We start from the raw sequence: 56,845 nt of genomic DNA, 5'->3' as shown, positions 1-56,845 counted from the left end.
TCCGGAAAGACAAAGCGCCGCCCCACCACCGTTCCCCCTTCCCACTTAGTGGGTAAGGAAGCAAGCGTGGGTGAGGCGGCGTTGTTTGTCTGCGACGGTTTTACTTATCGCGCAGAGTCTGGCCCAGCTCGTGGACCTGAATCATATTGGTGTTACCAGAGATTCCAGGAGGGGTACCGGCGATGACGACGATCATGTCGCCTTCCTTGTACTTATCCATTCCCAGCAGAGCCTCATCAATGGCGGCCATCATGTCATCGGTGGACTCGACCGAATCACTCAAGAAGGTCTCTGCACCCCAGGTCAACGCCAGCTGCGAGCGCACCGCCGGGTACGGGGTGAAGGCAAGGAGCGGCAGCGCGGAGTGCAAACGAGCCACGCGCTTCGCGGTATCACCGGAGGTGGTGAAGGCGACGATGGCCTTCGCATTCAGGCGCTCAGCAATATCGCGTGCGGAGTAAGACACAACACCGCGCTTGGTGCGCGGAACGTGCGACAGCGGAGGAACCTGGCCGCCCTGCTCAGCATTCGTCACGATGCGGGACATCGTGCGCACAACATTGTGCGGGTCGATGCCGACGGAGGTCTCACCGGAGAGCATGACGGCATCAGCACCATCGAGCACTGCGTTAGCCACGTCGGAGGCCTCCGCGCGAGTCGGGCGCAGGTTGGAGATCATGGAATCGAGCATCTGCGTTGCCACGATCACCGGCTTGGCATTCTCACGCGCGATCTGGATAGCGCGCTTCTGGAACAGCGGAACCTGCTCCAGCGGGACCTCGACGCCAAGGTCACCGCGCGCAATCATGATGGCATCGAAAGCCAAGACGATGGATTCAAGGGCATCGACCGCCTCCGGCTTCTCGAGCTTCGCAATAACCGGAACGCGGCGGCCTTCCTCATCCATGATTTCGTGGACCTTGTCCACATCGGCTGGGGAACGAACAAAGGACAGAGCGATCATGTCCACGCCGAGCTTCAATGCGAAGCGAAGGTCAGCAATGTCCTTCTCCGACAGCGCCGGCACAGAAATGTCCATGCCTGGGAGGGACACGCCCTTGTTATTGGAGACCGGTCCGCCCTCGGTGACCTCACAAACAACGTCATTGCCGTCGACTTCCTTGCAGACGACGGCGACCTTACCGTCGTCGATCAGCAGGCGGTCACCCGGCTTCGCGTCCTGCGCCAGGTTCTTGTAAGTGGTGGACACGCGGTCGTGCGTACCTTCTACGTCATCAACGGTGATGCGGACGATTTCGCCATCCTTCCACATCTCTTCACCGTTGACGAAGCGACCCAGACGAATCTTCGGTCCCTGGAGGTCCGCCAGGACGCCGACTGCCTGGCCGGTCTCATCGGTAGCCTCACGGACCCAGCGGTAGTTCGCCTCGTGGTCCGCATGCTCGCCGTGGGACATGTTTAGACGCGCCACGTTCATGCCTGCTTCAACGAGGCCAAGGATTCCTTCCTTGCTTGCTACAGCAGGACCCAACGTACAAACAATTTTGGTTCTTCTATCCAACATGGAGTGCCTTATTCACATCGGGAGTTTCTAACGGTTTCCAAACTACCCCGCTTTGCTGGTCTCGGCCACCACGAATGAAGCTCACACCATGTTTTGACCCTCGAATCAGGCTTCCCCGGTGGCTGTTGCAGCCCCTTCCGATTCGGCAACAACCGGGAATAACCGGGCACATCTGGGCATTTTGTGTCCATGCTCCCGAAACTCGAGACTCTCGGTCAAGGCGTCTTAAAACATTGTGTGATCCCGGCTACTTCCCGAAGTCTCAGCGCGTGAATCTGTCGCTAGGCGCTGCGACTGTCACCTTTGTGAGTCAGCGACTCCTGCACTGTCACCGACGTCGGCGGCACGGGCCGGGTCCACCTCTTCTGGTGTTTCCTGGCCGCGCGGCAGCCGGAAGTACACGATGAGCGCTACGACAAAGCAGACCACTGACACGATGACGTTGACACGCAGACCAAAGATCAGCGTGGCATCGTCAGCACGCATGTTTTCTACAACGAAGCGCCCCGCTGTGTATCCGGCGACGTACAGCGCAAACACACGACCATGGCCGAGCTTGAATGCCTTGTGGGCCCACAGCAGGAACACGCACACCGCCACGTTCCACAGCAGCTCATAGAGGAATGTCGGATGCACCGAGGCGATTACTTCCCCGGTCGAGCGCCCACTGATCGGCGCGTATTCACCGCTTTCATTCACACGATAATAAATGTCGAGAGCCCACGGGACGGTGGTCTCACGACCATAGAGTTCCTGGTTAAACCAATTTCCTAGGCGGCCAATAGCCTGCGCCAATATGAGTCCAGGCGCGACGGCATCCGCAAACGGCCCCACAGGGATGCCCTTGACTTTGAACATGAGCCACACCGCGACCGCGCCCAAGGCCACCGCTCCCCAAATACCTAGTCCACCGTTGGTGATTTTCAGCGCGTCGAGAGGATCACACGTGGAGCAGAAGTACTTATCATTATCCGTAATCACGTGATAGAGGCGGCCGCCAATGATGCCGGCTGGGATCACTACCAAGGCAGCATCCCAGACCACATCCGGGTTTCCACCCCGGGCGGTATAGCGGCGCAGAGTCATCCACAGCGCAACGAGGATGCCGGCGATAATGCACATGGCATACGCACGAATAGGGACTGGTCCGAGATGCCACACGCCTTGTGGCGGAGAGGGAATGTTGGCGAGGTAGTAAATCTGCACGGGAAATAGTGTGCCTGAAAAAGACGGCCACTACAACGCGCTTAGCTTCTGCGCGAAGGGCACGCCGGATGCTGGCCGGCGGCCACTAAGGAGCGGGCCAAAGCCATCGGGTCCTGGGCCGCCATAATGGACTCACCGACGAGGATGGCATCGGCTCCCTGCGAGGCATAGGACAACACGTTACGCGGACTATTAACGCCGCCCACCGCAATACGTGTGATGCTCTCAGGAAGACCCGGTGAAATAGTAGAAAAGGCCTCCCGATTAAGTGCATCGGAGGCCAAAGACCACGCATTGATGGCCACGACAGTACCCCCTGCTTTGATAACGCGATCCACCTCAGCGCACGTGCGCACTTCCAGGATGGCTGTCATTCCAAGGGACTCCACGCGGTCGAGGAGCGACTCGAGGCGAGCCTGATCAAGCAACTCCACCTGCAAAGGAATCGCATCCGCCCCATAACAGCGCGCTTCATGAATCTGATAAGGATCAACAATGGTGTCGCGGCACAGCATAGGAATGTCGATTGCAGCGCGGGCAACACGCATGTCCTCCAGGGAGCCATGAAAGCGGCGCCTGTCTGTCTGGCAGGCCATGACGTGCACGCCTGCTTCCTCCAGCTTTCGTGCCAGGGCCGCGACGGAGTGCGGTCCGTCTAGGTGGACGATCTCTCCACCATAAGGCACGGCGCGCTTGATTTCGGTGATGATAGAACATCCCGAACGCAATAGGGCCTGTGCGGTATCGCGCGGTGCGTCCATGTCTCGAGACCGCGCTTTAACTTCCTTGAAGGGGACGCGCGCCTCCCGTGCGGCTACATCAGCTAGTACGCCGGCCACAAGGTGATCGACGGCAATCGGGGTAGGCATGGAGCACCTCCCTTCCCCGAAGGAAACTCAAAGAAAGAAACAGGGGCGTTTGAGATCACACTTAGGCTAGCGCGCCCTTGCCTCTAACAAGAAATCCGGGGCACCCGATTCCGTGCTAGGACCACTACATGAAGCGGGACATGCAGCCACGGCTCACGCCGCTGCCATGCCTAGGTCGACCGGGGATCGGTGGGGTCAATATCGGCATCGAGGGCATCCCACATCACACGGCCGGAGTCCTGGGTGGTTTCGAGGTCTTCCTGGAGGCGTTCCTGGCGTACCGCCGGGGTTTCATATTTGGCGGAGCGGGGCTTATCCGCCCCCGGATTGCTCGCCACCATAACCGCACCGAAGAGGGCAAGCGCCGCACCGGCGATAGCAAGCACGGGGCCAGCGGTCGACGCATCAGCGGTGAGGACAGTGGCCCAATCCGAAATGGTTGCGGAATCCACGGAGGTATCGTTCGTTCCTCCCTGCAGTAGCTCTTGAGCACGCTCCGCCTCGGGGCCGGCAGTCAACAGCGCAACCGGGCGCCATCCGGCAGCCGCCGCGGCGAGTGCGGTGAGGACAGAGACAATTCGACGGCCCGTGCGCCGCAGCGCAAAGGCTGCCACACCGCCAGCGAGAACCACGACGCTGAGTGCAATGAGCTCGAGGGACCACAAGGAACCAGATAATTCCGCAACACTCGAACCGGCCTTATCGTCTTCGACCGCCGCCGTCACCCACGTCATGCGGGAAGACAGCCACAACAGGATGGCGCCGACGAACATCAGCACGGGTCCGATGCGTTTAGCTCCACTGTGCTTTGCTTCAGTGCGCTTTGCTTCAGTGCGCTTAGCCATTGTTCTCCTCTCCGAAGAGATCGCGTGCATCGAAGCACGTCCGGTCCCCGGTATGGCACGCGCCGCCGTGCTGACGAACGGTCAGTAAGACGGTGTCTCCATCGCAATCTAAGCGCGCACCCACCACCTCTTGGGTATTGCCGGACGTCAGACCCTTAATCCAATACTCACGGCGCGAGCGTGAATAGTAGGTTCCACGACGCGTCGCCAACGTATAGGCCAAGGCATGATCATCCATCCATGCCAGCATGAGCACTTCTCCGCGCTCCGATTGCACAATGGCCGGAACCAAACCCGCTTCGTTGCGCTTAAGCTGCTGAGCAATCTCTTCACTCAGCTCATAGTCCCCTACGGCCTCCGAATCGGTGCTTCTGTGCCCGCTGCTTTCATTGTGTACCTTCACTGGCGGACCTCCTTCCCTGCTGCCGCAAGTGCCTCTTTAACCTCAGAGATCTCTACCTCGCGGAAGTGGAAGATGCTGGCCGCGAGCACGGCATCTGCCCCGGCATCAACAGCCGGTGGGAAATGCTCGGCCCTACCCGCTCCGCCGGAGGCGATGATCGGCACGGACACCGCCGCACGCACCGCCTCGATCAATTCGATGTCGAAGCCCGCCTTGGTGCCGTCTCCATCCATGGAGTTCAGCAGAATCTCACCAACCCCTAGTTCCTCACCGCGCTTGGCCCACTCCACGGCGTCGAGGCCTGCCGAGCGCGTTCCACCATGTGTGGTGACCTCAAAGCCGCTGGGAAAATCTTTCGCGCGGCGAGCATCCACCGAAAGCACAATGCACTGGGAACCAAAGACATCCGCCAGTTCGCGCAGCAACTCCGGGCGCGCGATGGCAGAGGAGTTTACAGAGACCTTATCCGCGCCGGCACGAAGAAGCTCGCGGACATCGTCCACCGACCTGACGCCACCGCCAACGGTCAACGGGATGAAGACTTGATCGGCCGTACGGCGCACCACATCGAGCATGGTGCCGCGGCCATCCTTTGATGCGGAGACGTCGAGGAAGGTCAGCTCATCAGCGCCCATGTGGCCATAGCGGGCAGCCAACTCCACTGGGTCACCGGCATCACGCAGGTTTTCGAAGTTCACGCCTTTGACCACACGGCCATTATCAACGTCAAGACACGGGATCACGCGCACGGCAAGTGCCATGGTGACCATCCTCCTAAAACTAAAGGTCAGATGAGAGGCAGTCCGTATGGAAACTGCCGAATACTAAAAACTACGTCCGGCTTCAGCGCCCAAATCGCACGCTGAGGTTTAGTGTCGGAGCCTAGCGCTCCCCACGAGGATTTCGGGCGATGGCATCCAGAATTGTGGCATGAACCTGCGGGGTTCCTCCCACAAAGCCCTTCGAGTTGGCGGTCCACTCATTTCCTTCTGGATCGCTCACGCGGCCACCGGCGGCCTTGATCATGAGCGCACCCGCCGCGTTATCCCATGGGTGCGGCGAGAAATTCACCGCCCCATCAAACACGCCTTGGGCCACGAAGGCATTGTCCAGCCCCACCGACCCAGTCATGCGGGGACGCAACCCGGTCTCTCGGAGGTCCTTGAACAAATCGGTTGGCAGGTGTGAGGAACAGCCCACATGACCGCGGGCCTCGTCGAAGCCCTGAGCCTCCTCGCCGCCCCCGAAACCGGTCGAGGGGCCGCCGCTGGTGCGCAGTGGCATGCCTTGTGCCGCGACGACGCGACGGTTTAGCAAAGGAAAATCTGCGACTGCGACGACGGGCTTCGCTTCGTGCAAAAGCGTGACAAGAATTCCGCAGCACGGATTTCCCGCGGAATAGTTCGCGGTTCCATCCACTGGGTCCACGACCCAGATCGTCTCTTGGAGGTCTCCCCCGTATTCCTCGCCGAGCACCGGGATTCCGGTGAGCTGACTCAGCGTTTGACGCAACTGCTGCTCAATGACCAGATCTACCTCGGTGGCAAAGTCTCCCTCGCCCTTGAAACGCGCGGGTGCTGCGCCGAGGCCCCTGCGGAAGAGATCATCAACGTGATCCACCGCTGCCTCCGCAAAGGCAACAAGCTCGCGTGGGTCCGACTCCGAAGTTCCTGTCATCGGGGCCATCGGCCTACCTCTCCTCGATCGGGTCGATGTATTCCTCTCCCGGCAGCGGGGTAACCTCTGCAACGGCAGCGAGAGCTTCCTCCAGCGTGAAGCGCTCCTCATAGAGAGCCTTACCGATGATGGCGGAATCAATTCCCTCATTTTCGTAGAGGGCCAATTCACGCAGATCATCCAGGGTGGAAATTCCTCCGGAAGCAGTGACCTTGGCTTCTGTAGCGGCCGCGACCTCACGCAACAACTCAATGTTGGGGCCCTGCAGCGTACCGTCCTTGGACACGTCCGTTACTACGAAGCGAGTACAACCAGCCGCATCGAGGCGTTCGAGGACCTCCCAGAGGTCGCCGCCGTCAGATACCCAGCCGTTACCTCGCGTCCGCCACTCGCCATCCACCAGGCGGACCGCCAAGTCCACTGCGATGCGGTCACCGTGTTCTGCCAGAGCCTTGGCAATCCAGTCAGGGTTCTCCAAAGCCGCGGTACCAATATTGACGCGGCGCGCACCGGTGGCGAGAGCTCGGGCCAGAGATTCATCATCTCGAATCCCGCCGGTCAGCTCCACGTTCAGGTCCACGCTTGTGGTGATTTCGGCGAGCAGTTCATGGTTGGATCCGCGGCCAAAAGCCGCGTCCAAATCGACTGCATGCAGCCACTGCGCACCCTGAGCCTGCCACTTCAGGGCAGCCTCACGCGGCGAGCCATAGGATTTCTCGGTTCCGGCCTCTCCTTGATCAAGGCGAACTGCCTGACCATCAACGACATCAACCGCGGGCAACAGTGTAAAACTCATGGTGGGTAGTCTACCTTTCACGCGGACTCTTTAAAGCGTTCCTATCCAGTTCTTCAGCAGCTGCGAACCAACGTCACCAGATTTCTCCGGGTGAAATTGGGTGGCCCACAATGCACCATTGTCTACCGCAGCGACAAAACGGTCACCGCCATACTCCGACCACGCCACCTTCGGCGGCTCTGTAATCTCGGTCTCCAGCTCCCAGCTCCGTGCGGCATAGGAATGCACGAAATAAAAGCGATCCTCCGGGCTCACGCCTTCAAACATGCGGCTTCCGCTAGGAAGCTCCACGGTGTTCCATCCCATGTGCGGGAGGACGGGAGCCTGCAAACGGGTAACCTCCCCGGGCCACTCGCCGCAACCTTCGGTGTGCACGCCGTGTTCAGTGCCTGACTCAAAAAGAATCTGCATGCCTACGCAAATCCCCAAAACGGGGCGACCACCAGCCAATCGCTGACCAATGATTCGCGGCCCCTGTGCGGCGCGCAGGCCCTCCATGCAGGCAGCGAACGCCCCCACTCCGGGGACCAAAAGGCCATCGGCCTCTACCGCCTGTTTCGGGTCCGCGGTCACCGCGACGGTGGCACCGACCCTCTCCAGCGCGCGCACTGCCGACCGGACATTGCCAGCGCCATAATCCAGGACTACTACGTCGTGTGAGCTCATCGTGCTTCCTTTCCGGGTCTCCTCGGCCTTCTAATCATGCGCAGGCGGGTTTGGATGTCGTTCAGCTCGCTCACGCGGGTCTTGCCCAAGGCGAGGTCAGCCGCAGACATGAGCAGGCCCACCGCGATGATGGCGGCGCCAGCGGCGAACGCGCCATAATAACCAGACATAGCCACGACGGCGCCGAGCACCGTCGAGCCAAGGCCCGTGCCGCCGTCGTAGAAAATATTCCACACCGCAGAGCCCTCCGAGAGGCGCTCGCGCGGGAGACGGTCGAACATCGACAACAGCGCCTCATTTTGCACGATGCCGAAACCCGCACCGTAGATGACCGTGCCGAACACGAGCAGCCATACTGACCATTCTTGCCACAGCACGGCGGCGATAAGCCCCACGCCTAAGACTGAAAAAGCCTGAGCGGGAATCATCAGCGTGCCTGGCTGGCCTACTCGGTCCGCCACCACACCGGCCACATAGCGCGCGATCATGGCCGAACCACCAATCACCGATAGCATGAGGCCGCCCAAGACAGCGCCGCGCTCAGGATCCAACTCACGCACCGCCGGAGAAATGAAGTTAGATGCCACGCCATAGCTCACGGAAAAACTCATCAGCGCCAGTGCTGGGACGAGCACGAGCTTCCACATCGGGGCGCGCGGGGTGGTGTCTGAGGGGTCCGGCGACCCCACTGGAGCGGCTTTGATTTGCGGCACCAGAATGCACGTGAAGAATCCTAGTAAGCCAAGACCAGCAGCCAGAAGATACACCGTGTTGTAGTTAAAGGCTGAAGCCACCGCGAGGCCCACAGGCAAGAAGGCCATTTGGGCTGCACCGATGAATAGGCCGAAAATTCCCGTGGCCTTACCCAGCAGGCGCCGTGGCGTGATTTCCGCGATGAGTGCGTTCTCCGCCACTGTGAGCGCACCGAAGCCTATACCGCGCAGAGCGGAAAAGCCTAGGGCGATCGGGGCTGCATCGCCCAGCATGTGCCCCAACGCCGGCAGCCCCAGCAACAACGCCGCGGCCGCCATAATTGGGCGGTAGCCAAAGATGCGCAGCAGCATCGGTGTTGCCATTTGGGTAAGCACTGTGGCCAGCATGAACACGCCGGTCGTGGCACCAGCCAATGTCGCGGAACCGCCGGCATCCAGCACGGCCAGCGGCACCACAGGCAGCAAGACCGACCAAGCACCAAAAGCGGAAACCACCGCGATCATGGTTTCCTTAAAGCCAGCAACCTTCCATACGCTCTGAGGGGTCTTTTCTATCACTTCGCCGCCAATCCTGCTGAGAAGATGTCAAGGAACCAGACCAAGGCGGCAGTCACGGAGATCGCCGCGAGCGCACCCGCGACCACAGTCATCAGCACCGACCCGTTCTGGTATGCCGCCCACGCACCACCGACGAGCAACCCGGCGACCAGAAAGAGAACGAGAACCATTACATTCATAAGTCTTAGAGCGCTCCCTTCGTCGAAGGAACTCCGTTCACGCGCGGATCCCGCTCAGTAGCCTGGCGCAGAGCACGGGCCACTGCCTTGTACTCGGCCTCCGTGATGTGATGCGGATCGCGGCCGTAACGCACGTTGACGTGCAAGGTCGTCGCCGAGTGCGTGGCAAAGGTTTCAAAGAAGTGTCGGTTGATAACCGTGGCGTAATGCCCACCGATAATCTGCCACTCCATGTTCTCCGGCTCGCCATTCATCACGAAGTAGGGACGCCCTGAGATATCGACGACGGCCTCCACCAGCGTTTCATCCATGGGGAGGAGCTGGGAGCCGAAACGGCGGATCCCGGACTTATCCCCCACCGCCTCCAGAAAGGCACGGCCCAGCACGATAGCGGTGTCTTCGACCGTGTGGTGAGCATCGATGTCAATATCGCCCTCAGCGTGAACGCGAAGATCGAAGGAGCCGTGGGTGCACACAGCGTTAAGCATGTGGTCAAAGAACGGCAGCCCCGTCGAAATATCCGACTGGCCGGTGCCATCGAGGTTTATTTCTACAGAGATCTTTGTCTCCCCGGTGACGCGCTCTGCGCGGCCAATGCGGTCGCCATGGTTGTGACGTACAGCGTCGCCAGCACTCATTGCCCCACGCTCCTTCTTCAAGTCATGAGCCCACAATGTGGGCTCATTTCATCATCGTTTTTAGTTAGTCATCTCTACTGTATCTGCCAAGTCCGCCGCGGCCGAAAGGAAGGCATCATTCTCTTCAGGCAGACCAATCGTGGCGCGCAAGAGACCCGGTACACCGTTATCACGAATCAGGACATCGCGGTCCAGGAATCCTTGCCACACCGCGTGCTGATCGGCAAAGCGTCCGAAGGAGACGAAGTTGGATTCGCTGGGTACGACGTAGTATCCGAGCTCCTTAAGCCGTGCGACAACCCGGTCCCGCTCCGCCGATAGTTTGGCCACAGTTCCCAAGGTCTCTTCCTTATGCGCAAGGGCAACGGTGGCCGCGATCTGGGAGAGAACCGACAGGTGATAGGGCAAACGAACGAGCATGACGGCTTCCACGAACGCCGGATCTGCCACGAAGTAGCCCAAACGTCCGCCGGCGAAGTCGAAGGCCTTGGACATCGTGCGCGAGACCACGAGCTTGGTCGGATATTTCTCCAGCAGCGTGGTCGCAGAAGGCGAAGGCGAGAATTCCATATAGGCCTCGTCCACGATGACGATGCCCGGCGCGGCCTGCACGATCTTCTCCACCACATCAATCGGGGTGACATCACCGGTGGGATTGTTCGGTGTTGTGATGAAAACGACGTCGGGGCGGTGCTTGGCGACGGCCTCCAACGCCTCCTCCTCATCAATACGGAAATCCGCATCGCGTGGGCAGGAGATGAATTCGGTTTGGGTGCCCGCGCATAGAATGGGGTGCATCGAATAGCTCGGTGTAAATCCCAGCGCACTACGCCCCGGCCCGCCAAAGGCCTGCAGCAGCTGCTGCAGAACCTCATTGGAGCCGTTAGCTGCCCAGACGTTCTCCACGCTGACAGCCACCCCGGTCTGCTCACTGACGTACTCCGCCAGTGCCGTGCGCAGCTCCACGGCATCGCGCTCTGGGTAACGGTTGAGCTGACGCGCGTGCTTCTCGACGGCCGCCACCATGTCCTTCACCAGCGCCTCCGAGGGCGGATAGGGGTTCTCGTTGGTGTTGAGCTGGTTGGTCACCGTCAGCTGCGGGGCTCCATAGGCGCTGGAGCCGCGCAATTCTTCGCGAAGGGGAAGATCCTTCAACTCAGCCATTGCTTAAGCCTCTTCTTTCTGGGTATCGGTGTCATCAGCGAATCGTGCCGCAATTGCTTCACCATGGGCGGGCAAGTCTTCTGCAGTGGCGAAGGCAATGACATTCTGAGCTACCTCGCCGAGTGCCGCGCGGTCGTACTCGATGAGGTTGACCGGCCGTAGGAAGGTGTGCGTCGACAGCCCGGCGCTAAACCGCGCGGTTCCCGAGGTAGGCAAAACGTGGTTGGAACCGGCGGAATAATCACCGAGGGGTACGGGCGAGTATTCACCAACGAAGATCGCGCCGGCGTGGCGGATACGCTCCGCAACTGCCCGGGCATTCTTTGTGTGTACCTCCAAGTGCTCAGCGGCATAGGCGTCCGCGACAGCGATACCTGTCTCGAGGTCGTCGACCAGGACGATGCCGGACTGTTCTCCGCGCAATGCCTCAGCTGCGCGCTCGGCGTTGGCTGTGGCGGTATAGCGCTGAGCTACCTCCGCATTCACCGCAGCGGCAAAGTCCTCAGAATCGGTGATGAGCACGGAGGCAGCCATGGGATCGTGCTCCGCCTGGGAAATGAGGTCATAGGCCACGTAGACGGGGTTAGCGGTCTCATCGGCCAGGATGGCGATCTCGGTAGGACCAGCTTCTGCATCAATTCCCACCACTCCCTGCACCGCGCGCTTAGCGGCAGCAACAAAGACGTTGCCGGGGCCGGTGATGATATCGACAGGCTCCAGAGCTTCTTCACCCGTGGCGGGTTCATCATCGCCGTAGGCCAGAAGCGCGATGGCTTGCCCGCCGCCGACGGCCCAGACATCATCCACGCCCAGCATGTGGCACGTGGCCAGCACTGTCGGGTGTGGCAGCCCACCGAATTCCTTCTGCGGCGGAGAAGCCACGACCATCGCCGCAGCGCCCGCTTCTTGGGCGGGGACGGCATTCATAATGACGGAAGACGGATACACCGCCTTGCCGCCCGGGACGTAGAGCCCTACTCGCTCGATGGGCTGGAAGACCTCGGTGACCGTCGCGCCTGGTGCCAGTGTCGTCGTGTGCGAAGCCGGCTTCTGATCAGCGTGAACGGCGCGCACGCGCGCGATAGATTCTTCGATGGCTGCTCGCACACTCGGGTCCAGGTCCTCGGCAGCCTTCTTCATCTCCTCCTTAGGTACTCGCACTGCGGCGGGGCGGACTCCGTCGAATTTTTCGCCGAAATCGAGGGCCGCCGCCGCACCACCCTCGCGGACTTTCTCCACCATGGGGATGACGGTGCCCATCACTGAGGACACGTCCGTTCCCCCTCGCGGCAGGACTCGGCGCAGCCGGGAGGTGGTGAGTTCCTCTCCACGCAGGTCGATGGTTCGTAGCATGCTCAGACCCCTTTTATAATATGCAGCGGTTTCTATACCTTCCCATTACTATACCTGGACCGAAAAGCCAGCGAGCTGGCAGGTAGGGGTTATAGAATGTGCCACTAGTAACACATTCCGGGAGCCCGAATCGGTGAAGGGAGGCGGCGAGATGAGCAACGGCGCCGATGGCCTGGACAGCCAGCCTCCTTCCGACCTGCTTGCCCGTGTCGAAAACCTCGCAAACCGCGAAAGCTTCGATTGCATTCGGGTCACCGCACACGAGCTCCTCTTCCCTCACCCACCGCTTGGGGAAACCCGCGCTTTCATGGACACCGAGGGCGAACCAATCCTGCGTTTCTACACCACCCATCACGGCGTTCTAGGTTTCGGCGACATTCCTGCTCTCAGTGAATTCGTCAATGACTGGAACCATGACTGCCTCTCGCCACACCTCATCCTCAACTATTCGGCACCTACCGAGGTAAAGGTGTGGGGGCATTCCTTCCTCGTGGTTCACCAGAAACCTACAACGTCCCAGCTTTCCGCTTCGGTTCTGCCAGCACTCCACAACGCTGCGGCCTGCCTCGAAGAATTGGCCGATCACTTCCCCGTTCTCACGCTTCCCCGCCCAACGGCTCCGGAAGAAGAAACAGAACTCGACGGCCCCGTCGCCGACGTCGACACCGCTCGGCTTGGGGAACTCTTGCCAGCCCTCGGAATTACACGCTTCCAGGCGGATGCTGACGAGGCCATCTATGCCTGGATCAATGATGTCCTCTTTGCTTTCGCCATCGATTCCGGCCCCAGCCTCATCATCAAAGGCCATTGGGATCCCAACCTGCCGGGCAGCGAGTTCTCCAAAATCTTCCTCATTTGCAATGACTGGAACCGGACCAATCACTCAGCCTCCGCCTTCTGCCACTCAAACATTGATGGGTTGCAGGTACGCATCGATTACGCGGTTATGACGGGCGCCGGGCTTTCCGACGCCCAATTGATCACCGCCCTCGGCCGCGGCATCAAGCACGTTCTCCACGGCATCGATGACATCTCACGCGATGCGGTGGGCTCCTCCCCCGTCGCGTGGCCCTAGCGCGCCGTCGACCGGCACCTCATTTTCTTCCGAAACCCTCTCGCTCACAGCATCGCAAGGCGAATCGATGAATAGCGCGGACCAGTAGGCAAACATGGCCATAAACGGCCCTACCAGCCAGGCACTACCCGGCGAGAATTTCGGCACAAACTCTACATACTCTCCGGGATTCTCGGGAATATAAGTGGCGGTGGCTCCACCGAAGACATAAAACGATGCCGCGCCAGCCAGAGCAGCCAGAGCCACCCACAGCAGTACGCCGACGCCACGGTAGCGCTCACCTCGCACGTAGGCAGTAGCCCCCAGGGCCGCGCTAAGAACTCCGGTGATCAGTACGAAGGTGATATAGGAATCAAATTGCACGTCGGCAACGTTGCTCAAGGCGTAGCCGCCATCATCAACCCGGTGCCCCTTGAGAGCTGGACGCCACAGTCCCCACGCGGCGCCGGCTGCAGAGAATCCAAGGAGTGCTAACGCGAGCAACCCCGCGCCGAATCCAATGGCGCGGGGTATGCGAAGGCTAGGAGCACGCAGTCCAGGCACGATACTCTCTAGCCGCAGAAGGTCCAGTTACCGTTCTCACGCTTGAAGCGCATGGTGGAGCTATCCATGCCCTGGCTGGTGTTAACGTTCACAGTCGCGGAAGCATCGTCACCGTTAACCACAACATCGTTGATGGACTCAACACCGGTCTTGGACCAGTCAAAGCCATCCATCTGGGAGGTATCCTGGCCCGCTGCCGCCATCATGTCCTTGAGCTGGTTCATCGGAACATCCGGAACCTGGTTGTAATCAACCTGATCGAGGCCGGAGTTCGGATCGTTGCGGATAGCCGCGCAGGTGTGCTCCGGGAGGTACTTCACAAAGGAACGCATGGTCTGCTGCTCATACATACCGCGTACTAGGGTGTTAATACCGTCGATATCCTCCTGGCTGGCAGCTTCACCCTGAACCGGTTCGACCTTGGGCATGTTCTGGAAAGGATCAGCGCCTTCTTCGAAGGGGTTGGCCAGAGTCTGGTTAGCAGCCTCGGGGTTCTCCCCCTCCGGCTTGGCAGCTTCGTCCTTATTCTCTTCGCCGTCCTTCTTGTCCTCCCCCTCCTTCTTCTCCTCAGAAGTCTTCTCTTCCGTCTTCTTCTCAGACGTCTTTTCCTTAGACTTCGTAGTCGTGGTGGTCTTTGCCGCAGAGGACGCAGTGTCACCTGCATTCTCATCATCGGAACCACAAGCAGCCAAGGAAAGCGGCGCAACGAGTGCAACAGCAATGAGGGACTTCTTGGCAGGTGTCAGAAAAGACAAGGGAAAACTCCTAAATGTACATAGAGAGCGATAGGTTAAACCACGCGGGACGCAGTGTTTGCTCTTGGGCAACTCACATAACCTTAACAAGCGCTGTTTGAAGAATTCATATTCTACACCTTGAAGCTTCCTGTGAGCCTCACGAGGGTATTCTCTTGCCGCGTAGAGTTGGTCGTGTGCACCTTTCTCGCGACGCTATCGTTTCCACCGCCCTTGAGCTTTTGACCCAATACGGCCTTGCTGATGTCACTATGCGCCGAGTCGCCACCAACCTCGGAGTCGCACCCGGCGCGCTGTACTGGCACGTGGCCAACAAACAATCACTGATCGCCGCCATGACCGCAGAAATACTCGCTCCCGTCACCGGGGAAAGCACGGCGGAGCTGGTCAGCTCGCTGCACAATGAGCTGCAACGCTGGCGCGATGGAGCTGAAGTGGCCATCGCCGGAGCATCCTTCCCTGAGTCCTCAGCGAGCGCTGACGTGGAAAAGCTATTCACCAAGGCACTGCAGAAGGAGGCACCCGATGCCTCGCCGGAGGATAGAGCCGTCGCCGCCCGCACTCTGATCCACTACACGCTGGGCGCTACTTTCATGGAGCAATCCCGCGAACAGCTCAGTGGGGCAACTCCAGGCGGGACGTCGCCAAGCACAGCGTCTACAGCTTCCGAGACCACGCCGGTGGACGCCACCTCGGTGCGCGCAGCGGAGCTGATGGTCGCCGGCTTAAGATCACTGCGAAGCGATCACATGCATCAGAATTGACTAAGCTAAGCCTCATGACTGAGACCCGTGCTGACCTAACGCCATCTCGCCAGGTGTGGCCTGGTTCCCCCTCCCCGCTCGGCTCCACCTATGATGGAGCCGGTACTAATTTTGCTATCTTTTCCGAAATCGCCGAGAAGGTTGAGCTCTGCCTCATTGACCAGGACGGTAACGAAGAACGCATCGAATTAACTGAGATCACCGCACACGTCTGGCACGCCTACCTCCCGAACGTCAGCCCCGGGCAGCGCTATGGATACCGCATCCACGGCCCTTATGAGCCAGAAAATGGTCTGCGCTGCGATCCCTCAAAACTTCTTGTCGATCCTTATGCTCGCGCCTTCGACGGCGACTTTGACGGGGATCCCTCGCTGTACTCCTACGATATCTTCGCAGAGGAACCCGGCAGCGGCCGCAACCAGGATGACTCCTTGGGCCACACCATGCTCTCCGTGGTCATCAACCCGTTCTTCGAGTGGCACGGCGACAACCGCCCGCACACCCCGGATAACGAAACAATTATCTACGAAGCCCACGTCAAGGGCATGACTATGACGCACCCGGATGTGCCGGAGGAGCTGCGCGGTACCTACGCCGGTATGGCACACCCAGCGATCATTAACTACTTCAAGGACTTGGGAGTGACGGCCGTCGAGCTGCTGCCGGTTCACCAGTTCTTACAGGATGATCGCCTGCGCCAGCTGGGCCTGCGCAACTACTGGGGTTATAACACCTTCGGGTTCTTCGCCCCGCATGCTGACTATGCCTACGCCAAGAAGCCTGGCGAGGTGGTCGCTGAGTTCAAGGCCATGGTTCGTGCCTTCCATGAGGCCGGAATCGAGATCATCCTCGATGTGGTCTACAACCACACCGCCGAAGGCAACCACATGGGCCCCACCATCGCCTTCCGCGGCATTGATAACCACGCCTACTACCGCTTGGTTGATGACAACCCCGAGCACTACATGGACTACACCGGTACCGGTAACTCCCTGAATGTCCGTCACCCGCACTCCCTCCAGCTGATTATGGATTCGCTGCGTTACTGGGTGACGGAGATGCGCGTGGATGGCTTCCGGTTCGACCTCGCGTCCACTCTGGCGCGCGAACTCGATGATGTGGATAAGCTCGCCACTTTCTTCGATTTGGTCCAGCAGGACCCGGTGGTCTCCAAGGTCAAGCTCATCGCCGAGCCCTGGGACGTGGGCCATAACGGCTACCAAGTTGGCAACTTCCCGCCCATCTGGAGCGAATGGAACGGCAAGTACCGCGATACCGTCCGTGATTTCTGGCGCGGGGAGCCGGCGACAATGGGTGAGTTTGCCTCACGCCTGACTGGTTCCTCCGATCTCTATGCCAACAACGGCCGCCGCCCCACCGCGTCTATCAACTTCATCACCGCGCACGATGGCTTTACGCTTCGTGATTTGGTGTCCTATAACGAAAAGCACAATTCCGAGAACGGTGAAGACAATCGCGACGGTGAGTCCCACAACCGCTCGTGGAACCATGGCGTGGAAGGGCCGACTGACGACGAAGAGATTAAAAAGCTCCGACGCCGCCAGGTCCGTAATTTCCTCACTACCCTCCTGCTATCCCAGGGCACCCCGATGCTGTGCCATGGTGATGAGCTGGGCCGCACCCAAGACGGCAATAACAACGTGTATTGCCAGGACAACGAGATTTCCTGGATCGATTGGTCGATGTTGGAGCAGGAAAAGAACGTCGCCATGCACGGCTTTACCAAGCGCCTGATCAACATCCGCAAGAACCACCCGGTGTTCCGCCGCCAGCGTTTCTTGGCTGGTGGCCCCTTTGGCTCTGAGGTGAAAGATCGCGATATTGCCTGGCTCGTGCCCTCCGGCAAACTCATGACCCCGCAGGACTGGGATTTTGAGTTCGGCAAGGCCCTCATGGTCTATCTCAACGGTAACGCGATTACGGAAACCACTGCCCGCGGTGAACGCATTACGGATGATTCCTTCATCATGATTTTCAACGCTCACCACGAAGACATCGAGTTCACGCTGCCCAAGAAGGACCTGGGTGCTAGTTGGAGGCTCATCGTCGACACCTCTGATTCCGGTGGCTATCCGGACGAGGAGAAGCTCATCGCAGCCGAAGGTTCCATCGTGGTACAGCCGCGCACAACGCTGATCCTGCGCCAGACTGAGCCCCCAGTTTTCGACGACAGCGATGACTCTGCGCAATCCGCTGCCACGGCAGAAGAAAGCCGATAGCTAGACTGCACTCCACCGTCTGCTGTCCACCATTAACCCCGTCCTTGAAAGGAAACCGTGTCCTATACCGCCCACGGTGCTGTCATTGATGTCACCACCGATGCACTCACCGTCCAACGCTCCCAGCTAGCCGCTTCCCTTGGCGCCCCAGCCCGCGAGGCTCTCTCCTTAGCTGATGCCACGGGCGTGGAGTGCACGAAACCAACGGAGACAGGGTTTGGGCAGGTCATAGTGCGCAGCACGAGCGATTCTGCAGGGACCGTTGGGGACACGATCATCCGCTTCGCCCCCGGCCAAGACGCGGCCGCATTTGCCCGCGCGGTTGAGGCAGCGCTGCGCGGCGAAGCACCGGCTGCCAGCAGTGGTGTGCAGGGGCTCAACTTCACCGCCGTCGATGTGGAAACCGCCAACGATAACTGGGGCTCGGTCTGCCAGATCGGTGCGGTCCGCTTCCGCGATGGCGAAGAGACCGAGTCCCGCACGTGGCTGTGCACTCCCCCACCGGGGCTCGAGCACTTCGACGAGGTCAACATCAGCATCCATGGCATCACAGCGGAGGACGTCGCTGATACTTTACCTTTCGCTGATGCCGCCGCCGAGCTCTTCGAGTTCCTCGGCACAGACACGCTAGTAGCCCACAACGCGCAATTCGATTCCACGGCCCTGCGCAGTGGCCTCAAGAAGGCCGACGCGCCGGTGCCAGAACTTCGCTTAGCGTGTTCCCTGGCACTGGCCCGCGACGCCTCCCGTGCAGGCGTCATCGACGTGGCCAACCATAAACTTCCCACCGTTGCCTCCTACCTCGGTGCCGAGGATTTCCGCCATCACGAGGCCACAGCCGACGCCCGCGCGGCGGGCGAGATTGTCAGTGCCCTAGCGCAGCGCTTTGGTCACTCCGGAAGCATTGAAGACTTGTTCACCACCCGTGATTTTGCGCTGGGCACGTTGAGCGAGGACTCCGTCATCCCGGTCCTGCGCGCCAACACCGCTCCCCTCTCCGCTGCCGACTTGGGCGCTGGTACGGATTTCCGCGACAAGACGCGCATGGCGGGTACAGCCTCGGGCTCGAAGAAGAAGGGCTCCGCCGCTAAGGAGCGCCGTGGTGCAGCCCCGTGGCAATCCGTATCCACTCCGGACACCATCCCGGATCCCAATCCTGATGCGGATCCGGAAGGCGCGCTATTTGCTCAGAATGTCACTCTCACCGGTGACTTCGAGCCTTTCGACAAGGGCCTTTTGTGGTCCAAGATTGCTGAACGCGGCGGCCAGGTGGGCAAGAATGTCACGAAGAAGACCACCATCCTGGTTGTGGGCCAGTGGGCTACCAAGACCTCTAAAGAAAAACGCGCTGAGGAGCTGCAAGGCAAAGGCCAGGACATCGCGATCTGGCAGACGGACAAGCTGTTAGAGGAGCTGCAGCTTGATGAGGCTCCGCCGTTCTAACCTGCGTAGCTCTTGAGCACGGAGGCGCTAGAACATCAAGGCTCTAGCGCGTGGTGGGTTTTCTACGAACTAGTGGGAACCTGTGGGCATAAAGCCCAGTCCAATAAGGGCAAGGAATCTGCACTTGCCTACCTTTCGGAGTAAATCCACCATGACCATCGCGCTGCCCACCTCCCTCCGCATCGACCACCTGCTCCCCTCGCTCTGCCCGAGCGAGGAGCTCAACGGAATCAAGCTCTGTGATGATGGCTTCGGTGATTCACCTGCTAGCCTCCAGCTATCGCGGACGCTATCGATGTCCTTGGTCCACGGCACAGGCACCGAAGCCAAGCGCGTGAGCCAGCGCGCTGTGGACGATATGGGTTTGACCGTGCGCCAAGCTTGGGATGCTGCCGCGCTGAATCTGCAACGCCGCGCACTGACGCAGCAGGGGCTGCGCTTCTTTACCCGGCCTGCCGAACTCGGACTGGGTAGAACGGAAAAGGGCCTAGAGGTGCGGGTGCATCGCTGCGCTGTCTCGTCGTGGTTGGCTCACCCGCAGGCCTTCGTTATCCTGGACAATCATTTGCAGCGGCTTAGCCAGGCTCGGAGTATTACCTACCTCGTGCCTGATGCGCACACTCTCTACGCGCTGCTCAACATTTCCCCGCAGCGCGCCACGGAACTGGCCTACCGCGCGGCCGAATTGCGCCCGCGCCATCGACCACCGCTGAGCTTGCAACCACTAGTATTAGCTAACGGCTTTCCACTGGAGGTGTAGACACACCTCCATACTTCCTCCGCCGTGGCCGAAAGGAGTCACGTTCTTAAGATGGCTGAATCATCCATGTCCCGCCTGAGCAACCAGTACCATTCCTGGGTACACGCGCATCCTACCGCGGCGCAGGATTTCCGCGATGCCATCGAGGACTTGCTTAACGACGCCGGCATTATCTTTGACCGCGTAGCGACCCGCGTGAAGCTGTGGCCTTCTCTCAAGGCGAAAGCGAAGAAGCGCCGCGACAACGGCGAGCTGATGTACCCGAAGCCGTGGGAAGATATCCACGATGTTTTGGGGGTGCGAATTACCGTCTTCCACTCCACGGTTATCCCGGAAGCTCTAGAGGTTTTGGGAGAAACCTTTACCGTGCTGCGCTCGGTGGACAAGGCGGCGGAAACGCGGATTTCTGGTGGTTTTGGTTATGGCTCGCACCATTTGGTGCTGACGGTGTCCGAGGACAGCGCCGCCACGCTGGAGGAACTTGAGCCTTATATCGGCTGGACCTTCGAGATTCAAATCCGCACCGTGCTACAACACGCTTGGGCGGAATTTGAGCACGATATCCGGTACAAGCAGGGCCCGAACCCGCCTTCCCCGCAGGTGGATCGCCTCTTCACACTGGCTGCGGGCCTGATTGAGCTGGCGGACCAGCAATTCGATGAAATCGCCGCACTCAAAGCCCCCAGTTCTGAGGCAGGCGATGACGTGGAAATTACAGCCGAGACCCTCCCTGGTGTCCTCGCCATTATTCTGGGCAACCGCTTCCCTCGTTCACGCTCGGAGCATTATCGCTTCCTTGCCGAGTTGCTCGACAACAACGGCATCACACGCTTGAGCCAGCTCAAGCAGCTGCTCGACGATGACGCCATCGCCCACGTACACGATGCCATGCGCTACCGCTTCCGCCCGGGCCAGGTCAGGCTTATCGACGACTTGCTGCTCAACAAATTCGGTGCCCAGCACATCGAAGCCACGGCCGAGGCCGGTGACCGCAAAGACCGCAAGCGCCGCTTGAATGCTCGGCTGAAGGCCTTAAAGAACTTCCGAAATAATTAGCGGAATCCACCGCGGAATTTCTCCATCTGCCGGCGCTCCTTCTTCGTCGGGCGGCCAGCACCGCGCGGGCGGACCGGGACGGAGGGCATAAATTCCTTCGGCGGTGGCGGCGGGGCGTGGTCGATGTAGCAAGTGCGCGCAATCGGGGCGCCGACGCGCTTGGACACGGTGGCGAGCACCTCAAGGTCATGCTCGTGGTGGTTGCGCCACACGCGCACGCGGTCGCCAGGAACGACCTGCTGCGCGGGCTTAGTGGCGTTGCCGTTGAGTTTGACGTGCCCGGCGCGCACCGCCGTGGCGGCCTCCGAGCGGGTCTTGAACATGCGCACGGACCAAACCCAAGCATCAATGCGTACGGGCCGCCCGTCGGGCTGATTCACCATGGGCTTTTATAGGTTGTGGTTCTCGTTCACGATCTTCTGGATTTTGACCCAGTTGTACGCGCCACCCACCACGGCCACGATGAGACCAATCGCCATCCAGGTCCAGAATCCGGTGAGTGCCCAGCCTAGGAGGACACCGCCGGCGACGCCGCCCACGACGCAGATAGCGCCGTTGCGTGCGTGGGTGCGCACGGCTTGCTTGCGTTGCTCAATGGGGTTGTTGGGGCGTCGCTGCATAGTCATGGGGCTTATTCTACATGGCCAAAAACTCGCGGCCTTCTCGCGGCCTTAAAGCTCCACCCAGGCAGTTCCAGCTTCCTTCGGCTCTACCCCACCCTGGGTCAGCGCGGCGAGCGTCGCCGCAAGCTCCTCCTCACCGCCGGGTTCCACAGACACGGTGAAAGTCACCGCTTGGGCGTAGGCGGTATCCACCATGTCCACACCCCGGTTGCGTAGCTCTGCCTCTAAGCGACCGGCGTCCGCGTGGGAAACCTCGACGGTATAGAGCTCGCGTAGGGCACGCGTGACGGGCTCAACCTGCTCCATCGTCTCGCTGACGGCACCGCCATAGGCGTGAACGAGCCCGCCCGCGCCCAGCTTGATACCGCCAAAGTATCGCACGACCACCGCGCAGATATCGAGCAGTCCGGAGCCCTTCAAAACATCGAGCATGGGCTTGCCCGCCGTGCCGGAGGGCTCGCCATCATCGGAGGAGCGCTCCACTGGATTCGAGCCGTCCACGTGGTAGATATAGGCCGAGCAGTGGTGGCGGGCGTCGGGGAAGCGGTCGCGGGCGGCGTCGATAAGCGCGCGTGCTTCCTCTTCCGTCGTGGCGCGGCCGATAAGGGTGATAAACCGCGAACGCTTGATCTCAATCTCATGCTCGACAATCTCACCGGCGACGGGACGCTGATAGCTCTCCAGCATTATGCGACAAGAAAATCGTACTCGGGGGTACCTGGCTTTAGTTGCTGGCAATTAAGCTTCGACGCCTCCATGCGCTCCAGCAGTCCGTCGATACCTGCGGCACTCCCCAGCTCGATACCTACCAGCGCAGCACCGGTCTCACGGTTATTGCGCTTGAGGTACTCGAACAGCGTGATGTCATCCTCTGGACCAAGAACATCCTGCAGGAAGTGGCGCAACTGGCCGGGCTCCTGCGGGAAATTCACCAGGAAGTAGTGCTTGAGTCCACGGTGCACCAGGGAGCGCTCCATGATTTCGGCATAGCGCAGCACGTCATTGTTGCCGCCGGAAATCACGCACACCACCGTTGAGCCTGGCTGCAGGTTGAGCGTGCGCAGGCCGGTCACGCTCAGCGCGCCGGCGGGTTCGGCGATAATGCCCTCGTTTTGGTACAGCGCCAACTGTTCCGTGCACACGGCGCCTTCGGAGACGGTGTCATGGTGCAGGCGGCCCTGGTTGGCTTCCAAGATCTGGAAGGGCAGCTCACCAATGCGCTTGACGGCGGCACCGTCGACGAAGGGATCAACGGTCTCCAGGGTCACCGGCTCACCAGCAGCGAACGCTGCGCTGAGCGACGCCGCCCCGGCCGGCTCAATGCCCACCACCGCCGTGCGCGGGGCCATGTCAGCGAGGTAGGAGGTGATGCCGGAGATCAGGCCGCCACCGCCCACGGGGACCACCACGGTATCGAGGGATTTACCGATCGAAGACAGCTGGGAGACGATTTCCGCAGCCACAGTTCCCTGGCCGGTGACGGTATCGCGCGAATCGAAAGGCTCGATGAAGAAGGCGCCGCGCTCCGCTGCATCCGCGTGCGCGGCAGCTGCTGCCTCATCGAAATTGGCGCCGGTGACAACGAGTTCCACGAGGTCGCCGCCGTGGACCAAGATGCGGTCGCGTTTTTGTTTCGGGGTCGGTTCCGGCACGTAGATTTTGCCGTGGATTCCCATGGTGCGGCAGGCATAAGCCACTCCTTGGGCGTGGTTTCCCGCCGACGCCGTGACGATGCCATGTGTCCGCTGCTCTTCGCTAAGGTTTGACATGCCGTAGATAGCCCCGCGGATCTTGTAGGAGCGCACGTCTTGCAGGTCCTCGCGCTTTAAGTACACCTCATAGCCGGTTTCCTGGGACAGTCGCGGGCAGTATTGCAGCGGAGTCGGGGCAATCTCCGAGCTAATTCGCGATTGGGCCAATTGGATATCAGAGGCGTGGATTGGCTCGAAGTCGTGCGGGGTGCTTGTCATGGTGGCTCATTTTAGCGCCCCACCATTCTTTCGTCGCACATTACCTAGCATTCGACCGATTCACTGAACGTTTACCTAGATCTCGCTTGGCCGCAACGCTCTGTTCCCCGAAAGTGTCATGGGCGGCACGTACGGTGATGCGGAATCTTTTTCGTCTCGCTTCAAGGAGTCTTTCTCAATGTCTCGCTCTATCTCCCGCCGCTCTCTCGCGCTCTGCGTGGCGACCGCAACCAGCCTCAGCGTGGCTGCACCGGCCTCCTCGGCCGCGATTGTGAACAACGTCATCGAGCACTCGGCGGCAGACGCCAGTCTCAAGCTCACCCCGGTTGGCACCTATGAGTCCGGGGTATACGCGGAGTCGGCTGCGGAGATCGTGGCCTTCCACCCGGACTCCAAGCGCATCCTTACGGTCAATGCGCACGCGGGTCAGATTGATGTTCTCGACGCTTCTGCCCCAGCCAACCCCACCTTGATCGGCTCTATTTCTGCTGGTGAAGGCAAAGAAATCAACTCCGTAGCGGTGCGCCCCGACGGCCTAGCGGTGGCCGCCGTCCAACAGGCGGACAAGACTGAGGACGGCGAAGCACTGTTCTTCAACGCCGCGGCCGCGGACCTGGATACCGCCGAAGTGGGCCGCGTGATGGTGGGTGCATTGCCGGATAACGTCCACCTCACCGCAGATGGCGGCTACGCGCTGCTGGCCAACGAAGGCGAACCATCCAATGAGCTCAACGCCGAGGGCACCGACTACGTGACGGACCCGGAAGGATCCGTCTCCGTTATCAAGCTTCCGGAGGCTGTTGAGGCGCCAACGCAGGCGGATGCCCGCATCGCTGGATTCACGGCTTTCGACGACCAGCCTCTGCCAGAGGGCGTGCGAGTCTTCGGCCCCTCCGGCCATGATTCTAAGCCGTCCATCGACTTTGAGCCGGAGTACATCACCTCCCAGGACGGCAAGGCTTTCGTGTCGCTGCAGGAGGCCAACGCCATCGGCGTCATCGATATTGAATCCGCCACGGTGGAGAAGATCCTGCCCGCCCACATCGCGGATCACTCGCAGGTCCCGCTGGACCCCTCGAACAAGGATGACGCGGCCGAGCTGCGCACGCTCCCGGTCAAGGGCCTGTCCATGCCAGATTCCATCGGCGCCTTCACCGCCGGTGGCCAGACCTACTTTGCCACTGCGAACGAAGGCGATGCCCGCGAGTGGGGTGTGAAGGAAAAGGACGGTGGCTCCGGCGTCTACACCGATGAAGTGAAACTCAAGGATCTGGTTGAGGATGGCAAGGTATGTGAGGGCGCGCTGGGCGACGTCAACGTGGAGGAACTCGCCGACAAAAAGCACGCTGGCAACCTGAAGCTGAGCAACGCCTCCGGCTGGAACGAAGAAAAGGGCTGTTTCGATGAGCTTTATGCCTACGGTTCTCGTTCCTTCAGCATCTACGACTCAGAGGGCAACGTTGTCTTCGATTCCGGCGCCGAGTTCGAAAAGATCACCGCTGAGCTCAACGAGCCGGGTATCTTCCACCACAACGCCGATAACGAAGAGGCAGAGTTCGACGATCGCTCTGATAACAAGGGCCCAGAACCAGAGGCCCTGACCATCGGCACCGTTGGGGAGCGTACTTATGCCTTCATTGGCGCCGAGCGCGTTGGCGGCATTTTCGTCTACGACGTCACCGACCCCGCCACCGCTTCCTTCGTCACCTATGTCAACAACCGCGACTTCTCCACTGATGAGTTCGCTGCTGCCGGCGACTTGGGCCCGGAGGGCTTTGCCTTCGTCGACAAGGCAGACTCCCCTAACGGTGAGCACCTGTTCATCGTAGGCAACGAGGTTTCCGGAACCACCACCGTCTACAACGTTGAGGACCTGCTCAATGCCGACGAGGACAACCAAGACGATGCCGACGACCACGATAACGAAGACAAGAGCAGCCAGAGTTCCCACTCCTCCACCGCGACCATCGCCGTCGGGTCTCTCATCGGAGTCATCGCCGCTGTCGCTGCCGCGGTAGGCCTGCTGAACGCCCCGGGTGTCCGCGAAACAGTTCTCAGCTTTGCTCCAGCACCGCTGCGCGAGCAGCTGGAGAAGTTCCTATAAAACCTATCTTCACTAAGGGGAGGGCTGCTACATTGAAGTGGGTTTGAGACAACCCTCCCCCTTTTTTCTCGTACTTCCTTTCGCACCCTTCCCAAGGAGAACCCCTGATTATGCGCCTTTCCACCTCACTAATCGCAGTGTGTGCCACGACGATGGCATTGGTCACCCCGCTGGCCTCAGCCGCCGAATCAGCTGAGAGCAGCCAGTCCTCCTCGTCCTCCCTGAGCCAAAGCTCCACGGGCGGAAGCTCCGAGGGTCCAAACGGTGGAAGCTCGATGAACGTCGGACGCATCGACACCTCTGATCTTTCCGAGGAGTGTGCGAACCAGGTACGCAAGGCGCAAGAGGAGCACGAAAAGGCGGTGGCTGATGGCACCGCGGGCTCTTCCTTCATGGGTCCGCAGGAGCTCGGGCTCGGCATCCTTAACGGTTATGGTTCCTCCGGTATGCCCGCAGAACCAGATTGCGTCCAGGCAGAAAAGGACGCGGCGCTGGAGAAGGAATGGGACGAGATGCCCGACTGGGTGCAGTCTGCGCGCCCCAATGACACGGCCGAGGAGGTCTTTGCCTGGGTCGGCGGCACGATCGCGCTGGTCGCCGTCGCGATTAATGCGTTGACCGTGGTCGCGCAATTCGACCCATCCGTCCTCGACGGCCTGCGTGCGTTCCTGAAGAGCCAGGGCTTCTACTGGGATAACTCCCAGAAGAAGGAAGACGAGAAGGCGGCTGCGAAATAGCCGCTGCCCCAACGAAAAGAAACGCGCGAACCTATACGGTTCGCGCGTTTTTATTTAGGTTCGCGCGTGGTATTCAGCTGCTGGCTGAGGGGGGGAGCTACTCCTTGCTTAGAACAGCTCCTCGGTAGCAATCTGGGCACCTTCCACGAGGGACTCCAGCTTGGCCCACGCAATCTGGCGGTGCAAACGGCCGCCGAGGCCGCAGTCCGTCGATGCAATCACGTTTTCCGGGCCCACCAGTTCAGCAAACTGGATGATGCGGTCCGCCACCAAGCGCGGATGCTCCACAGCATTCGTGGAGTGCGAAACCACACCCGGGTAGATCACAGTGCCCTCCGGCAGCTTGTGGTCCTTCCACACGCGCCACTCGTGCGCGTGACGCGGCGAGGCGCCCTCGAAGGAGAAGCCGCCGACCTTGGCTTGCAAGATCTCCTCAATGATGTCCTCGAAAGGAATATCCGTCACGTGCGGGCCATGCCAGGAGCCCCAGCAGATGTGCAGGCGGGTCTGCTCACGCGGGATATCCTTGATGGACTCGTTGAGAATCTCAATGCGCTCGCGCAGGAAGGCCCGAAAATCCTCAACCGTCGGCTCCGGAACCACCGAGTCCCAGGCTTCGGCCAGGTCTGGGGCGTCGAATTGCACCGTCAAGCCGGCATCGGTGATGGCCTTGTACTCCACCTTGAGCGCCTCACCGCAGGCACGCACGAGATCGGACTCATCCTCGTAGTACTTGTTGGGCAGGCGGGCCGCAGCGCCCGGGGACAGTGCGGCGACGAAGCCTTCGGTGCCTTCGGGGAGGGCGTCGGCAAGCAGCTTCACGTCCGCCTCGACCTGCTCCTGACCGATGTAGGTAACCGGACCGGTGAACTCAGGGTTAGCTACCTTCTTGCGGCCGGTAAAGATACCCGAATCCGGGTCGTTATAGGCCTCCGCGAACAGGGCGCGGTCGCGGCGATCCTTCATCGAGGAGAGGCGAATCTTGCCCGGTTCGGAGCGGATCTTGTCACCGATCTCCCAGCGGTCCTTGTCCGTCATGGTCAGACCACCCAGGCGGGTAAAGGAGTAGTTCCACCAGGCGCCATAGTCCACAGCGCCAGAGGTGATGTGGCCGTATTCGCCTTCGTTAATGATGTCGATGCCGAGATCAACCTGGCGCTTGACCACGTCAGCGACCGAGCGCTCCAGAATCTCGTGGAACTTCTCATCGGAGATGGTGCCGGCGGAGCGCTCGAGGTTAGCGTCCAACAGCTCCTGCGTGCGCGGCAACGAGCCGACGTGAGTGGTACGGATCTTATTGACCATGAGGAAACGGCCTCCCTTTCAACTAGACTGTGCTGTCTAGCGTAACCCACGGGCGAAGCACAGCCCGCCTCATTCTGTACTTTTATTCAGCACACGAATGCGGGGTGTTACCTCAGCCGAGAATTCCGGCGCCCATCGTCGCTTTGAGATCACCCATGAGGTTGCTGGAGCGCTCCACGCGCAGATGTTCGCCGAGGACCATCATGGTGGACTCTTCGCCGTCGACAAGCGTGAGGTACACGTCAGACTCACCCTTGTTGTTGACCAAGACCTGCTTCAGCCGCGCAATGTTGTCCATGGTGCACTGATCCGTGCGCATGGTCAGGCGCAGCGGCAGACCGGCACCGTTACCCGGCCCCAAATCGGGAACGCGGATATCGGAGCAGAACAGGGACATGCGCTCATCGCGGATCTTCACCTGGACCTTGGCCAGGATGATGTTGTCTTCAGCGATCTGCGGGGCTACCAGCGAGTACACCTGGTTGAACACGAGGATATCCACCTGGGCGCCGTTATGGTCTTCGATGCTCACGATGGCCCAGGGCGAGCCATCGCGCTTGGAAAAGCGCCTGTCAACGCCCGAGATAATGCCGCCAATCACGAGCTCCTGGCCATTGCCCACTTCGCCGTTGAGGATCTTGGTAATCGGGGTATCCGTCTGCGCATTCAGTGCTTCCTCGAAACCATCAAGCGGGTGGCCAGACACGTACAGGCCGAGCATCTCCCTTTCCAGAGCCAGCTCGTGTTTACGGTCCCAGTTCTCCTCCGGGATATCGATGGCAAAAGCAGAAACAGAGTCACCCTGTTCATCCCCGCCTCCGAAGCCAGCGAAGAGGTCGAATTGCCCCTTGTCGGCTGCCTTTTTGGTCGTCTGCACCGAATCCACGGCGTCTTCATGAATAAGCATGAGGCCCTTGCGTGGGTGTTCCAGGGAATCGAAAGCACCGGCCTTAATGAGGGATTCGGTGACACGCTTCGAACAGGCCGCCAGCTCAATCTTGTCCAGATAGTCGGAGAAGGATGTGAAAGCCCCTTTCTCCCGGCGGGTCTTCACGATGGAATCCACCACTTCCCCGCCGACGTTGCGGATAGCGCCCATGCCGAAACGAATATCTTCGCCGACAGCCTGGAAGGTCTCCACCGACTCATTAACGTCCGGTGAGAGCACGCGGATGCCCAGGTGGCGGCAGTCAGCCAGGTAGATAGCGGACTTGTCCTTCTTATCACCCACCGAGGTCAACAGTGCGGCCATGTATTCCGGCGCATAGTAGGCCTTGAGGTAGGCCGTCCAGAAGGACACCAAACCATAACCCGCGGCATGGGACTTGTTGAACGCGTAGGAGGCGAAGGGCTCAATGGTGCCCCACAGAGCATCCATTGCTTCCTTGGAGTAGCCATTGTCCTTCATGCCGCCCCAGAACTTGTCATACTGCTGGGCCAGCACTTCTGGCTTCTTCTTACCCATGGCTTTACGGAAGCCATCTGCCTCGCCGGCGGTGTAGTTTGCCACTTTCTGCGAGATACGCATGATCTGCTCTTGGTACACGATAAGACCGTAAGTCTCATCGAGGATTTCCTTGAGCGGCTCCTCCAGCTCGGGGTGAATTGGGGTAATTTCCTTGCGGCCGTTCTTGCGGTCCGCATAATCCCAGTGCGCGTTCACACCCATCGGGCCCGGGCGGTAGAGCGCCAGTGACGCCACGATGTCCTTAAAGCCCGTTGGCTTCATGCGCTTGAGCAGCTCCTGCATGCCGCCCGAGTCGAGCTGGAACACGCCCAACGTATCGCCGCGCGACAGCAGGTCATAGACCTTTGAGGCATTCGGGTCGTCGGCATGGAGGTCTTCTAGGTGGACTTCCTCGCCGCGGTTTTTCTTGATGTTTTCCAGGCAGTCACCGATCACGGTGAGGTTGCGCAGTCCCAAGAAGTCCATCTTCAGCAGGCCGATGGCCTCACAGGCCGGGTAGTCCCAGCCGGTGATGTAGGCGCCGTCGGCTGGGCGCTTCCACATCGGGATGTGGTCCATGAGCCGGACCGAGGCCATAATCACCGCGCAGGCATGCACGCCGGCCTGACGGACCACGCCCTCGAGGCCGCGGGCGGTCTCATAGATCTTCTTGACGTCCGGGTCAGTCTCAATCATCTGCCGGACCTCGGCCGCCTCCGAATAGCGCTCGTGCTCTGGGTCCGTGATGCCGGCGAGCGGGATGTCCTTGGCCATGATCGCGGGTGGCAGGGCGCCGTTGATGCGGTCCGCCATCTGGAAGCCCGGCTGGCCAAAGTGCACCTTGGCGGAGTCCTTAATGGCCTGCTTGGTCTTCACGGTACCGAAGGTGATCACCTGGGCAACCTTGTCCTCGCCCCACCGCTCGGCGGCGTAGGTAATCATCTCGCCGCGGCGGCGATCATCGAAGTCGATATCGATATCCGGTGCGGACGGACGCTCCGGGTTCAAGAATCGCTCGAAGAGCAGGCCATGCTCGATGGGGTCAATGTTGGTAATCGTCAGCGCGTAGGCCACGAGCGCACCGGCCGCCGAACCACGGCCCGGACCAACGCGAATGCCGATGGAGCGCGCGTGCTTGATGAGCTCGGCCACGATGAGGAAGTAGGAAGGGTAGCCCTTCATATCGATGACGCTGATCTCGTACTCAGCACGGTCGATGTACTCCTGCGGCACATCCCCACCGTTGAAGCGATCCTTCAGTCCCTCCATCACCTCGTGAGTTAGCCAGGAGGTTGGGGTGTAGCCCTCGGGGACGTCGGCAATCGGCATGCGGTCATGGGTGTGCTCCTCCCAAATCGCGCCATAGTCCTGCACGCGCTCGGCAATCCACAGGGTGTTATCGCAGGCCTCCGGCACCATGTGGTCCCACAGCTCACGCATCTGCGCAGCAGTCTTAATGTAGTAGCCGGTGCCGTCGAACTTGAAACGGTCCGGGTCCATAAACGTCTTGCCCGTCTGCACGCAGAGCATGGCCTCGTGGGAGGGCGCCTGGGATTCCAGCACGTAGTGGCAGTCATTGGTCACCAACGGCGGCAGATCCAGCTTGCGGCCGATCTCCAGCAGACCGTCACGCGTGCGCTTTTCGATGTCCAGCCCATGGTCCATGAGCTCTAGGAAGAAGTTGTCCTTGCCATAAATGTCCTGCCACATGGCAGCAGCTTCGAGCGCCTCATTGAACTGCCCCAAGCGCAGGCGGGTCTGCACATCGCCGGAAGGGCACCCGGTGGTCGCGATGATGCCTTCAGCATGCTCGGCAATCAGCTCGGCGTCCATGCGCGGCCACTTACCTAGCTGACCCTCGTAGGAGGCCAAAGAGGACAGCTTGAACAGGTTGCGCAGCCCGGTTTCATTCTCCGCCAGCATGGTCTGGTGGAGGTAGGCACCGGAGGCAGAGACGTCATCGCGCTTCTGATCCGGTGTTCCCCACAACACGCGCTTTTTGTTGAAGCGCGACTCGGGCGCCAGGTAAGCCTCGATGCCGATGATGGGCTTCACGCCGGCGCTCGTCATCCTTTGGTAGAAGGCGTTGGAGCCGTACATGTTGCCGTGGTCGGTCATGCCGACCGCGGGCATGCCTTGGCGTAGCACTTCATCAGCCAACATGTCCACCTTGGCCATGCCATCCAGCATGGAGAACTCGGTGTGGTTGTGCAGGTGGACGAAGGAGGAGTTTTTGGCCATGCGGCTCATCTTAGCGGGGACGTCAAACTTCGCTCGTAGGTCCTCGTTAAGGTACATTTTCTTAAATGTTCTACACCATTGCTGCCTATCTCATGTGGGGTTTCTTCCCAGCGTTCTTCCCGCTGCTGCGCCCCGCCAGCCCGTTTGAGATTTTGGCCCACCGCATCGTGTGGACCGCCGTTCTCGTCACCGCAGTGTTGCTGGTGACAGGTGGCTGGCGCGAGCTGAAAGCGTTCAGCCTGCGCACTTGGGGGTGGATGTTTGCCTGTGGCGTGGCCATCACCATCAACTGGGGCACCTATGTCATCGCCATCAACAGCGATCACGTGGCCGATGCCGCACTGGGCTATTTCATCAACCCTCTCGTCTCCGTGGCCCTCGGCATTATTTTCCTCAAGGAGAAGCTGACGAAGGCGCAGGTGGCGTCGGTCAGCATCGCCTTCATCGCAGTGTTGTGGCTGACCTTCATGACCGGTCAGGCCCCCTATTATTCGCTGGCTTTGGCCTTCAGCTTCGGAATCTATGGTTTGCTCAAGAAACGCATCACGGTTTCCTCGATGGGCTCTGTGGCCGCGGAAACCTTGGTCATGCTCCCCTTCGCGCTGATCTACCTGGGCTACCTCCAGGCACAGGGCGAATCCACCTTCACTACCGAAGGGCCCGGGCACATCGCACTGCTGGTTACCTCCGGCCTCGTCACCGCCCTGCCGCTGCTGTGTTTCGCCCAGGGCGCTAAGCACCTGCGTCTGTCTACCCTCGGCATGCTGCAGTACATGACCCCCATCATGCAGATGCTGTGGGCGCTGTTTGTCACCCAGGAACACATGTCCACGGAACGCTGGATCGGCTTCGCCATCATCTGGGTAGCGGTCATCATTTACCTGGCGGACTTGGTGCGCATGGGCCGCGCTTCTCGACGCCGCGCCCGCCTCCACCCCGCAGAGAAAACAACCCCCAGCCGGGACTAGCGGCGCTTCAGCTCGTCGCGCGCCTCCCGAGCCCGGGCACGCCGGGCGGATTCCTCGCGCGCGTTGAGCGCCCACCGCGGCATGAGGATGGCCATGGCGATGCAGTAGATGGCCACCACGATGAGAATGCCGAAGGCGAGCTTGTCTGCTCCCCAGATCCCTTGCGCGATGGCGGCCCCAGAGGCGATGAACGCGCCCGCCCACATCAAGAGGTAGGCAAAGCGGTAGTTCGGCGGCCACTCGGAGGTGTTGGGAAATAGGCGCATGTCTTCTCCTTGGTTGTTCTATCGGTAGCTGTTCTAGCGGTTCTCATTCTGTCCGACGTTGGCGGGCGGGCGCACGCCGAAGGAGCCCCATGCGGCATCCTCGGGCGCGACCTCCACGGTATCGACCCGCGGGTCGGAGGCGAGGGCGCGCAACTGACTCCCATCGGAATACACCACGACGGCGTCGACCTCCGATGGTGCCTCCTCCCCCATGTCACGGGCATGGTCGGACACGCGGGACAGGACGGTATCGAGGACGTCGACGCGCGTGGCGCCAGTGACAGGTTCGGGAACTGCAATGGGGGCGGCCAGCCCGATCACGATGGCATCCATGCGCTGGATTGGTCTCAGCGCATCGGAGACCTCCTGTGCGCTCAGCGCCTCGCTAAAACCCACCAGGGCATAGGCTGGCTCGTCCGCCTGCGCTAGTGAGGCCTCCGCGCGTTCGCGATATTCAGCAGCAGTCTCGGTTCCATCCGGCCCCAGCTGGTCTCCTTGCAGCGCCGCGCGGGGCTGGGTGCCAAGGAGGCCGAAAGCGAGAACCACCACCAGCGCCAGCACCGCCAACAGCACCAGCGCCGCGGCCCGGCGGCGCCGATAGATGCGCTGGCGCGTGCTCCGCTGCGGGCTCATCCGCGCAAAACCTCCACGGCGTGCTTCAGGTCCTCGGGATAAGGTGCGGTGCATTCAAACCACCTGCCAGTACCCGGGTGGGTAAATCCGAGCTTTACCGCATGCAGCCACTGGTGGTTAAGCCCCACGCGCTTGGCCAGGTTCGGGTCACAGCCATACATCGGATCACCCACACAGGGATGCCCGGTGGCGGACATGTGGACGCGGATCTGGTGGGTTCGGCCGGTCTCCAAATGAACTTCGAGGAGGCTAGCCTCGCGGAAGGCCTCCAGCAGCTTGTAATGTGTCACCGCCGGTTTGCCGTCATCGACGACCCCAAATTTCCAGCCCGCCGAAGGATGACGGCCAATGGGTGCATCAATGGTCCCCACGATGGGATCCGGCAAGCCTTGGACCACGGCGTGATAGGTCTTCTTCACGGTGCGCTCGCGGAAGGCGTTCTTGAGTTGGGAGTAGGCACGCTCACTGGCGGCCACCACCATGACGCCGGAGGTTCCCACGTCGAGGCGGTGGACAATGCCCTTGCGTTCGGTAGGGCCGGCGTCGGCAAGCGCATAGCCCGCCGCCCGCAGCCCGCCAATGACGGTGGGGCCATCCCAGCCCAACGTCGGGTGCGCGGCCACCCCCACCGGTTTGAACACACAGATGACGTCCTCGTCGACATAGAGGACATCCATGCCCTCCACCAGCTCCTCCTTGGGGACAAGTGGTTCCTCAGGCGCCGGCATCATGACGTCGATCCACCCGCCGGCGTTTAAGCGCTCGGACTTGCCCACTGCCTCGCCGTCGATTTCCACGTCACCCGCCGTGCACAACTGGGCCACTCGGGCGCGGGAAATACCCAGGAGCTTGGCCAAGGCAGCGTCCACGCGCATGCCATCGAGGCCCTCGGGTACCGGCAACCTACGGCTTTCGCGCATTACACTCCCCCGCTTCCTGCTCTTCCGACTTCTCATTCATCTCTGAGTAGAACATCGCGATGATGAAAACCACCACGCCACAGGTGATTGCCGCGTCCGCGATATTGAACACTGCGAAGCTGCCCACGGAGATATAATCCACGACGTGGCCGAACCAGAACCCTGGCTCACGGACCAGGCGGTCGATGAAATTGCCCAGCGCGCCGCCAGCGATCATTGCCAGCCCGATGGCCTGCCACTTGTCGTGGATACGCGGAGCGGCGATGGCCACGCCAACGATGAAGGCCAATTGGATTGTGGTAAACAGCCACGTCGAGCCCTCCCCTCCCATGGAGAAGGCCGCGCCGGGGTTAAACAAAAGGTAGAAGCGGAACCAGTCACCGAACACCGGTAAGGCTTCCCCTTCGGTGAGGATGGACAGCATCAGCGCCTTCACGGCTTGGTCGACGGCAGCCACACCGAGCACCACCGCAACCATCACTCCGATATAACTCCTTGCTTTCACCCGTTCCATTCTAAACAGGCTCATCCGGTAATTTGGAATGCGTGTTTCGTGTGAGAGCTCTAGCAGTCCTGTCCGCCACCGTCCTAGGAGTAAGCGGCGCGCTCGCCGGCTGTTCCTATTCCCAGCCGTCCAAGCCAGTCGAAGAACCGGTCGGCTTGGCCCTCGACGCCCCGCGCGTCACCCTCTTGGAGCCCGGTGACGGTGCCAGCCGCGTTCTGGCTTATCAGGATCTCGATGCTTCTCAGGAGCTGACCTACAAGGTCGCCACGGGTTTCGACCAGCAGCTGCGCAAAGATGGCAGCGCTGCCCCTTCGCCGGCGACCGAGGATACGGTCACTCTTCCGCTGCAGGCTTCGGTGGAAGCTGCCACCGAGAACGTCGAAGGCCAGCTTCCGGCGAGCCGCAACGCCTTCGTCACCGTGGGCAAGCCCGAGGCTGACGGCACGGATGTCTCCTCCGCCGAGGGTTTCCAGTTTGGGTGGCGTGGTACGGATACCGGACAGATGAATTCTCTGCGCCTAGCGGCCCCGCAGGCAGCAACCGATCAGGCCCGCAGCACAGTCGAGCGCGCTATCACCAGCCTGACCTCCCTGCCCATCGTCTTCCCAGATGAGGAAATCGGCCCCGGCGCGACATGGATGGTGGAATCGCGCGTCACTGGCGAATCCACGCTGCTGCAAACCACGACATATACCTTGGACAAGCTGGACGGGGATACCGCCACCCTCAGCGTCAAGGTGGAGCAGCGTCCTTCCCTGGGCGCGCTGTCCTTTAACGGTGCCGACGCCCCCGAGGAACTGCAGGGCAAAGAACTCAAGGTGCTCGATCACACCTCCACCTCGGAAGGTTCGGTCACAGTTGATCTGACCAAGCCGCTTCCCACCGCCGGCGATGTCTCTGTGACCACCGCCATTTCTTATGGTGCGGAAGGCTCCGATCTTCGCGTGGTGCAGACCAGCGCCACCGAAATGGAGTTCACAACCGACTAGCTAGCGCGCTTGGCGCCTATGCCGCTGCACGCGGCAGCCGCGTCACGGGTTTCCAGACAACACAGCGCCCACCACCTGACTGGCAGAAAAGCCAGTGGGTGGTGGGCGCTGAGGTTTTTGTCGGCCGAGCTTACTGAGCTGGGGCCTCAGCGGGAGCCTCAGCGTCCTCTGCAGGCACCTCGGCAGGGGCCTGCTCGGCTGGCACTTCCTCGCCTTCAGCGGGGGCGTCGGCAGGCGCCGCTGCGTCTTCCGGCACGGAATCGGCGCACATCTCCGGAACCTCTTCCGGCGGGACGATGTTGGTGACCAAAACACAAGCCCAGGTCTTAGACAGCTTCCATGTACCACTCTCGTTGATGAACTCCACCTGGTCGGCGGTCTGCTGCTGACCATCCGGGGTATTGATGTGGACGGTCGCCAGCGCGGAATCCGGCACGAGGCCCGGAATGACCGGGGCCACGACCTCGAAGGTGGCACCGGATTCGGCCTGGGACTGCGACATGACGTCGAAAAGCTCCGGCGCCGTCTCGCTACCCTGGACCAGCTGCACCTTCTCTTCCTGGGGAAGGTTCGGGTCCGCGGCCTTGGATAGAATCTCGTTGAGCTGCTCCACAGTGGGCATCTCGGTGGAGACAACCTGCGAGGCGGAGGTTTCGCCCGAAGGCTTGGCGGCGGTGCTGCTCTCGCTCGCTGCATCCTCAGAAGACGAGCAGGCGGACAGGGCAGTCGCGGCGCCCAGAGCCAGGACGGCGGCGCTCAGCTTGAAGGATTTCACAAATACTCCTCACGTAGGGGATCGTGGTTTATCCTTTTTACTTTAGCGTCCGTGAACCCAGCCCTGGGTTTCCCGCGCAGGTGCGTGGCTGTAGTAGCCTGCTGGCATGACCTTTGCCCTCATCGCCACCGGTGGCACCATCGCTTGTACGACGGTCCGTGACGGTTCCCTAGTCCCCACCGTTAGCGGCCAGCAACTGGCCGCTTCTCTGGGCACTGACGGCGGCACGCACGACATTGAGGTGGTGGAATTTCGCGCGCTAGATTCCAGCTCAATTACGTTGGCCGACCTCGATGAGCTCCTGTTGTGCGTTCGCGAACAGCTCTCCCGCCCAGACATCGACGGCGTCCTCATCACGCACGGCACCGATTCCATGGAGGAAACCGCGCTGGCCTTGTCCCTTTTTGACTTAGGCGATGGCCCTATCGTGCTCACCGGCGCCCAGCGCGCCTTCGACCACCCGGCCGGTGATGGCCCGCGCAACCTGCGCGAGGCCTATGGGCTTCTGCGCTCCGGCAAGCCGGGCGTGTGGGTGCAGTTCGGCGGCAAGACTATCCCTGGGCGCGGTGCGCGCAAGTGGCACACTTCGCAGCTCAACGGCTTTGAGGAGCTGCCGGTGGGAGACTCCACCTTAGCGCCCCTCCCCCTAGCGCCCTTGGCCAATCACCCCGTTGAGATCATCGCGGCCTACCCGGGGGCATCAGCCGAGCTTGTCGACGCCTCCCTTAAACACGCCTCCGGCCTCGTCATCGAGGCGATGGGTTCGGGAAACATGGGCGCGGAGATGGGTGCCGGGGTGACCCGCGCGCTGCAGGCGGGCGTGCCCGTGGTGATCAGCACCCGAACTCCCTACGGGAATACCAAGCTGGCCTATGGCGGCGCTGGCGGTGGCGCCACCTTGGGCGAGATGGGCGCGGTGGCCGCCGGCGGATTCCGCGCCGGGCAGGCCCGCATTATGCTTGCTGCGGCACTTGCTACAGGCACGCCGGTGGCAGAGATGTTTAGTAAGGCACCAACCAGCACGGCCTATACCGCGGGCTAATTGTCCTCGCGTGGTGGGGCCTCTACCGCCCCCTCGGGGGCGACGTCACCGTCAAGCTCGGCATCATTGTCCGGCAGGACGTCCTCCCAGGCCAAGGAGTCCAGCGGATCGGCTGGGCGGAGCTCTTCATCCTCAGCGGCGAAGGAGCGCACAAACCCCGGGCCCGTAGCGCGGGTTTCAAAGCGCACGCTGACCACTCCGTGGCCCGCACCCTGAATCCAACCGTGGCCGAAGTCGGGGTGATAAACGTCCTGAGTAGCACGCCATTTGCGGCTCGGCGATTCCTCGGAATCTGCAGTGGAGGAGACATCGACTGGGGTGGACGTGCTGCCCGGCAAATAATCGCTGACCCCGGTTTCATAGTCCGTATCCGGGTCCTGGCGCACGATCTCACGGTCTAGTTCCGGAAAGAGCACGTCTTGGCGGGCCTCCTCCAACCCTGAGTAGCTCACGCCCACCAGCCTGATAGGACCGAGTTCTTCCGGGTAGCGCGCTAAACTCAGCGCTTTGGCTTCGAGCACCTTCGGATCATCGGTGGCATAGGGCAAGGTGGCTGAGCGTGACTCGATGTGAAAGTCCGCCATCCGCAGCTTCACCGTCACCGTGCGCGCGCCGCGGCCATCCTTCAACAAACGGGAATGAGCGCCATGCGCCGCGCGAATTAGCGCCGCATCCACCTCCGCTGCCGTGCGCAGATCGGTGGGATAGGTGAACTCGGTGGAGATTTGTTTGGCAATCGCACGCGGGGCAACTGGACGCTCATCAATCCCTTGGGCAAGCTCCCACAACTGCACACCCACCACACCGCCGAGCGAAATCTCGACTTCCTTGCGGCTCATTGCGGCCAGCTGGCCGATAGTCTCCACTCCGATGGCGGCAAGCTTCTGCTGAGTGACCGGGCCCGCGCCCCACAGCTTGCCCACCGGCAGCGGGTGAATGAGCTCCTCGAAGCGCTCTCGTGGAACAACGAAGGTGCCGTCCGGTTTGGCCTCCCCCGAGGCGATCTTCGCGCTCTGCTTTCCCGCACCCGCACCAATAGAGCTGGGAAGGCCCGTCTCCGCTCGAATCACGCGGCGCAGGTTCTCTGCCCACTCACGAACCTCGTCGGCTGACGCACCGACTAGTGCCTCAGGTTCCATGAAGGCCTCGTCGATGGAAAGCTGCTCGATGACCCCAGCGTGCTCCGCAATGATCTCAAATACCCGGCGCGAGGCCGCCGAATAGACTGCTCGGCGAGGTTGCACCACCACGGCACGAAAACCCACGAGCTGCTGCGCGCGGAACATGGGCATGGCGGAATGCGCGCCATAAGCGCGCGCCTCATAGGAAGCACCCGCGACGACCCCGCGGCCGGACGTCCCTCCCACAAGCACCGGACGACCGCGCAGGGTGGGCCGAGTCAGCTGTTCCACCGAGGCATAGAACGCATCCATGTCGATGTGAAGAACCCAGCGCTGCATAACTACAAGTCTAAAACATATATTCGCATCCACAAGGAAGCCCTAGGCAGGCAAAGAGAACTAGCTCTCATGCGCGGCATAAGTGATCTATGCCCCACGATTGGCGCTTGGCGCTAGACACCAAACCCCGCTTGCATGCATCATGTATACATGCAAAAAGACAAGGTACCTGCCGCTGAAAGGGCCTATGAGCACCTCAAGCGCCGCATCATCGATGACGAGGTCGATGACTCGGACATGCTCTCCGAAGCCGCCCTAGCCGCCGAGCTAGGGATGAGCCGAACCCCGGTGCGCGAGGCTTTCCTCCGCTTGGAGGTGGAAGGCTTTTTGAAGCTCTATCCCAAGCGCGGCGCGTTGGTCGTGCCGATTAGCCCCCGCGAGATCCGAGAGGTCTACGAGGCCCGCCTCCTCGTGGACGAGAACTCTGCGCGCCACATCTGCGGGCTATCCCCCGAGGAACGTGAACTCATTGCCGATGTCCTCGATGCCACCATCGAGGAACAAAATGCCGCCCTCGACGCTGGCGATCTGGGCACCTATACCCAACTAGACGCTAAGTTTCACCAAACCATCATGGACAACGGCGGCAACCGCCTGCTGGCGCACCTCGGCCACACGCTGCGCGAGCGCCAACAGCGTTTTACCGCCACCGCCATCGGCCGCAGCGTTGAGAAGGCCCGCGCCTTCGTGGCCCAGCACGCAGTGCTTGCCGACGCCCTCCGCACCGGCGACATCGACTCCTACCTGACCGAACTCCATTCCCACCTCAACTCCTCAAGGAAGCAACTGTGACTGTATCCGCGCATTCGAGCTCTGCTGTCGAGGTGCCCGCTACCCAAACCGACGCCTGTACAGAAGCCGACACCACTACCGAAAGCTCTGAAGGCACTGAAAGCTCTGCCTGCACAGGGTCGCCCATCCGCTCCCTCGAAGCGCCGCTACCAAAGCGTGCGTGGTACCCCGTCGCTGGCTCAATGATTGCCGTGGCGTGGGGCGGAAACGAGTTCACCCCGCTGCTGGTGATGTATCGCGAGACCTCCAATTTTTCCCAGGTTACGGTCAATGGGCTTCTCGCCGCCTATGTCGTAGGTATTATCCCCGCCCTGCTGATTGGTGGCCCACTATCCGACCTGCTTGGCCGCCGCCCCCTGCTGCTCCCCGCGGCACCGCTGTCATTGGCAGGCTCTTTCTTGCTGTCCATCGCCCCCAACGAGCCACTCATCATTGCGCTGGGGCGCGTCCTGTGCGGCATGGCTTTGGGTTTGGTCATGGCCGTGGGCTCAACGTGGATTACAGAGCTCATCACGCGTGCTGGCGGGGACCCGGCGACAGGCGCCCGCAAAGCGTCCTTGTGCTTGACCGCAGGCTTCCTCGTGGGCGCAGGTATCGCTTCGGTACTGGCTCAGTGGGGCCCATGGCCGACCCACACGGCTTATATCCTCCACATGTTGCTTACGTTACTGACCGCCGTGTGGATCCTGCATACCCCGGAGACCCGCCAGCCCAGCCGGGGCGACGTCAAGACCACAGTCTTGAAGCTTCGGGTGCGCGACATGCTGGAGATGCTGCATATCCCAGCCGTTGCTCACAAGCGTTTCCTGCGCGTCGTCGTCCCCGTGGCCCCGTGGGTATTCGGTTGCGCGGGAGCAGCCTATGCGCTGCTGCCACAGCTCTTGTCCGATTCAGCAGGTGATGCCCCTATTGCTTTCTCCGGCCTGATGACTGTCATCACCCTCGGCTGCGGTGTCGCCGTCCAGATGTTGGGCCGTCTGGTGGATACCCATCAGTCTGCACGCGCCTCGGCGCTGGCCATGTTCGTCATCACCGTCGGCGCCATCCTCGGGGCCTTCGCCGCTCATTCGCTCTCCCTCCCGCTCGGCATCGCAGCCGCTGCGACGATGGGTGCGGGATACGGCCTAGCTCTCGTCGCCGGCTTGTCTGAAGTCCAGCGCATCGCGGGCGAGCGCGAGCTCGCCGGCCTGACCGCCGTGTACTACTCCATTTCCTACACCGGCTTCTTCATCCCCATGGCCTTCAGCGCGCTTGCACCCTACATAGGTTTCACCGCGTTGTTCAGTATCGGCAGCTTCTTGGCGCTGGTCTGCCTCATCAACGTCATCCTTGCCTGGCGCGCGCACCTGCCCGGCACCCGCCGCTAGCGCAGACCCCCACAATCACTGCATCTTCCCGAAACACCCCTGCGCTCGGGGCAATCTCCCGAACATCCCGTAACCACGGCGTCCTTCCTTAGGCCGCCCTTCGCTTCCTGTGCACAGACGCAAAAAGCTCCGCCTCCCACATCCGGGAAGCGGAGCTTTTCTGCAACCGTTTACGTCGCTGTTGTCGCCTTAGGCCTTAGCCACCGTGGCGGTCGCGCCCTTAAGAACATCATGGACGTTCTGGCCAGCACTAGGCGCGAGAGCCTCGGTCGTCACAGCGAAGTCGACAGCGAGCACCTCCGCCGCGATGTGCTCGCGGTGGCGGTTCGCCCACTCCTCCTTCTCCTCGGGGACAGACAGGACCACGGTGATGCGGTCGGTGACCACGAAGTCCTCGGCCTTGCGGGCATCCTGCAGGCCACGGATGACATCCGCCGCCCAGCCCTCAGCCTCCAGCTCTTCGGTGACGTTGGTATCCAATACCACCAAGCCATCCACGCCGTCCACGCGCGCCGTGGACTCCGGGTTCGCAGCCTTGAGACGTTCCGTGTACTCATCCGGGGTCAAGCGGATGTCGCCGTCAACGATAACCTCCTCGCCGTCACGCTCGTAGTTGCCCGCCTTCAGGTTCTTGATGGCGCGCTGTACGTCCTTGCCCAAGCGCGGGCCTGCCACCTTGGCGTTGCAGACCACCTCGAAGGTGCCAACCTCATCGACGTCATCGGTCAGCTCAACGTCCTTAACGTTGACCTCATCGCGGATGATGTCCTTAGAGTCGGCCAAGCGAGCCGAATCCGGCATCGCCACGGTCAGCTTCGGCAGCGGCAGGCGGTTGCGCAGCTTATTGGACTTGCGCACAGACGACGCCGCCGAAGCCACCGCGCGGGTGGCATCCATGGCGGCCACCAGGTCCGCGTCAGCCGGGTAGTCCTCGGCCTTCGGGTAGGAAGCCAAGTGCACAGAGCGCTCACCGGTCAGGCCGCGGTAGATGACCTCAGCCACGTGCGGCAGCAACGGAGCCACCACGCGAGAGACCGTCTCCAGGACCGTGTACAGGGTGTTGAAGGCCTCCGGGTGGGTCTCCTCGCCCTCCCAGAAGCGGTCGCGGGAGCGGCGCACGTACCAGTTGGTCAAGGCATCCGCGAAGAGACGAACCTCCTCGGTTGCCGTAGCAATATCGGTATTCGCCAGCGCATCATTCGTGTTCTTCACCAAGTCATGCGTCTTGGCCAAGATGTAGCGGTCCAGAACGTTGGTGGAGCTGACATCGAACGTCGCGTCCTGGGAAGCGTAGAGCTGCAGGAAGGTGTAGGCATTCCAGATCGGCAGGATGGCCTGACGCACGCCCTCACGGATGCCCTGCTCGGTGACGATGAGGTTGCCACCGCGCAAGATCGGCGAGGACATGAGGAACCAGCGCATGGCATCCGAACCATCGCGGTCAAAGACCTCGTTGACGTTCGGGTAATTGCCCTTGGACTTGGACATCTTCAGGCCGTCATTGCCCAGAACGATGCCGTGGGCCACAACCTTCTTGTAGGCCGGGCGGTCAAAGAGCGCGGTGGACAGCGCATGCATGACGTAGAACCAGCCGCGGGTCTGGCCGGAGTACTCCACGATGAAGTCCGACGGCGAGTGGCTCTCAAACCACTCCTTGTTCTCAAACGGGTAGTGCTTCTGCGCAAACGGCATGGAACCGGACTCAAACCAGCAATCCAACACATCCGGCACGCGGCGCATCGTGGACTTGCCCGTCGGATCATCCGGGTTCGGGCGGGTCAGCTCATCGATGTGCGGGCGGTGCAGGCTGGTAGGACGCACGCCGAAGTCACGCTCCAACTCATCCAGAGAGCCGTAGACATCCACGCGCGGGTACTCCGGGTCATCGGAGATCCACGCCGGGATCGGAGCGCCCCAGTAGCGGGTACGGGAGATGTTCCAATCACGAGCGCCCTCCAGCCACTTGCCGAACTGGCCGTCGCGGATGTGCTCCGGCAGCCACTCGATCTCGTTGTGGTTGAGCTCCACCATGCGGTCACGGAACTCGGTCACCTTGACGAACCATGCTGGCAGAGCCATGTAGATGAGCGGCTCGCCGGAGCGCCAGGAGTGCGGGTAGGAGTGCTCGATGGTCACGTGGCGCACCACGCGGCCAGCTTCCTTCAGGTCCTTGATGATGGACTTGTTAGCGTCGAAGACCAGCTGGCCCTCGTAGGGTGGCACCTGCGAGGTGAACTTACCGTCCTCATCCACCGGGATGACCAGGCCCACGCCGTACTTCTGGCAGGTGAGCATATCGTCCTCACCGAAGGCCGGAGCCTGGTGAACCACGCCGGTACCGTCCTCGGTGGTGACGTAATCTGCGAGCAGCAGCTGGTAGGCGTTCTCGACATCCGGGAAGAAATCGAAGATGGGCTGGTACTTGAAGCCCTCTAGCTCAGCGCCCTTGAACGTCTTGAGAACTTCCGCCTCACCCAGCTCCTTGGCCAGGGTGCCGGTGAGCGCTTCGGCCATGATGAAGGTGCGGCCAGCAAAGTTGCCCTCGGTGGCCTTGAACAAGACGTAGTCGACCTCCGGGTGGACCGCCAGCGCCAGGTTGGACGGCAGGGTCCAGGGGGTGGTGGTCCAGGCGAGGAAGGAGGCATCGGCAAGCTCGGCGTTATCCGCCAACGTCTTCTGCGCTGCGCTTCCCTCCACAGCGCCAGCTACCGGGAAGGTCACCGTCAGGGTCGGGTCCTGGCGCATTTTGTAGGAATCATCCAGGCGTGTTTCCTGGTTCGACAGCGAGGTGTGCTCAGCCCAGGAGTACGGCAGTACCCTAAAGCCCTGGTAGATCAGGCCCTTGTCATAGAGCTCCTTAAACGCCCACATCACGGACTCCATGTAGTTCAAGTCCATGGTCTTGTAACCGTTCTCGAAGTCCACCCAGCGGGCCTGGCGGTTAACGTACTCTTCCCACTCATCGGTGTACTCGAGGACGGACTTGGCGCAGTACTCGTTGAACTTCTCCAAGCCCATCTCCTCGATCTGGGCCTTATCGGTGATGCCGAGCTGTTTTTCTGCCTCCAGCTCCGCCGGCAGACCGTGGGTGTCCCAGCCGAAGACGCGCGGGACGTGGTTGCCGGCCATGGTGCGGTAGCGCGGGACGATGTCCTTGACGTAACCGGTCAACAGGTGACCGTAGTGCGGCAGGCCGTTGGCAAACGGAGGGCCATCATAAAAGACGTACTCGGGGCAGCCCTCGGTTTGCTCGAGGCTGGCTTTAAAGGTGTCGTCGCCCTTCCAGTACTTCTGGACTTCCTGCTCCATATCGGGGAAACGGGAAGACCCAGCAGTCATATCGACTTTGGGATAAACACTGCCGACGTTCGCGGGGTTATTACTCATCTAAAAATTCCTTCACTCGTTCGCTGTGGCGGGGACGCGCCTTGCGGCTCGCGGTACCACCCCGCTTGGGCACCGAGGTGCCCCGCTTCGTTGATGTGAAGGAGATGACGGTCCCTACCCGCCCGGTTCTAATAATGCTCCGCTAAGCGCAAAGCACGTTCTTCCGGAATGCTCCCCGGTGATAGCCGGCTCACTGCATATGCCTAAAAGTATAGCGAGGCGGTCAAGTTTTCACAGGCCCAGGTTCCCGAAAGCCTCAAAATAGAAACGCCAGTACATAAAAGAGGCACCTGGGATAAGGTTTTCCACAGGAACATTTTTTCTAATGCGCGCAGGTCATAAGGTGTTTTAAGCTCCACAAATATGAACGCGCTACAGACTTTCCTCAGCGCACTCGGGGCCGGCATCGATGTCGTCGCCGAGTGCGAAGGCATGTCTGAAGCAGACCTCATCGCCGCCGGTTCCCCAGACAAAACCGCGGCGGAGTTGGTACGGCTGCATACGAGCTTCTTTGGCAAGACCTCCATGACGCGGATGCAACGCGACGCGGTGAAAGCTGCGCGCCAACGCGGCCACTCTCTGCCGACACTGGAGGTCATCGACCGCTATGCCCGCAAAGCCAAAACACAAGCGTTGGGCTGGAAACTGCGTCTAGAACTCTGCCGGACGAGCGCCGATACCCTCGCGATGGAAACACTGGCGAAAAAGAAGCTCAAGGAACACTCGGCACCACCCACGCCGAAAGAGGGCGTGACTGTTTACCGCCGCCGCAATGCACCGTGGACGATGGCAATAACAGGTCCCTCGCACCTGATTGCAGAGCTTAGCGACGCCATCGACCGCGAACGCCCCCTCGAGTCCATCCGCGAGGCCTTCTTCAAAGGTGCTGCCCCGCGCCGCGGCCTGCAGACTAATATCCTCGTACCACTGGAGGCCATGACAAAGATCCTCGACGGTGACGGCGAGGAAATCACCCTTCACATGACCAACGGTGCCACGATGACCGGCGCGGAATACATCAACAAGGTCATCGCCGATGAGATCGATAAAGAAGGCGCACTCGCGACCCTTTTCCACCCCTATCACGGGCCGGTCAACCTCTACTACGAGGAGCGCTCGGCCAGCATCAAGCAACGCATTATGGCTATGGCCGAGTTCCCAGTCTGCGCGTGGGATAAGTGCATGAAACCAGCCGATGAATGCCAGGTTCACCATCTCATCGCGTGGAAGAACGGCGGGTACACCAACCAAGAAAACTTGGTGATGCTCTGTCCCTATCACAACGGGGTGAACCAGGATGATCCGAATGCGCCGCCGGGTCGCGGCCGCATGGCTCGGGTCGGGGGTAAAGCGAAAAGGACACACGGCCCTCCCCCACCGCCCACGCCGTTGCAAGCGCCTCCCGGGTTATTCGGCACCCCGGAAAGAAACGACTAGGAGCTACACAACTAGGAGTCTTCGCACAAGCAGCCCTCCACCCAGAATTATCACTGGACCGAGGGCTACTCGTCGTGTCCGAGATACGCGCGCTACAGGTTTTCTGCGGGACCGGGCTACTCGTCGTGCTTGCGGCGGAGTTTAATCACGGTGTCTGCGATGAAAAGAACAATGCCCACCCCGGCGGAAGCGAAGAGTAGGTACAAAGACCACTCAGCGGCAGTGAGGATGTAGTTCACGAAGGCCAAGAAAGCGACAAAGGCCAACAGCAATGCGCCGATAAGCATGCGTGCTCTCCTTCCCCACCAATGATTAAGGGCTCTGTGCTTTACAAAGAATGTATACCTACGAACGTATACCTACATAAAAGAATAACGGCGCCCCCGCAGGGACGCCGTTCATTCACTGATTAATTGTTGGACTTGCCGGTTTCACCGTTGGGAGCAGCGGTGCCGCGGGACTCCAGCTCCTCAAGCTGAGACTGCAGCAGGGTCTTGAGGCGGGTACGGTACTCGCGCTCGAAGGTACGCAGCTCGGAAATGCGAGCCTCCAGAGCGGTCTGCTGCTGCTTGACCGTGTTCATGACCTCGGTGTGCTTCTTCTCGGCATCCGCCTGCAGGGCAGCTGCCTTCTCCTCAGCCTGGCGAATCTGTGCCTCGGCGCGGGACGTTGCGTCAGACTCAGTCTGCTTTGCCTTGTTCTCGGCATCCGCCACCAGCTTCTTGGAGCGGGTATCGGCTTCCTGCAGCTGTGCATCGTAGCGCTTCTGGGCGTCAGCAAGCTGGGCCTTGGAGTGCGAGTCGGCGTCGGCAAGCTGCTTCTCTGCAGCCGTACGAGCCTCAGCGAGCATGGACTCGGAATCAGCCTTAGCCTCGCTGGTAAGACGGTCCGCCATCTCCTGAGCCAGACCCAGCACGCGGGCGGCCTGCATGTGGGTATCCGGGGTGGCGAGGCCCTGTTCGGTGGACTGAGCAGCACCTGCACCAGCCACAGCAGCGGCGGAGGAGGCAGTGGTGGAAGCAGCCGAGTTCTTCTTTGCGGACTCCAGCTCCTTCTTGGTGCGCTCCAGCTCCTTCTTGGAGGCCTCGAGCTCACGCTTGGCGGCAGCAGCTTCTTCGCGAGCAGTCTTAAGCTCCGCGGAGTTGTCCTGTGCCTGAGCAGCCGGTGCCTGGGCGGACTGTGCCTGAGCGGCCTTCGCCTGCTCCTGCGCACGCTTGGTCTCTTCCTTGGCCCTGGCAATCTCGTTCTTGGAGTCAGCCAGCTTTGCTTCGTACTCGGCGCGCAGCTTGGACTCGACTTCCTTACGTACGGCGGCCTCATCGACCTTTGCGGCAGAAGCGCCGCCAGCAGCGGGAGCCGGAGCCTGAGACTTCAGTTCCTCAACCTGGGCGTGGAGATCATCGTTCTCATCCTGCAGCTGAGCAAGAGCATCCTCAACGAGGTCGAGGAACTGATCGACCTCATCCTCGTTGTAGCCACGCTTGCCAATTGGCGGCTTGCTGAAAGCGACGTTGTGTACATCAGCTGGTGACAGTGGCATTGACTTCTCTTCCCCTTACGAATCGGTCAAACCTCTAGAGGGTCCAGAGGCCGGGTACATATGCGGTTAATAATACGGATTGTGGTAACTCATTGTATCCGAATCAACACATTATCTAACGCTGGCACGAGTCTCAACGTTAACAGGAGGGTTTAATACACCCGTTTATTACATTGCAAGCCCATTGGGGCTGAAAAATAGCCAGCCAATAAGTTGCGAAAGGATGGACAAAAGCAGGAACAAAACGATGATGGAAACGTCGAGCGCAATGCCTCCTAGCTGCAGCGGCGGAATAACCTTACGCAGCGCCTTAACTGGCGGGTCAGTGACGACGAAGAGCACCTCGGCAACCATCATGAACCAGCGGGGCGGATTGAATTGGCGCGAGAAAGACTGAATCATCTCGATGACGATGCGCGCCAACAAAATCCACGAGTAAAGACTCACGGCGACGAGCAGAATTGAACCTAAAGCATTCACAGTGCCCGAGCCTATCCGAACCACCCCCGCGGACGGTACTCCCCTGCCCGAGGGTTCGCCCTCGGCGAACAGAGATGGCACCGCGGCAGCCGCACCGCCGCCGAGAATACCGCTCCGCTTAGACCGCTAGGGAAATAGCGAGAAAACCAACAAACCGCCCCATCGCCCCTCCCCCTTAGCCAACACAGGGGAGAAAAGGCGCTGAAGCGGTTAAAGCGCGAAGTTTTTAGCGCAGGTGCGCTGCACGCTCGAGCTCAACAGTAGAGATATCGGCGCCCTTCGGCACGATAGCGAAAACCTTACGGCTGGTGTCCACGCCCTTCGTCAGGTTCTTCATGCGGCCTTCCAGTGCAAAGCAGAGGCCAGCAGCGAAGTCAACGAAGCGCTTTGCGGAGCCGCGATCAGCGTCAGTGAGCTCGAAGACCACTGCGTCACCGTCACGGAAGGGGCCGCCAACCTTCGCTGCATCGTCGAAGGAAACGAGCGACAGCGCCACGATAGTCGGGACAAATTCCTCTTCCTGCTTTTCGTAGGAAGGTGCATACGCCGGAGCGCTATAAGCGCGCTCGTCTGCGTAGTAAGCATCGTCGGCGTCCATGTCCATCGGGCCTAGCCCGAAGAACTCTTTAGTCCTATCAATCAGTGACATTCTGGGTCTCCCTCTGACCTAGTGTGCTGTTCATTTGCTGTCTTATAATGCACTTTTACAATGACAATTAACCTAGCGGGCGCTCTCCCATAATTCCGGTTCCGACACGCACGACATCTGTTCCAGATGCAATCGCCGGCTCCATGTCAGCGCTCATTCCGGCGGACATTTTCAGGTCTCGCCCAAGCTTGGCCGCCACCTCATCCGTCAGCGCCCTCACCTGGGTGAAAACCTCCGCCGGATCGCTCTCCAGCGGTGGAACCACCATGAAGCCACACAGCTGCAGGTTCTCCAGATCTTCGACCAGATCCACCAGAGCGGATACCCCCTCTAGCGGGCAGCCACCACGCGCGGTATCACCGTCGGCGGAGACCTGAATATAGACCGGAAGCGTGTCCTCACGCTGGCCGCGCTCCTGGGCAAGAGCCACGCCGCGGTCGAGTGCTCTGGCGAGTTTTTCTGAGTCAAGCGAGTGAACACTATGCGCCCACCGGGCCACGTGGTTCGCTTTCTTGGTCTGTACTTGGCCGATCATGTGGAACCGCATCTCGGGCAAGACCACCGCCTTGGCGCGGGCCTCCTGCTCGCGATTTTCTGCCACATCCGTTACCCCTAGCTCCGCTAGCAGCGCGATGTCTTCGGCCGGGTGAAACTTCGTCACAGGCAGCAGCTGCGGGGCGGGGCGGCCAGCGGCCTCAGCAAAGCGGTGAATATCCGAACGGGTGCGCGCCAGGCCGGCCCGCAATTCTTCGCGGCGCGCGGTGTTGTTATTAGTCATTAATCCTCCAACCAAATCACGCCGGCTTGGCGTCCAGTAACGCCCTCGCGGCGATATGAAAAGAAATCTGTGTCCTCAATCGTGCAGCGTGGGTCCGACTCAATGGCCGTGACTCCCATGCCCATCAGCTGGCGAATCACACCGGCGCGCACGTCGACGCCCCAGGTACCCGACGCCGTGCGGGTCTTGGAGCCGGGCAGGTGCTTCTCGACGTCCTCCGCCATCTGCTCCGGAACCGCATAGTTACGCCCAGAAGCGGCCGGCCCCATAAGCACCTGGATCGACGAAGGGGTAGCCCCCAGCTCAATCATCGCGTTGACCGTGTTCCGAACGATTCCATTGCGCGCGCCCAGGCGCCCGGCGTGGGCGGCACCGATGACGCCCGCGGAGACGTCGACAAGCAGCACCGGCGTGCAATCAGCCACGAGCACGCCCAACCCCAGGCGTTTTTCGGTGGTCACCACCGCATCGGTGGCCGGCACGGGCTCCTTCGCGCCGCGGTGTTCGGCGCCCACGACCGTCACGGTATTGGTGTGCAGCTGCTCCATCCACACGATGTCCTCTAATCCCGTTGCTCGGAGAAGTCTCTCGCGATTGGCGGCCACAGCGGCGGGGTCATCGCCGACGTGATCGCCTAAGTTGAAAGAGTCATAGGGGGACGACGACGCCCCGCCGGCACGGGTTGTAAACACCATGCGGACGGGGCGTCGTGCTGCGTGTGCTTCCTCGTTTACTGGCATGCACTCCAGAGTAGCTGGCTGGGACTAGCGCATGAAGGACGGCACGTCGAGATCGTCGTCGCCATCGTCATCGAAGTCACGGCTGTTGCGCTCAGCGGGGCGCGAGAGGCGGTACTCGTCATCGGCACCACGGCGGTACTCTTCGCCACGGAAGCGATCCGAGGTGGTAAACAGTCCGCTCGACGGGGCTGGCTCAGCCGGCTGCTCGCGCTCGTAGGAGTGGCGCGGGGTGTACTCCTCGCGGCCGATGCGCTGGGACTCAGCTCGCTGCGGCTCGGCACGGGTGTACTCTTCGCGCGGGGCCTCGGTGCGCGGCGCGGCGGGGCTCTCAGGCTGTGCTTCAGCACGGTTCTCGAAGAGGGAACCCGGGCGTGCGGCCGGGGTAGCCTCCGAACCCTGCTGCTGTGCCTGGCCAGACTGCGCCGGCTGGGAGGTCATATTGGCCTGCGCGTCGAAGCCGGTGGCGATGATGGTAACGCGGACTTCGTCTCCAAGGTTGTCATCGATGATGGTGCCGAAGATGATGTTGGCGTCCTCGTCGGCGCGCTCCTCCACCATGGAGGCAGCCGCGTTGACTTCGTGGAGGCCCAGGTCGGAGCCACCAGCGATAGACAGCAGAACGCCCTTGGCGCCCTCCATGGTGGACTCCAGCAGCGGGGAGTTAATGGCCTGCTCAGCAGCGTTGAGCGCGCGGTTATCCCCGCGAGCAAAACCGATGCCCATGAGGGCGGAACCGGCGTCGGACATGACGGAGCGAACGTCCGCAAAGTCGACGTTGATCATGCCCGGGATGGTGATGAGGTTGGTAATACCCTGCACACCATTGTGCAGGACTTCGTCGGCGGCGCGGAAGGCTTCGACGATAGACAGCTCCTCGCCGCCCAGCTGCATGAGACGATCATTCGGAATAACGATGAGGGTATCGCAGACCTCGCGCAGCTCTTCGATGCCGGCCATGGCCTGACGGGTGCGGCGCGCGCCCTCGAACTTGAACGGGCGGGTAACGACACCGACGGTCAGAGCGCCCATCTTCTTTGCGATGGAGGCAACGACAGGGGCTGCGCCGGTACCGGTTCCGCCGCCCTCGCCAGCGGTGACGAAGACCATGTCGGAGCCTTGGAGGGCGTCTTCGATTTCGGTCTTGTGATCCTCCGCGGAGGTCTTTCCTACCTCCGGGTTAGCGCCGGCGCCGAGGCCGCGGGTAGCTTCGCGTCCGATGTCGAGCTTGGTATCCGCATCCGAGAAAATCAGCGCCTGGGAATCGGTGTTGATCGCCACGAACTGGACTCCCTTGAGCCCTTCTTCGATCATGCGGTTGACAGCGTTGACACCGCCGCCGCCGACGCCGACGACCTTGATGTCCGCGAGATTGTTGCTAGATGAGATCATACGAGGGTCTCTTGCCTTTCGAATAAGGTTTTAATGTAAACGAGGAGGCGCCTCTTTTCGTGAGAGGCGGTTACATCCATCTTTAACGACAATGGGGTAATTTCGGCGCACATTTTGCCGCGTGTCGGTACCCTCAACCTCTACTTTAGGGTTGCTGACATGCGGTTTTCTTAACAAGCGCCCCACCCGTCCCACTCGCGACGCCCCTAGCGGCGAGTCACCAGCGACGGGTTAGAAATGTTCCAGGATTCGCCCTCAAGCTTGAGCACATCTTCGAAAGCAATCGCCTTGTTTTTATTGTCTTCGGATGCCCCCCAAAAGATGGTTTTCTCATCCTTTGTGTGGAAAGTCAGCGAATACCTGTCTGCGATCTCGAGGGTCGTCACCTTCTCCCGAATCGGCGCGGGGAGGGCTGCAACGGCCTCGACGGCCGCCTGCATCTCTGGGGAGCCGGAGTCTGTGCTACCGGTCAGCTCCACGGCCTCGGGTGGTGCTTCATCTTCCACAAATTCCTTACCGTGATTATCTACCAACACCGTCGTGCCACCATTGCGAACAAAGGCCACTGCCTCATGTTCGGTGATCTCAATGTGCACCGTCGACGGGAATGCCCGCGATACCGTCGCGCTTTCTACCCACGGGAGCGACGCCACGCCCTGCGCGGCCTCGCGAGCATCCAAGCGCGCAAGGTTCGAGCCCTTGGCGACACCACTAGCTTGCTCCACATCCTCAGCAGCAACGTGATCGTTTCCCACCACCTCGAAGGATTTCACCGTGAGGATAGGAAAAAGCCACACTGCGGCTGCAGCGATGACCGCTACAAGTAGCACCACGCCCACCGCGAGCGCCCCAGTCTTTTTAGACATTCGGTTCCTTCGGCTCTTCCGCCTCATCGTTGCGTCCCAGCTCGGACAAAATCTCACCGGCTACGTAGGTAACCGTGCCCGCACCAATCGTGAGGACGATATCACCGGGCTGTGCCAGGGAAATGACATCGCCAGCGGCTTCGGAGAAATCGGGTTCGAAGATGACCGGCATGTCCTCCGGCATCTTATCGGTGATGATGCGGGAGGTAATTCCTTCAACCGGTTGCTCGCGGGCTCCGTAGATGTCGAGGACGACGGCGGCGTCGGCAAGCGCCAAGGCCTGAGCAAACTCTGCGTCGAACTTCATTGTCCGGGAGTACAGATGCGGCTGGAAGCAGGCGATAACACGCGCCCCCTCATCCTCCGCATCCGCCTTCGCACGGGCCGCGTTAAGTACCGCGGATACCTCCGTAGGGTGGTGCGCATAATCGTCGAAGACGCGGATTCCGCGCTCGCTGCCGCGGTACTCGAAGCGGCGGCGCACGCCCGTAAAGTCGGTCAGGCCCGCGGCCAGTTCCGCTGGGTCTCCGCCGGCCAGCGTGCCGGCCAACAGCGCGGCCGCCGAGTTGAGCACCATGTGATGCCCGGGGACGTGCAAGTCATAAGACAACTCCTGCGGCGCCTGCCCCGGCAGGGCCAAGCGAACGCGGACGTGCGCGCCGGCGGCGGAGACGGTTTCCTCCAGAATCTCCGCTGCGAGGGGCACGGAAGAATCTTCGCCTACCGCACTGCGTGCGCCGTAACCCAGCACCTGAATACCACGCTGTGCTGCGCGTTCGCCGGTAGCGGCCGCCTGAGCGTCTTCAAGGCAAACTACCAAGTAGCCGCCCTCAACAACGCGGTCTGCAAAATCATCGAAGACCTGAAAGTAGCTTTCCGCGGTGCCGAAATAATCCAGGTGATCCGGCTCGATATTGGTAATCACCGCCACGTAGGGGCTGTAGCGCAGTAGTGAAGCATCGGATTCATCGGCTTCTGCAATGAAAGCATCACCCGTGCCGCCGTGCGCGTTGGTTCCGGCACGGTTGAGCTGGCCACCGATGGCGAAGGAGGGGTCGAGGCCCGCCTGCTGCAGCGCGGACACCGCCATGGAGGTAGTCGAAGTTTTTCCATGAGTACCAGCCAGCAGGACCTGGCGGTGGCCGTCCATCAGCTCAGCCAGCAGATCTGATCGACGGATGACCGGGATTCCGGCCTCGCGCGCAGCAATGAGCTCGGGATTGTCGTGTGGGATGGCGGCGAAGGAGGTCACGACCACGGTTGGCTTATCACCAGTCAGGTCAAGGTTTTCAGCGCCATGGCCGATGGCGATGTGCGCACCCATCGCGCGGAGGACGTCGACAGCCGTCGATTTCTTAACGTCCGAGCCGGCGACGACCGCGCCCCGACTAACCAGAATACGTGCGAGACCGGACATGCCGGAGCCGCCGATACCGACGAAGTGGACGCGGGACAGGTCCGTGGTGGCAGGGGTATCAGTCATGGTGAAAAATCCTTCTTTCATTAACCTGTACTGTGCGTCTAGCCGCGGTTCTCGGCGGCGACACGCTGCGCGATGCGGTCAGCGATGATAGCTGCAACCTCGCCGGCTGTGCTGGCGTCAGCGGCAGTACGCATGGCCGTCAAAGTTTCGGGGTGGTCAAGGATAGCGCGAACTTCGGCAACGAGGCGCTCCGAGGTCAATTCGGCGTCCGGAACTTGGACCGCGGCGCCGGATTCCACCAGCGCGCGCGAGTTCAGAGCCTGCTCGCCATTGCCGTGCGGCAGCGGCACATAGAGTGCGGGCAGACCGGCCGCGGAGACCTCTGCCACCGTCATCGCTCCGGAACGGCAGATCATGAGGTCAGCAACGGCCAGAGCGCCAGCCATGTCATCGATATAGGGCACCGCGGTGTAGTGCTCGTGCTCAGCCGGCGCCTCGTTCTTTTTGCCATAGGCGTGCAGCACTTGGAAGTCTCGGCACAGGTCATCGAGCGCGCCGGCCACGGCAGTGTTGATGCTCACTGCTCCCTGTGAACCGCCGGTCACCACGATTGTCGGGCGATGCGCGTCGAGGTTCCAGTTCTGGCGCGCAGCCGCCGCCTTTGCGCCGTCGGGATCCTCACCCATTCCCGGCCGCACGGGAATTCCCAGGACCTCACCGGGCATACCTGAGCGTTCCTGCGCGTTGATGCCCGTGCCACCGAGGCGGACCCCCAGCTTGTTGGCCATGCCGGCCAGAGCGTTCGTCTCGAGCACGAAGAACGGGATACCCAGAGACTTCGCCGCCAGATAGGCCGGCGCAGCGACGTATCCTCCAGTACCAAAAACCACATTGGCCCCGACGTCCTTCAGAACCGCGCGGGTTTCCCGGACAGACTTGAGGACCCGCCACGGCAGCTTCGCGGCATCGGCGTTGATCTTGCGTGGGACTGGGACCGGCGTAATCATGCGCAAATCGACGCCACGCGCCGGCACGATATCACTTTCCAAACCTCGTGGGGTTCCTAGAGCGGTCACCCGCGCGCCATGGCGCTGGCGCAGCTCCTCCCCCACCGCGAGCGCTGGTTCGATGTGTCCGGCGGTGCCGCCACCTGCGATGACGACGGAAATCGGCGTGTCATTCATGCACTACACGCTACCAGCGCCGCGCTTTCTTACCGTCGCTCGCCGCGCCGATACTCCCGGCGATACTCCCGCCGCTGTTCCCCCTGCGGCGTCTGCGAGCGCGACGAGCGTCCCGTTACTGCACGCCCAAATCTTTCCTCGCGGCTGCGCTCAACATGGCGCTGGGAGCGGTCGCGGTGCGCGCGCTGGGAGCGCGTGCCCTCCCCTCGTTCACGCGGGGCCCGGTGTGCCCCGCCGCGACGCTCATTGGGCGGCGTAGGTTCGGGGATAAAGAAGATACGGTCGAATAGCGGGCGCCCAAAGTTCTGCATGGCGGAAACCTGCAGCGGCTCGTGGCGCGCCACATTGCACAGCAGGCCCATCGAGCCAATCGTGATCACCGCGGCCGTACCACCCGCAGAAATCATCGGCAGCTGAATACCCGTCACCGGCAGCACGCCGATCACGTAGCCAATGTTAATGAATGCCTGCACGACAACACCCACCGCCAACGTGGCGGCCAGCAGGGACTGGAATTGGTCCTGGGCGCGTGTTGCCGCCCGCAGCCCGAAGTAGCCCAGTACGGCGAACAGCCCGATGACCAAGGCACCGCCCCATAGGCCCAATTCCTCCCCAATGATGGCGAAGACGAAGTCATTCTTCGCCTCTGGGAGGTAGAACCACTTGGCGCGTGACTGGCCGAGGCCAACGCCCCAGAAGCCGCCGTCGGCAAGCGAAAGGAAGCCCTGGTAAGCCTGGAAACCGGTTCCTTGTGTGTCCTCGATATTGCCGCGCAGCGCATCGAAATAAGTGTGGAAGCGGTGCGAACGGAAGCCGCCGGCCAAGAAGACGGTGACCATGCCGATGGCGCCGAAGACACCGACGACGGTCGGAACACGCCAGTCCACACCGGCGAAGACCAGAGTGAACACGACGATGAGGGCGAAAGAGACACCCATGCCGAGATCGCCTTGGGCCACAATCAGCACGAACATGATGCCGGCGATGATGGAGTACATCATGAAAGGGTCCGTCAGGCGCATCGAACGGTGCGTCTTATCCGCCAGCGCTGAAGCGCCGTACATGCCCACGGCCACACGGGCGAACTCGGAGGGCTGGAAAGCCACGCCACCAGGCAGCATGATCCAGGACTGTGAACCGACCTCCACACGACCGGTACCAATGCCGGGCACGAGGACGAGGATAAGAAGCAGGATGGATAGCCCCAGAAACCACGGCACGAGTGCCCGGAGCGTGCGGGGCGACATGCGCAGGCCAATCCAAAACACGATGAGGCCGGCGATAACGAGCACGCACTGGCGCAGTGCAGCAGACCACGGGCTATCGGTCTCCGACAGCGACGTCGCCATCGACGAGGAGAAGGCCATGAGCACGCCGATGCCGATGAGCGAAAATATGGCGATGCGCAGCATTAAATAGTCAAGTCCGGGGTAGGCGCGGAGGCGCTCGCGGAGGTCACGCAGGTGGTATCCCAGCGTGCGTTGTGGCTTCTGGGTGCTGGTGGCGGTCACGGGTGCTCCTAGCGCTAGCGGGCGAGGCGGCGGGCAGCGGCGGCAAAGATATCGCCGCGCTGGCCCATACCGGTGTACATGTCCAACGA

At 61.1% G+C, this 56,845-nt stretch carries 55 protein-coding genes (1 of these 55 running past the window's edge); 14 read left to right on the top strand and 41 right to left on the bottom strand.

The features are described from left to right. Positions 1–100 precede the first annotated feature (100 nt). The 14 genes from pyk to hisD all read right to left on the bottom strand — a co-directional run bounded on the left by pyk (position 101) and on the right by hisD (position 12,592). Positions 101–1,522 (bottom strand): pyruvate kinase, encoded by a 1,422-nt coding sequence (gene pyk, locus HMPREF2996_RS01785; protein ID WP_070445728.1) that lies wholly within the window; start codon positions 1,520–1,522, stop codon positions 101–103. Positions 1,523–1,822: 300 nt separating this feature from the next. Then, on the bottom strand, positions 1,823–2,731 hold the full coding sequence (gene lgt / locus HMPREF2996_RS01780; protein WP_070445434.1) for a prolipoprotein diacylglyceryl transferase: 909 nt from the start codon (positions 2,729–2,731) through the stop codon (positions 1,823–1,825). Positions 2,732–2,772: 41 nt separating this feature from the next. Further along, complete coding sequence (locus HMPREF2996_RS01775) at positions 2,773–3,600, bottom strand: indole-3-glycerol phosphate synthase TrpC (protein WP_070445431.1); 828 nt, start codon at positions 3,598–3,600, stop codon at positions 2,773–2,775. Positions 3,601–3,770: 170 nt separating this feature from the next. Beyond that, complete coding sequence (locus HMPREF2996_RS01770) at positions 3,771–4,445, bottom strand: TIGR02234 family membrane protein (protein ID WP_070729808.1); 675 nt, start codon at positions 4,443–4,445, stop codon at positions 3,771–3,773. Beyond that, entirely contained in the window at positions 4,438–4,848 is a 411-nt protein-coding gene (gene hisI / locus HMPREF2996_RS01765) for a phosphoribosyl-AMP cyclohydrolase (protein WP_070445428.1), read from the bottom strand. The genes HMPREF2996_RS01770 and hisI overlap by 8 nt, the downstream gene beginning before the upstream one ends. Next, positions 4,845–5,609: an imidazole glycerol phosphate synthase subunit HisF gene (gene hisF, locus HMPREF2996_RS01760; protein WP_070445717.1), complete on the bottom strand. Its 765-nt coding sequence runs from the start codon at positions 5,607–5,609 to the stop codon at positions 4,845–4,847. Before hisF ends, hisI begins: the two co-directional genes overlap by 4 nt. 121 nt (positions 5,610–5,730) lie before the next feature. Beyond that, entirely contained in the window at positions 5,731–6,534 is an 804-nt protein-coding gene (locus tag HMPREF2996_RS01755; protein ID WP_070643780.1) for an inositol monophosphatase family protein, read from the bottom strand. Between the two features lie 4 nt (positions 6,535–6,538). Then, positions 6,539–7,321, bottom strand: a complete 783-nt coding sequence (priA, locus tag HMPREF2996_RS01750) for a bifunctional 1-(5-phosphoribosyl)-5-((5-phosphoribosylamino)methylideneamino)imidazole-4-carboxamide isomerase/phosphoribosylanthranilate isomerase PriA (RefSeq protein WP_070445422.1) — start codon at positions 7,319–7,321, stop codon at positions 6,539–6,541. A gap of 30 nt (positions 7,322–7,351) precedes the next feature. Beyond that, positions 7,352–7,987, bottom strand: coding sequence for an imidazole glycerol phosphate synthase subunit HisH (hisH, locus tag HMPREF2996_RS01745; RefSeq protein WP_070643774.1), 636 nt, complete (start codon positions 7,985–7,987; stop codon positions 7,352–7,354). Further along, positions 7,984–9,204 carry an MFS transporter gene (locus HMPREF2996_RS01740; protein ID WP_070445416.1) on the bottom strand — a complete coding sequence of 407 codons (1,221 nt, stop codon included), beginning with the start codon at positions 9,202–9,204 and terminating at the stop codon, positions 7,984–7,986. Before HMPREF2996_RS01740 ends, hisH begins: the two co-directional genes overlap by 4 nt. 50 nt (positions 9,205–9,254) lie before the next feature. Further along, positions 9,255–9,437 carry a hypothetical protein gene (locus tag HMPREF2996_RS01735; RefSeq protein WP_070445412.1) on the bottom strand — a complete coding sequence of 61 codons (183 nt, stop codon included), beginning with the start codon at positions 9,435–9,437 and terminating at the stop codon, positions 9,255–9,257. Between the two features lie 5 nt (positions 9,438–9,442). Continuing rightward, positions 9,443–10,075: an imidazoleglycerol-phosphate dehydratase HisB gene (gene hisB, locus HMPREF2996_RS01730; protein ID WP_070445409.1), complete on the bottom strand. Its 633-nt coding sequence runs from the start codon at positions 10,073–10,075 to the stop codon at positions 9,443–9,445. A 60-nt stretch (positions 10,076–10,135) separates the two neighbouring features. After that, the gene (locus tag HMPREF2996_RS01725; protein WP_070711444.1) at positions 10,136–11,239 is read right to left on the bottom strand and encodes a histidinol-phosphate transaminase; all 1,104 of its coding nucleotides are present in this window, start codon (positions 11,237–11,239) and stop codon (positions 10,136–10,138) included. Positions 11,240–11,242: 3 nt separating this feature from the next. Continuing rightward, complete coding sequence (gene hisD, locus HMPREF2996_RS01720; protein WP_070711445.1) at positions 11,243–12,592, bottom strand: histidinol dehydrogenase; 1,350 nt, start codon at positions 12,590–12,592, stop codon at positions 11,243–11,245. A 151-nt stretch (positions 12,593–12,743) separates the two neighbouring features. Here hisD and HMPREF2996_RS01715 point away from each other — a divergent pair, with 151 nt between their 5' ends. Beyond that, on the top strand, positions 12,744–13,667 hold the full coding sequence (locus tag HMPREF2996_RS01715; protein ID WP_070711446.1) for a YbjN domain-containing protein: 924 nt from the start codon (positions 12,744–12,746) through the stop codon (positions 13,665–13,667). On the opposite strand, the gene HMPREF2996_RS01710 is transcribed toward HMPREF2996_RS01715, so the two are convergent. Together HMPREF2996_RS01710 and HMPREF2996_RS01705 are read right to left on the bottom strand one after the other, a co-directional pair. Beyond that, complete coding sequence (locus tag HMPREF2996_RS01710; protein WP_246822967.1) at positions 13,626–14,210, bottom strand: hypothetical protein; 585 nt, start codon at positions 14,208–14,210, stop codon at positions 13,626–13,628. The two genes, HMPREF2996_RS01715 and HMPREF2996_RS01710, sit on opposite strands and share 42 nt — an antisense overlap. 8 nt (positions 14,211–14,218) lie before the next feature. Next, a complete protein-coding gene (locus HMPREF2996_RS01705) occupies positions 14,219–14,965 on the bottom strand; it encodes a hypothetical protein (protein ID WP_070643759.1) in 747 nt (248 codons plus the stop codon). Positions 14,966–15,141: 176 nt separating this feature from the next. On the opposite strand from HMPREF2996_RS01705, the gene HMPREF2996_RS01700 reads away from it, so the two are divergent. From HMPREF2996_RS01700 to HMPREF2996_RS01680, 5 genes are all read left to right on the top strand, one after another. Continuing rightward, a complete protein-coding gene (locus tag HMPREF2996_RS01700) occupies positions 15,142–15,729 on the top strand; it encodes a TetR family transcriptional regulator (RefSeq protein WP_070711447.1) in 588 nt (195 codons plus the stop codon). 14 nt (positions 15,730–15,743) lie between these two features. Further along, entirely contained in the window at positions 15,744–17,969 is a 2,226-nt protein-coding gene (glgX, locus tag HMPREF2996_RS01695) for a glycogen debranching protein GlgX (RefSeq protein WP_070711448.1), read from the top strand. A 57-nt stretch (positions 17,970–18,026) separates the two neighbouring features. Next, the gene (locus tag HMPREF2996_RS01690; protein WP_070729805.1) at positions 18,027–19,412 is read left to right on the top strand and encodes a 3'-5' exonuclease; all 1,386 of its coding nucleotides are present in this window, start codon (positions 18,027–18,029) and stop codon (positions 19,410–19,412) included. A 124-nt stretch (positions 19,413–19,536) separates the two neighbouring features. After that, positions 19,537–20,172 carry a hypothetical protein gene (locus tag HMPREF2996_RS01685; RefSeq protein WP_236659250.1) on the top strand — a complete coding sequence of 212 codons (636 nt, stop codon included), beginning with the start codon at positions 19,537–19,539 and terminating at the stop codon, positions 20,170–20,172. A gap of 51 nt (positions 20,173–20,223) precedes the next feature. Next, positions 20,224–21,228, top strand: a complete 1,005-nt coding sequence (locus tag HMPREF2996_RS01680; RefSeq protein ID WP_070729803.1) for a GTP pyrophosphokinase — start codon at positions 20,224–20,226, stop codon at positions 21,226–21,228. Here HMPREF2996_RS01680 and HMPREF2996_RS01675 read toward each other — a convergent pair. The 4 genes from HMPREF2996_RS01675 to ilvA are packed head-to-tail and all read right to left on the bottom strand — an operon-like array spanning position 21,225 to position 23,821. Continuing rightward, complete coding sequence (locus tag HMPREF2996_RS01675) at positions 21,225–21,611, bottom strand: RNA-binding S4 domain-containing protein (protein WP_010190494.1); 387 nt, start codon at positions 21,609–21,611, stop codon at positions 21,225–21,227. The genes HMPREF2996_RS01680 and HMPREF2996_RS01675 overlap by 4 nt on opposite strands. A 6-nt stretch (positions 21,612–21,617) precedes the next feature. Then, complete coding sequence (locus HMPREF2996_RS01670; RefSeq protein WP_070445375.1) at positions 21,618–21,854, bottom strand: hypothetical protein; 237 nt, start codon at positions 21,852–21,854, stop codon at positions 21,618–21,620. 45 nt (positions 21,855–21,899) lie between these two features. After that, positions 21,900–22,538, bottom strand: coding sequence for a YigZ family protein (locus tag HMPREF2996_RS01665; RefSeq protein ID WP_070643747.1), 639 nt, complete (start codon positions 22,536–22,538; stop codon positions 21,900–21,902). Further along, a complete protein-coding gene (gene ilvA, locus HMPREF2996_RS01660) occupies positions 22,538–23,821 on the bottom strand; it encodes a threonine ammonia-lyase IlvA (RefSeq protein WP_070729801.1) in 1,284 nt (427 codons plus the stop codon). The genes HMPREF2996_RS01665 and ilvA overlap by 1 nt, the downstream gene beginning before the upstream one ends. Before the next feature lie 178 nt (positions 23,822–23,999). Between ilvA and HMPREF2996_RS01655 the strand changes: the two genes are divergently transcribed. Then, entirely contained in the window at positions 24,000–25,925 is a 1,926-nt protein-coding gene (locus HMPREF2996_RS01655; protein WP_141757468.1) for a choice-of-anchor I family protein, read from the top strand. Positions 25,926–26,035: 110 nt separating this feature from the next. Beyond that, a complete protein-coding gene (locus HMPREF2996_RS01650; RefSeq protein WP_070445366.1) occupies positions 26,036–26,662 on the top strand; it encodes a hypothetical protein in 627 nt (208 codons plus the stop codon). Positions 26,663–26,770: 108 nt separating this feature from the next. On the opposite strand, the gene HMPREF2996_RS01645 is transcribed toward HMPREF2996_RS01650, so the two are convergent. Both HMPREF2996_RS01645 and dnaE read right to left on the bottom strand, forming a co-directional pair. Next, positions 26,771–27,967: a cobalamin-independent methionine synthase II family protein gene (locus HMPREF2996_RS01645; RefSeq protein WP_070643740.1), complete on the bottom strand. Its 1,197-nt coding sequence runs from the start codon at positions 27,965–27,967 to the stop codon at positions 26,771–26,773. 112 nt (positions 27,968–28,079) lie between these two features. After that, positions 28,080–31,655 (bottom strand): DNA polymerase III subunit alpha, encoded by a 3,576-nt coding sequence (gene dnaE / locus HMPREF2996_RS01640; RefSeq protein WP_070729873.1) that lies wholly within the window; start codon positions 31,653–31,655, stop codon positions 28,080–28,082. A 65-nt stretch (positions 31,656–31,720) separates the two neighbouring features. Between dnaE and rarD the strand changes: the two genes are divergently transcribed. Next, positions 31,721–32,623, top strand: a complete 903-nt coding sequence (gene rarD, locus HMPREF2996_RS01635) for an EamA family transporter RarD (RefSeq protein WP_070711454.1) — start codon at positions 31,721–31,723, stop codon at positions 32,621–32,623. On the opposite strand, the gene HMPREF2996_RS01630 is transcribed toward rarD, so the two are convergent. The 4 genes from HMPREF2996_RS01630 to lspA are packed head-to-tail and all read right to left on the bottom strand — an operon-like array spanning position 32,620 to position 34,956. Then, positions 32,620–32,889, bottom strand: a complete 270-nt coding sequence (locus HMPREF2996_RS01630; RefSeq protein ID WP_070711455.1) for a permease — start codon at positions 32,887–32,889, stop codon at positions 32,620–32,622. The two genes, rarD and HMPREF2996_RS01630, sit on opposite strands and share 4 nt — an antisense overlap. Positions 32,890–32,922: 33 nt before the next feature. Continuing rightward, positions 32,923–33,522: a hypothetical protein gene (locus HMPREF2996_RS01625; RefSeq protein ID WP_070643737.1), complete on the bottom strand. Its 600-nt coding sequence runs from the start codon at positions 33,520–33,522 to the stop codon at positions 32,923–32,925. Continuing rightward, the gene (locus tag HMPREF2996_RS01620) at positions 33,519–34,442 is read right to left on the bottom strand and encodes an RluA family pseudouridine synthase (RefSeq protein ID WP_070729799.1); all 924 of its coding nucleotides are present in this window, start codon (positions 34,440–34,442) and stop codon (positions 33,519–33,521) included. Before HMPREF2996_RS01620 ends, HMPREF2996_RS01625 begins: the two co-directional genes overlap by 4 nt. Then, a complete protein-coding gene (gene lspA / locus HMPREF2996_RS01615; protein WP_070711456.1) occupies positions 34,426–34,956 on the bottom strand; it encodes a signal peptidase II in 531 nt (176 codons plus the stop codon). Before lspA ends, HMPREF2996_RS01620 begins: the two co-directional genes overlap by 17 nt. Positions 34,957–34,988: 32 nt before the next feature. Between lspA and HMPREF2996_RS01610 the strand changes: the two genes are divergently transcribed. Continuing rightward, positions 34,989–35,936, top strand: a complete 948-nt coding sequence (locus HMPREF2996_RS01610) for a DUF6263 family protein (RefSeq protein ID WP_070445345.1) — start codon at positions 34,989–34,991, stop codon at positions 35,934–35,936. 130 nt (positions 35,937–36,066) lie between these two features. On the opposite strand, the gene HMPREF2996_RS01605 is transcribed toward HMPREF2996_RS01610, so the two are convergent. Next, a complete protein-coding gene (locus HMPREF2996_RS01605; protein ID WP_070729797.1) occupies positions 36,067–36,711 on the bottom strand; it encodes a WKL family lipoprotein in 645 nt (214 codons plus the stop codon). A gap of 106 nt (positions 36,712–36,817) precedes the next feature. Here HMPREF2996_RS01605 and HMPREF2996_RS01600 point away from each other — a divergent pair, with 106 nt between their 5' ends. Continuing rightward, positions 36,818–37,753 carry an asparaginase gene (locus tag HMPREF2996_RS01600; RefSeq protein ID WP_070729794.1) on the top strand — a complete coding sequence of 312 codons (936 nt, stop codon included), beginning with the start codon at positions 36,818–36,820 and terminating at the stop codon, positions 37,751–37,753. Here HMPREF2996_RS01600 and HMPREF2996_RS01595 read toward each other — a convergent pair. After that, entirely contained in the window at positions 37,750–39,213 is a 1,464-nt protein-coding gene (locus HMPREF2996_RS01595) for a DNA polymerase IV (RefSeq protein ID WP_070729792.1), read from the bottom strand. The two genes, HMPREF2996_RS01600 and HMPREF2996_RS01595, sit on opposite strands and share 4 nt — an antisense overlap. Before the next feature lie 150 nt (positions 39,214–39,363). Here HMPREF2996_RS01595 and HMPREF2996_RS01590 point away from each other — a divergent pair, with 150 nt between their 5' ends. Both HMPREF2996_RS01590 and HMPREF2996_RS01585 read left to right on the top strand, forming a co-directional pair. Beyond that, positions 39,364–40,005, top strand: coding sequence for a GntR family transcriptional regulator (locus HMPREF2996_RS01590; RefSeq protein WP_070643720.1), 642 nt, complete (start codon positions 39,364–39,366; stop codon positions 40,003–40,005). Between the two features lie 182 nt (positions 40,006–40,187). After that, complete coding sequence (locus HMPREF2996_RS01585) at positions 40,188–41,372, top strand: MFS transporter (RefSeq protein ID WP_371441120.1); 1,185 nt, start codon at positions 40,188–40,190, stop codon at positions 41,370–41,372. Between the two features lie 189 nt (positions 41,373–41,561). On the opposite strand, the gene ileS is transcribed toward HMPREF2996_RS01585, so the two are convergent. Continuing rightward, positions 41,562–44,759 carry an isoleucine--tRNA ligase gene (gene ileS, locus HMPREF2996_RS01580; RefSeq protein WP_070729789.1) on the bottom strand — a complete coding sequence of 1,066 codons (3,198 nt, stop codon included), beginning with the start codon at positions 44,757–44,759 and terminating at the stop codon, positions 41,562–41,564. A gap of 363 nt (positions 44,760–45,122) precedes the next feature. Here ileS and HMPREF2996_RS01575 point away from each other — a divergent pair, with 363 nt between their 5' ends. Then, positions 45,123–46,196 carry an HNH endonuclease signature motif containing protein gene (locus tag HMPREF2996_RS01575; RefSeq protein ID WP_070729787.1) on the top strand — a complete coding sequence of 358 codons (1,074 nt, stop codon included), beginning with the start codon at positions 45,123–45,125 and terminating at the stop codon, positions 46,194–46,196. Positions 46,197–46,312: 116 nt separating this feature from the next. On the opposite strand, the gene HMPREF2996_RS12760 is transcribed toward HMPREF2996_RS01575, so the two are convergent. The 12 genes from HMPREF2996_RS12760 to murD all read right to left on the bottom strand — a co-directional run. Continuing rightward, complete coding sequence (locus HMPREF2996_RS12760) at positions 46,313–46,483, bottom strand: hypothetical protein (protein WP_167595650.1); 171 nt, start codon at positions 46,481–46,483, stop codon at positions 46,313–46,315. Positions 46,484–46,605: 122 nt separating this feature from the next. After that, complete coding sequence (locus tag HMPREF2996_RS01570) at positions 46,606–47,736, bottom strand: DivIVA domain-containing protein (protein ID WP_070729785.1); 1,131 nt, start codon at positions 47,734–47,736, stop codon at positions 46,606–46,608. A gap of 168 nt (positions 47,737–47,904) precedes the next feature. Beyond that, the gene (locus HMPREF2996_RS01565; protein ID WP_070643706.1) at positions 47,905–48,216 is read right to left on the bottom strand and encodes a YggT family protein; all 312 of its coding nucleotides are present in this window, start codon (positions 48,214–48,216) and stop codon (positions 47,905–47,907) included. A 226-nt stretch (positions 48,217–48,442) separates the two neighbouring features. Beyond that, positions 48,443–48,865: a cell division protein SepF gene (locus HMPREF2996_RS01560; protein ID WP_012715146.1), complete on the bottom strand. Its 423-nt coding sequence runs from the start codon at positions 48,863–48,865 to the stop codon at positions 48,443–48,445. 67 nt (positions 48,866–48,932) lie between these two features. Continuing rightward, a complete protein-coding gene (locus tag HMPREF2996_RS01555; RefSeq protein WP_070729783.1) occupies positions 48,933–49,643 on the bottom strand; it encodes a YggS family pyridoxal phosphate-dependent enzyme in 711 nt (236 codons plus the stop codon). Then, the gene (gene pgeF / locus HMPREF2996_RS01550; protein ID WP_070643702.1) at positions 49,643–50,383 is read right to left on the bottom strand and encodes a peptidoglycan editing factor PgeF; all 741 of its coding nucleotides are present in this window, start codon (positions 50,381–50,383) and stop codon (positions 49,643–49,645) included. Before pgeF ends, HMPREF2996_RS01555 begins: the two co-directional genes overlap by 1 nt. A 24-nt stretch (positions 50,384–50,407) precedes the next feature. Then, on the bottom strand, positions 50,408–51,772 hold the full coding sequence (ftsZ, locus tag HMPREF2996_RS01545; RefSeq protein ID WP_070445299.1) for a cell division protein FtsZ: 1,365 nt from the start codon (positions 51,770–51,772) through the stop codon (positions 50,408–50,410). A 206-nt stretch (positions 51,773–51,978) separates the two neighbouring features. Continuing rightward, positions 51,979–52,638 (bottom strand): cell division protein FtsQ/DivIB, encoded by a 660-nt coding sequence (locus HMPREF2996_RS01540; RefSeq protein ID WP_083276441.1) that lies wholly within the window; start codon positions 52,636–52,638, stop codon positions 51,979–51,981. Further along, positions 52,631–54,121 carry a UDP-N-acetylmuramate--L-alanine ligase gene (murC, locus tag HMPREF2996_RS01535; protein WP_070729782.1) on the bottom strand — a complete coding sequence of 497 codons (1,491 nt, stop codon included), beginning with the start codon at positions 54,119–54,121 and terminating at the stop codon, positions 52,631–52,633. Before murC ends, HMPREF2996_RS01540 begins: the two co-directional genes overlap by 8 nt. A gap of 38 nt (positions 54,122–54,159) precedes the next feature. Continuing rightward, positions 54,160–55,245: an undecaprenyldiphospho-muramoylpentapeptide beta-N-acetylglucosaminyltransferase gene (murG, locus tag HMPREF2996_RS01530; protein WP_070729779.1), complete on the bottom strand. Its 1,086-nt coding sequence runs from the start codon at positions 55,243–55,245 to the stop codon at positions 54,160–54,162. Positions 55,246–55,274: 29 nt separating this feature from the next. Further along, a complete protein-coding gene (locus HMPREF2996_RS01525; RefSeq protein WP_070445288.1) occupies positions 55,275–56,756 on the bottom strand; it encodes an FtsW/RodA/SpoVE family cell cycle protein in 1,482 nt (493 codons plus the stop codon). A gap of 14 nt (positions 56,757–56,770) precedes the next feature. Then, positions 56,771–56,845, bottom strand: partial view of a UDP-N-acetylmuramoyl-L-alanine--D-glutamate ligase gene (gene murD / locus HMPREF2996_RS01520; RefSeq protein ID WP_070729777.1) — the end only. The gene runs 1,317 nt beyond the window's last position; 75 of the gene's 1,392 nt are visible here — the last part of the coding sequence; the start codon falls outside the window, past its right edge; it ends in the stop codon at positions 56,771–56,773.

The organism is Corynebacterium sp. HMSC066C02 (assembly GCF_001814945.1).
Taxonomy (GTDB): Bacteria; Actinomycetota; Actinomycetes; order Mycobacteriales; family Mycobacteriaceae; genus Corynebacterium; species Corynebacterium aurimucosum.
Note: the sequence above shows the minus strand (reverse complement) of the source record. Positions and strands in the feature narration are given on the sequence as shown.

Coding starts and splice junctions, on each gene's coding strand:
- HMPREF2996_RS01680 (WP_070729803.1), top strand. CDS start 20,224: ATGGCTGAATCATCCATGTCCCGCCTGAGCAACCAGTACCATTCCTGG.
- HMPREF2996_RS01645 (WP_070643740.1), bottom strand. CDS start 27,967: ATGGTCAATAAGATCCGTACCACTCACGTCGGCTCGTTGCCGCGCACG.
- HMPREF2996_RS01540 (WP_083276441.1), bottom strand. CDS start 52,638: ATGTCTAAAAAGACTGGGGCGCTCGCGGTGGGCGTGGTGCTACTTGTA.
- hisD (WP_070711445.1), bottom strand. CDS start 12,592: ATGCTACGAACCATCGACCTGCGTGGAGAGGAACTCACCACCTCCCGG.
- HMPREF2996_RS01740 (WP_070445416.1), bottom strand. CDS start 9,204: ATGATCGCGGTGGTTTCCGCTTTTGGTGCTTGGTCGGTCTTGCTGCCT.
- HMPREF2996_RS12760 (WP_167595650.1), bottom strand. CDS start 46,483: ATGCTTATCGGCGCATTGCTGTTGGCCTTTGTCGCTTTCTTGGCCTTC.
- ilvA (WP_070729801.1), bottom strand. CDS start 23,821: ATGACAAGCACCCCGCACGACTTCGAGCCAATCCACGCCTCTGATATC.
- HMPREF2996_RS01715 (WP_070711446.1), top strand. CDS start 12,744: ATGAGCAACGGCGCCGATGGCCTGGACAGCCAGCCTCCTTCCGACCTG.
- HMPREF2996_RS01600 (WP_070729794.1), top strand. CDS start 36,818: ATGACCTTTGCCCTCATCGCCACCGGTGGCACCATCGCTTGTACGACG.
- murC (WP_070729782.1), bottom strand. CDS start 54,121: ATGACTGATACCCCTGCCACCACGGACCTGTCCCGCGTCCACTTCGTC.
- HMPREF2996_RS01570 (WP_070729785.1), bottom strand. CDS start 47,736: ATGCCACTGTCACCAGCTGATGTACACAACGTCGCTTTCAGCAAGCCG.
- lspA (WP_070711456.1), bottom strand. CDS start 34,956: ATGGAACGGGTGAAAGCAAGGAGTTATATCGGAGTGATGGTTGCGGTG.
- hisB (WP_070445409.1), bottom strand. CDS start 10,075: ATGAGTGCTGGCGACGCTGTACGTCACAACCATGGCGACCGCATTGGC.
- HMPREF2996_RS01560 (WP_012715146.1), bottom strand. CDS start 48,865: ATGTCACTGATTGATAGGACTAAAGAGTTCTTCGGGCTAGGCCCGATG.
- HMPREF2996_RS01665 (WP_070643747.1), bottom strand. CDS start 22,538: ATGCTGGAGAGCTATCAGCGTCCCGTCGCCGGTGAGATTGTCGAGCAT.
- hisH (WP_070643774.1), bottom strand. CDS start 7,987: ATGAGCTCACACGACGTAGTAGTCCTGGATTATGGCGCTGGCAATGTC.
- HMPREF2996_RS01620 (WP_070729799.1), bottom strand. CDS start 34,442: ATGCGCGAAAGCCGTAGGTTGCCGGTACCCGAGGGCCTCGATGGCATG.
- ileS (WP_070729789.1), bottom strand. CDS start 44,759: ATGAGTAATAACCCCGCGAACGTCGGCAGTGTTTATCCCAAAGTCGAT.
- HMPREF2996_RS01555 (WP_070729783.1), bottom strand. CDS start 49,643: ATGACTAATAACAACACCGCGCGCCGCGAAGAATTGCGGGCCGGCCTG.
- dnaE (WP_070729873.1), bottom strand. CDS start 31,655: ATGGCCAAAAACTCCTCCTTCGTCCACCTGCACAACCACACCGAGTTC.
- HMPREF2996_RS01585 (WP_371441120.1), top strand. CDS start 40,188: ATGATTGCCGTGGCGTGGGGCGGAAACGAGTTCACCCCGCTGCTGGTG.
- murG (WP_070729779.1), bottom strand. CDS start 55,245: ATGAATGACACGCCGATTTCCGTCGTCATCGCAGGTGGCGGCACCGCC.
- priA (WP_070445422.1), bottom strand. CDS start 7,321: ATGAGTTTTACACTGTTGCCCGCGGTTGATGTCGTTGATGGTCAGGCA.
- rarD (WP_070711454.1), top strand. CDS start 31,721: ATGTTCTACACCATTGCTGCCTATCTCATGTGGGGTTTCTTCCCAGCG.
- HMPREF2996_RS01625 (WP_070643737.1), bottom strand. CDS start 33,522: ATGAGCCCGCAGCGGAGCACGCGCCAGCGCATCTATCGGCGCCGCCGG.
- HMPREF2996_RS01735 (WP_070445412.1), bottom strand. CDS start 9,437: ATGAATGTAATGGTTCTCGTTCTCTTTCTGGTCGCCGGGTTGCTCGTC.
- HMPREF2996_RS01630 (WP_070711455.1), bottom strand. CDS start 32,889: ATGCGCCTATTTCCCAACACCTCCGAGTGGCCGCCGAACTACCGCTTT.
- HMPREF2996_RS01670 (WP_070445375.1), bottom strand. CDS start 21,854: ATGACTATGCAGCGACGCCCCAACAACCCCATTGAGCAACGCAAGCAA.
- HMPREF2996_RS01755 (WP_070643780.1), bottom strand. CDS start 6,534: ATGGCCCCGATGACAGGAACTTCGGAGTCGGACCCACGCGAGCTTGTT.
- glgX (WP_070711448.1), top strand. CDS start 15,744: ATGACTGAGACCCGTGCTGACCTAACGCCATCTCGCCAGGTGTGGCCT.
- pgeF (WP_070643702.1), bottom strand. CDS start 50,383: ATGCCAGTAAACGAGGAAGCACACGCAGCACGACGCCCCGTCCGCATG.
- hisF (WP_070445717.1), bottom strand. CDS start 5,609: ATGGCACTTGCCGTGCGCGTGATCCCGTGTCTTGACGTTGATAATGGC.
- HMPREF2996_RS01590 (WP_070643720.1), top strand. CDS start 39,364: ATGCAAAAAGACAAGGTACCTGCCGCTGAAAGGGCCTATGAGCACCTC.
- ftsZ (WP_070445299.1), bottom strand. CDS start 51,772: ATGATCTCATCTAGCAACAATCTCGCGGACATCAAGGTCGTCGGCGTC.
- HMPREF2996_RS01655 (WP_141757468.1), top strand. CDS start 24,000: ATGTCTCGCTCTATCTCCCGCCGCTCTCTCGCGCTCTGCGTGGCGACC.
- HMPREF2996_RS01595 (WP_070729792.1), bottom strand. CDS start 39,213: ATGCAGCGCTGGGTTCTTCACATCGACATGGATGCGTTCTATGCCTCG.
- HMPREF2996_RS01650 (WP_070445366.1), top strand. CDS start 26,036: ATGCGCCTTTCCACCTCACTAATCGCAGTGTGTGCCACGACGATGGCA.
- HMPREF2996_RS01575 (WP_070729787.1), top strand. CDS start 45,123: ATGAACGCGCTACAGACTTTCCTCAGCGCACTCGGGGCCGGCATCGAT.
- HMPREF2996_RS01775 (WP_070445431.1), bottom strand. CDS start 3,600: ATGCCTACCCCGATTGCCGTCGATCACCTTGTGGCCGGCGTACTAGCT.
- HMPREF2996_RS01725 (WP_070711444.1), bottom strand. CDS start 11,239: ATGGCTGAGTTGAAGGATCTTCCCCTTCGCGAAGAATTGCGCGGCTCC.
- HMPREF2996_RS01770 (WP_070729808.1), bottom strand. CDS start 4,445: ATGGCTAAGCGCACTGAAGCAAAGCGCACTGAAGCAAAGCACAGTGGA.
- HMPREF2996_RS01675 (WP_010190494.1), bottom strand. CDS start 21,611: ATGGTGAATCAGCCCGACGGGCGGCCCGTACGCATTGATGCTTGGGTT.